Origin of the sequence: Pseudomonas sp. YH-1 (assembly GCF_051990045.1) — a bacterium.
GTDB classification, from domain to species: domain Bacteria; phylum Pseudomonadota; class Gammaproteobacteria; order Pseudomonadales; family Pseudomonadaceae; genus Pseudomonas; species Pseudomonas nicosulfuronedens.
The window spans coordinates 510,075-567,480 of sequence record NZ_CP178184.1; the positions used below are offsets into that span (position 1 = coordinate 510,075).

Here is a 57,406-nt window from a genome sequence, read left to right on the forward strand (position 1 = left end):
ATGCGCACGAGCCCAGCGCCGAGCGACTGCGCACGAAGATAGACCACTACCGCCGTTACTTCTGAAGTCGACGGCACATGCCGGCAGCCACGCGATGACGCGGCGCCGAAGGAACGACCATGAGTCAGAAAGAACGCCGTTTCAGCTTCGAGTTCTTCCCCGCCAAGACCGAAGCCGGCCATGAAAAACTGCTGGCCACTGCGAGCCAGCTGGCCGCGAAAAAGCCCGACTTCTTCTCCTGCACCTACGGTGCCGGCGGCTCCACTCGCGACCGCACCCTGACCACCGTGCTGCAACTGGATGGCGAAGTGAAGGTGCCGACCGCACCGCACCTGTCCTGCGTCGGCGACACCAAGCCCGAACTGCGCGCCCTGCTGGCCCACTACAAGGACGCCGGCATCCGTCGCATCGTCGCCCTGCGCGGCGACCTGCCCTCTGGCATGGGCATGGCCAGCGGCGAGCTGCGCTACGCCAACGAACTGGTGGAATTCATCCGCGCCGAAACCGGCGACCACTTCCACATCGAAGTTGCCGCCTATCCGGAAGTTCACCCGCAAGCGCGCAATTTCGAGGATGATTTGGCGAATTTCGTGCGCAAGGTCAAAGCCGGCGCCGACTCTGCCATCACACAATACTTCTTCAACGCCGACAGCTACTTCCATTTTGTCGAGCGTGCGGAGAAACTTGGTGTCAGCATTCCGGTCGTACCGGGTATCATGCCGATCACCAACTACACCAAACTGGCCCGCTTCTCCGACGCCTGTGGCGCGGAAATCCCCCGCTGGATTCGCAAGCAGCTGGAAGCCTACGGCGACGACATCGCCAGCATCCAGGCCTTTGGTGAGCAGGTCATCACCGACATGTGCGAACGTCTCCTCGAAGGCGGCGCACCCGGTCTGCATTTCTACACCCTGAACCAGGCTGAACCCAGCCTGGCGCTCTGGAACAACCTCAAGCTCCCCCGCTGAGGATCATTGCTCCGGGCTTACCGTCCGCGATCCCGGCCAGCGCAACGCCGGCGTATCGTGGACGGGGTGCTTCCAGCCATCGGCTGAGCGCTCGCCCCGAGCTTGAAATCACGCGCCCTCGAGCCGGCAGGTCGCCGGCCTACAGGAACCCCGCATGTCCTTTACTTCCCTCGGTCTCTCCGAGGCCCTGGCTGGCGCCGTTGAAGCTGCCGGCTACGCGCGCCCCACTCCCGTCCAGGAACGCGCCATCCCCGCAGTACTGCAAGGCCGCGACCTCATGGTTGCCGCCCAGACCGGCACCGGCAAGACCGGCGGCTTCGCCCTCCCGGTGCTCGAACGCCTGTTCCCCGAAGGCCACCCGGACCGCGAACACCGCCACGGCCCGCGCCAGGCCCGCGTCCTGGTACTGACGCCGACCCGTGAGCTGGCTGCCCAGGTGCACGACAGCTTCAAGGTCTACGCCCGTGACCTGCCCCTCAAGAGCGCCTGCATCTTCGGCGGCGTCGGCATGAATCCGCAGGTCCAGGCCATGTCCAAGGGCGTCGACGTCCTGGTCGCCTGTCCCGGCCGCCTGCTCGACCTGATCGGTCAGGGCAGCGTCGATCTGTCCCGTGTGGAAATCCTCGTCCTCGACGAAGCCGACCGCATGCTCGACATGGGCTTCATCCACGATGTGAAGAAGGTCCTCGCCAAGCTGCCGGCCAAGCGCCAGAACCTGTTGTTCTCGGCGACCTTCTCCAAAGACATCATCGACCTCACCAACAAGCTCCTGCACAACCCGGAGCGCATCGAGGTCACCCCACCGAACACCACCGTCGAGCGCATCGAACAACGCGTGTTCCGCATTCCGTCCGTACAGAAACGCGCCCTGCTGGCACACCTGGTGACCATGGGCGCCTGGGAGCAGGTGCTGGTGTTCACCCGCACCAAGCACGGCGCCAACCGCCTGGCCGAGTACCTGACCAAGCACGGCCTGCCGGCTGCCGCGATCCACGGCAACAAGAGCCAGAACGCGCGCACCAAGGCCCTGGCCGACTTTAAGGCCAACGACGTGCGCATCCTGGTCGCCACCGACATCGCCGCCCGCGGCCTGGACATCGACCAGTTGCCCCACGTGGTCAACTACGAGCTGCCCAACGTCGAGGAAGACTACGTCCACCGCATCGGCCGTACCGGCCGTGCCGGTCGTACCGGTGAAGCCATCTCGCTGGTTGCGCCGGACGAGGACAAGCTGCTCAAGGCCATCGAGCGCCTGACCAAGCAGCGCATCCCCGATGGCGACATGCAGGGCTTCGACCCCGACGCCGTGCTGCCGGAAGTCCAGCTGCCCGAACCGAAGGAGGCCCCCCAGCGCCAACCGCGCAAGGACAAGGCCAAGCGTGGCGAGCGCAAGGACCGCAACAAGGACAAGCCGCAGCAGGCCCAGGGCGAAGAACAACTGAACACTGCGCCCGCCGCAGAAGGCGAAACAGCCGAGGGCGACAAGCCCGCTGGCAAGCGCCGCCGCCGTGGCGGTCGCGGCAAGAAGAAGGGCGACGGCCAGGGCGGCGACGCTCAACCCAATGCCAATGCCAACGCCCAGCCGCGTGAGCCCCGCCAACCGCGCCAGCCCCGCCAGCAAGAACAGCAGGGCCAGGGCCGTCAGCAGCAGGGCAAACCGGCTCGCGCACCGAAGGCCGACGGCAACCGCGATCCGGAAGAATTCCTCGACGACGACTTCGACAACTTCGGCAACCGCGCCGACTACGTCAGCCCATTCCCGGACAAGGACCAGCAGCGCGGCCAGCGCCGCCGTGGCGGTCAGGGCCAAGGTCAAGGCCAGAACCAGGGCCAGGGCCAACCGCGCGCTCGCGGCCAGGGTGGTCAGGGCGGCGGCCAAGGTCAGGGGCAAGGTCAGAATCGCGGCCAGGGTCAAGGTCAGGGCCGAGCCGCCAAGAAGCCTAACGGCGGCGGTCGCCCCCAAGGCCAAGGCCAGGGTGGCAACGGCCAGGGCAAGCAAGGCCAGCGCAAACGCGGTGGCAAGGCGCCGGCTTCGCGGATGAACGACGCCCCGCTGCGCGAGCCGAGCGAGTACGGCGCTGCCAAGCCGACCCGTCAGCCGGTGGTGATCAACAAGCGCGATCTGGTCCGCACCGACCGCTTCCCGACGCCGGAGCAGCTGGAAGAGCTGGAGCCGCGCCGCAAGACCGAGCGTCCCGCGCTGCTGACCCGCAACCGCGAGTGATGCTGTAGAAGAAACCGCCCTCCGGGGCGGTTTCTTTTTGCCCGGGAATTGTGGGGCTCCCTGGATACTGGAAGGCTTTTCGCAGGAGCGAGCTTGTTCGCGAACTGAGTCCGCTGCGGAGCTTTTTCGCGAGCAAGCTCGCTCCTACAAGCGCCGCCCCTCGCTCACCGAACAAGCACAAAAAAGCCGCCCGAAGGCGGCTGCTTCACAACTGCATGAATCTCACAGCACCTGCCGCAGGAAGCTCTGCGCACGCGCGTCCTTGGGCTGAGCGAAGAATTCCGCCGGGGCGGCGTCTTCCAGCAGCTTGCCGTGATCGAAGAACAGCACGCGATCGGCCACTTCACGGGCGAAGCCCATTTCGTGGGTTACGCAGACCATGGTCATACCTTCCACGGCCAGGGTCTTCATCACGTCCAGCACCTCGCCGACCATTTCCGGGTCGAGCGCCGAGGTGGGCTCGTCGAACAGCATCACCTTCGGCTCCATGCACAACGCACGGGCGATCGCGACGCGCTGCTGCTGGCCGCCAGAGAGGCGCGACGGGTACTCGTTGGCCTTCTGGCCGATGCCGACCTTCTCCAGCAGCGCACGGGCCTTGGCTTCACGCTCGGCCTTGCCGCGCTTGCGCACGACTTTCTGCGCCAGGCACAGGTTCTCCAGCACGGTCATGTGCGGGAACAGGTTGAAGTGCTGGAACACCATGCCGACTTCGCGGCGGTAGGCGTTGATGTCAGTCTTCGGGTTGGCGAGGTCGACCCCGTCGATGCTCACCGAACCGGAGTCGAACTCCTCCAGCCCGTTCAGGCAGCGCAGGAAGGTGGACTTGCCCGAGCCGGACGGGCCGATCACCACCACCACTTCACCCTTGGCCACGCCAGTGGTGACGTCATCCACTGCGCGCACGACCTGCCCGCGGGTATCGAAGACCTTGGTCAGGTTACGGACTTCAATCACTTTGGCCGAGCCTCCGCTCCAGGCGCCCCGCCAGATGCGACAGCGGCAGGTTGATCACGAGATAGAGAGCGGCGACGCAGAACCAGATCTCGAAAGTGGAGAACGAGGTAGTGATTGCCTCTCGGCCGCTCTTGGTCAGTTCGGTGATGGCGATCACCGAGACCAGGGAAGTGTCCTTGACCAGGCTGATGAACTGCCCGGCCAGCGGCGGCAGCACACGCTTGAAGGCCTGCGGCAGGATCACATGGCGCATCGACTGCGCGGCATTCAGGCCCAGGGAGCGCGCGGCTTCGTCCTGTCCACGGGCGATGGACTGCACGCCGGCACGAACGATCTCGGCCACGTAGGCGCCGGTGAACAGCGCCAGCGCCGCTACACCCGCGAACTCGCGGGAGAGGTTCAGCACGGTACCGATGAAGAAGTAGAAGATGAAGATCTGCACCAGCAGCGGTGTGCCGCGCACCAGTTCGACGTAGAGGGTCGAAAGGTCGTGCAGGGTCGGGTTCTTCGACAGGCGGCAGAGACCGGTGAACAGGCCGATGAACAGGCCCAGCGCACCGGAGACGAAGGAGATCCACACCGTGGTCCACAGCCCCCAGGCCAGCGGCCCGGCGGCCCAGTGGCGGGTCGCGCCGACGACATCGCCCTCGGCGACATCGTCGTTCTCGGAGAACTGCAGGCTGTCGGCGGCCACGGTCAGCACTTGCTGCTTGCCGTCCTCATCCACCAGCGTGACGCGAGCGTTGTCGCCCTGATCCTCTATCTTCTCTACCCGCGAAATACTGTCCGCGCGCAGGGGTTCTTCAGCCTGGTAGGCGAAGTACTGCGGGACGCGGTTCCAGCGCCACTCGTAGGAAATCAGCGAGGTGGAGTACCAGAGGGCCAGGCCGATCAACAGCAGGATCAGTCCGGTCAGCCCGTGCCAGGGCCAGGTTGCGCGTTTCGTTCTAGCCACGAATCTCTACCGTGAAAATGCGAACGCGCAGGCCTGTGGCCTGCGCGTCGGGTCAACCAGCGTCAGACGTGGATTATTCCATGTCCTTCAGCCAATCGGTGCTCTTGAACCACTTGTCATGCAGACGATCGTAGGTGCCGTCTTCACGAATCTGCTTGAGGAAGTTGTTGATGAAGTTGATCGAGTCGTAGTCGCCCTTCTTCAGGCCGAAGGCCAGCGGCTCGTAGGTAAACGGCTGGTCCAGGTGCACCAGCTTGCCAGCGCCGAACTTGCTCACACCAACGACGTTGTAGGGCGAGTCGTAGATGAAGGCGTCGGCCTTGCCGTTGACCACGTCCATGACCGCTTCGGGCTCGTTGTCGAAGCCGTGGTACTGGGCCTTGGACAGCTGCTTCTTGGCGACGAATTCGCCGGTGGTGCCGATCTTGGAGGTGATGCGGTACTTGGCATCGTTCAGGTCCTTGTAGGACTTGATCTCGCCTTGCAGTTCCTTGCGGATCAGCAGGGTCTGGCCCACCACGATGAAGGGATCGGAGAAGTTCAGGCGCAGGTTGCGTTCCTGGGTCAGGGTCATGCCCGAGCCGATCATGTCGAACTTGTCGGTGAGCAGCGCCGGGATGATGCCGTCGTAGGCGGTGGAAACCAGCTCCAGCTTGACGTTCATGGACTTGGCCATGGCCTTGAGCAGGTCCACTTCGAAACCGACGATCTGACCGCGCTTGTTGGTCATCTCGAACGGCATGTAGGTCGGGTCCATGCCCACGCGCAGGGTGCCGCGCTTGGCCGCTTCATCGATGGCGCCGGCCTGAGCCGCGCTCACGCTGACCAGGGCGCAGACGCCCATCACCAGCGATGCCAGGTACTTTTTCATCCCCAAACTCCCAAGCAAATGAAAGAACTTGTTGTTTTTTCCAGCGATCGAGCCGCGCGCGCCTAGGCATGCCGGGCGCAGAAGGGTGCGAAGCGTACCCCATGCGGCGGATATCTCAATCTTTTCTGGATAGCTGGCGCAGGGTACCAGCAGCGGAGCGAGGGGAAAACAGGGGAAACCGGCGAGTCGCCCTCACCCCGCTCTTCACAGGAGCAGGATGAGAGCGACGCGGCATCAGGACTGCGCGGCGGGCAAGGCCATCGCGCTCTGCTCCGCGACCGGCGTCAGAGGGACGGCTGGGGCATGGGCGTCAGCCTGCAGCGAGTGGCGCCACGGCCCAATCCATTGCTCCTTCTCGCCCTGCCAGAGCGCCAGGTGCAGGCGCGACAGCGCCACCGGATCGCTCAGCAGCGCCAGGCGACGGTTGCCATCGAGCTGCTCGGGGCCGGCTTCCAGCGCCTTCTCGACCAGCGCGGTGCGAGTCGCCTCGATGGCCGCGGACTGGCCGTGACGGGCGGTGCCCATGGCGCAAGCCAAAGCGTTCAGCACCGGGTCGACAGCAGAACGAACGAAGCCATCCTTCAACGCTTGCCAGCGGTTCTGGTAGGTGTACTCGTCGGTGGCACGCAGCTCGCGCGGAGTGTCGTATTCCTCGGGAATGAGGAACAGCTTCTCGTCGCGCGAGGCCAGGCCCAGCTTGACCCGGCTGCTGATCACCGAAACCGGGATCGAAAGCATCAGCGCGCCGACGATGGGCGACAGCCACCACAGGAAACGCGGGTTCAGCCATGCCACCAGCAGTGCCCAGCACAGGCCCAGCAGGGTCTGCAGACCGTGGCGACGAATCGCTTCGCTCCACGGGGTGTCGTCGTCGTCACGCTGCGGCGACTTCCACTGCGCTTCCCAGCCGAGGAACGCGGCCAGTACGAAGCGGGTGTGGAAGAGCATGCGCACCGGGGCAAGCAGCACGGAGAAGAACATCTCCAGCAGCATGCTCATCGTCACCTTGATCACGCCGCCGTAACCCTTCGCGCCCTTGGCCCAGATCAGCATGACGCTGAGCAGCTTGGGCAGGAACAGCAGGGTCAGGGTGGTGGAGAACAGCGCGATGGCCTTTTCCGGGTGCCACTGCGGCCAGATCGGGAACAGCTGGCGCGGCTCGAGGAAGTACTGCGGCTCCATCAACTGGTGTACCGCCAGCAGCGCGGTGGACAGCACCAAGAAGAAGAACCACAACGGCGCCGACAGGTACGACATCACGCCGGTCAGGAACACCGCGCGGTGCACCGGGTGCATGCCCTTGACCAGGAACAGGCGGAAGTTCATCAGGTTGCCGTGGCACCAGCGGCGGTCGCGCTTGAGCTCGTCCAGCAGGTTGGGCGGCAATTCCTCGTAGCTGCCTTCCAGGTCATAGGCGATCCACACACCCCAGCCGGCACGACGCATCAGCGCGGCTTCGACGAAGTCGTGGGAGAGGATCGCGCCAGCGAAGGAGCCCTTGCCCGGCAGCGGTGCCAGGGCGCAGTGCTCGATGAAGGGTTTCACCCGGATGATCGCGTTGTGGCCCCAGTAATGGGATTCGCCCAGCTGCCAGAAGTGCAGGCCGGCGGTGAACAGCGGGCCGTAGACGCGGGTGGCGAACTGCTGCATGCGCGCATAGAGGGTGTCCATGCCCGACGCCTTGGGCGCGGTCTGGATGATACCGGCCTCGGGATTGGCCTCCATCAGGCGCACCAGCTTGGTCAGGCAGTCGCCGCTCATCACGCTGTCGGCGTCCATGACGACCATGTACTTGTACTGACCACCCCAGCGACGACAGAAGTCGTCGATGTTGCCGCTCTTGCGCTTCACCCGGCGCCGGCGGCGACGATAGAAGATGCGACCGAAGCCCAGGGCTTCCTTGCACAGCTCGATCCAGGCCTTTTCTTCGGCCATGGCGATGTCGGGCTGGTTGGTGTCGCTGAGCACGAAGAAGTCGAAGCGATCCAGCTCACCGCTGGCCGCCACCGACTCGTAGGTCGCCCGCAGGCCGGCAAAGACGCGCGGAACGTCCTCGTTGCAGATCGGCATGACGATGGCGGTACGCGCATCGGCGGCAATCGGCTCGCTGCCCGCGCTGCTGCCGGAGATACGGTAGCGGTCGCGGCCGGTGAGCAGTTCCCAGAAGCCCATCAGGGCAGTCCAGAAACCGGCCGACACCCAGCAGAAGAGAATGGCGAAGAGCGCCAGCACGCCGAACTGAATGGCATAGGGCAGCACCTGCTCCAGAGTCTGCAGCCAGGTCTGGCGATTGATCTCTTCAAGGTCGACGAAAGCCCAGCCCTGGTAGGGCAGGATGCCTTTCATGTAGTAGGTGGCGACGCTGGTCTGGCCGAGCATGAGCAGGACCAGAATGAACCGGCGTAGCGAGCCGACCCGCTGCCAGCGTGCCTTGGGCAGGTCACGGGCAGGTTTGGCCGGGTTGCTGCGACCGGTCAGCCGGCGCCAGCCGCGCATGATCGGATTGGTACGCCAGGGCTCGGGAATCACCTTGGTACGCTGGATCGGCGGCGCAGCCTTGAGGTAGGTGCGGCCGTTATCGTCCATGCCCAGCATCTGGGCATCGTCCAGGTCCTGCCCATAGCCGTGGCGCAGACGCGCACCGACCGAAGCCAGCGCAGCGTCTTCTCCCTGGACATCGCCAGCGAGCTGCTCATGCAGCTCGCTGAAGGAACCGGCCTGGGCCAGCCGCTCCCGCTCCTGCGCCGAAAGGGGCAGGTGCGCGAGGTAGTCGGCCACCGGCGCGGTGGTAGCGGTGGAATTATTCATCGGCAGGCAGCTGGTAGCTCCAGGTTTCGGAAATGGTCTGGCCACCGTTCACCAGGGCGGCGCGCATTTCCGTCGGCTTCTTCGGATCCTTGACCTTGATCCGCAGGGTCAGACGCCAGCCCTTGGTCACTGCGTTATAGCGCAGGGCGTTTTCCTTCACCTCGGCGTTGTCGTCGGTGCTCACCTGGGTGCTCACCGGCGCATCGGCCGCCAACGCCTTCAGGGTCGGACCGACGAAGTCGACGACCAGAGCAACGCTGCCATCAGGCTGGCGGATCAGGTTCTTCTGCTTCACGTCACCGACCGAACGCAGGGTCTGCATGACCCAGGCATTCTTCGCGTCGTGCAGGGCTTCCTCGTCCTTGGTCCAGCGCATGCGGTAAGCGAAGTCCAGCGGCTCGCCGGCTTCCGGGCGTTTCTCCGGGTTCCAGAAGGCCACGATGTTGTCGTTGGTTTCGTCCGGGGTCGGGATTTCCACCAGCTCGACGGTACCCTTGCCCCAATCGCCCTGCGGCTCGACCCAGGCGGACGGACGCAGGTCATAGCGGTCGTCCAGGTCTTCGTAGCGGGAGAACTCGCGACCGCGCTGCAGCAGGCCGAAACCTTTCGGGTTCTCGACGCTGTAGGCGCTGACGGACAGGTGTTTCGGATTGTTCAGCGGACGCCAGATCCACTCGTCGTTGCCAGCGTGGATCTGCAGGCCGGTGGAGTCGTGCAGTTCCGGACGGAAGTTGTGCTCCGGCGACGGCTGGTTGGAGCCGAACAGGAACATGCTGGTCAGCGGTGCCAGGCCCAGCTTGCTCACCTTGTCGCGCAGGAACACGCGAGCCTTCACGTCGACCACGGTGTCGTTGCCCGGACGGATGGTGAAGCGGTACGCGCCGGTCGCACGGGGCGAATCCAGCAGCGCAAAGATCACCAGGTGCTTGTCCTTGGCCTTGGGCTTCTCGATCCAGAACTCGCGGAAGCGCGGGAATTCCTCACCCGACGGCAGCGCGGTGTCCAGCGCCAGGCCGCGTGCGGACAGGCCCCACCACTGGTCCTTGCCGATGATGCGGAAGTAGCTCGCCCCCAGGAAGGTGGCGATCTCGTCCTGCTTGTCGGGGGAGTTGATCGGGTACAGCAGGCGGAAGCCGGCGTAGCCCAGATCCTTGGTGGCATTGGCGTCGAACTTCAGGGAACCGAAGTCGAAACGGGAGGGATCGTACTTGATCTCCTTGACGTCGGTCGCCGTGACTTCGTTGATCTTCACCGGGGTGTCGAAGTGCATGCCCTGGTGATAGAAGCTGATCTTGAAGGGGGTCTTCTCGTCGGCCCAGTAGGCCTTCTCGTTACGGAAGCGAATCTGCTGGTAATCGGCGAACTTCATTTCGCTGAATTCCGATGGCAGGTTGCTCGTCGATGCGCTGTACTTCTCAGCAGCCAGCGCCTTGGCCTTTTCGCCAACGTCGTCGAGATTGAAGGCCCAGGCATGGGTAGCGCTCAACGCCAACAGGGCGGAGCCGACCAGTCCGCGAAGGATTTGGCGCGAAAGCGGTTGTTGAACGGAACGGAAAATCACGAGTCCCCCTCGTCCGTGAACACAAAACGATTAAAGCCAGCAAAGGCGATGCCAATTTGCCGGCGATTGAATTCCGACCCCGGTGAGCCTGAATGATTCCCCGATTCTTTCCACGGGTACTTCGGGCTCCCGGAGGCGCATTGTTCTAAGTGCATAAGCCCTAACCATCATCCCACGGCGATATGACAAGCTGCCGCGCGTTCAAGCCTCCAGTAGAAAGGTCACCGGGCCGTCGTTGACCAGGTGGACCTGCATGTTGGCGCCAAAACGGCCAGTGGCGACCAGCGGATGACGCTCTCGCGCCTGTTCCACGAGTAGATCGAACAACGCGGCGCCCTTTTCAGGTGGCGCCGCGCTGGAAAAGCTCGGTCGCAGCCCTTTTCGGGTATCCGCGGCCAGGGTGAACTGCGAGACCAGCAGCAGACCGCCGCCGACATCGCCCAATGAAAGGTTCATTTTACCTTCATCGTCGCCAAACACTCGATAGTTAAGCAGCTTGTGCAACAAACGGTTCACGGAAGTCTCATCATCCTGCGGCTCGACGCCGACCAGGGCCAACAGTCCGTGATCGATGGCACCGACGATTTCCCCATCGACCTCGACACGGGCGCCGCGCACCCGCTGGATCAGACCCTTCATTCAGCCTCCGGCGGGAGGTTCAGCAGGCGCCGGCCGATCTCGTTGGTGGCGCGCACGAGAGCATCGGTGATGCCCGGCTCACCGGCGACGTGACCGGCGTCGCGGACGATCTGCAACTCGCTGTTGGGCCAGGCCTTGTGCAGTGCCCAGGCATTGTCCAGCGGGCAGACCACGTCGTAGCGGCCGTGAACGATCACTCCCGGCAGGTGGGCGATCTTGTGCATGTCGCGCAGCAACTGGTCGGGCTCGAGGAAGCCGTCGTTGACGAAATAGTGATTCTCGATGCGCGCGATGGACAGCGAGCGGTGCGGGTCGGCGAAGCGCTCGACCACCGCCGGATTCGGACGCAACGTAGCGGTGCGGCCTTCCCAGGTGGACCAGGCGCGGGCGGCGTGCATCTGGGCGATCTGGTCCGGGCCGGTCAGGCGGCGATGGAAGGCCTGCAGCAGGTCGTCGTGCTCGTCGGCAGGAATCGGCGCCAGGTAGTCCTCCCAGTAGTCGGGGAACAGGCGGCTCGCACCCTCCTGGTAGAACCAGCGAATTTCCTGCGGGCGGCAGAGGAATATGCCGCGTACGATCAGCGCCAGCACACGCTCGGGATGGGCCTGGGCGTAGGCCAGCGACAGCGTTGAGCCCCAGGAGCCACCGAACAGCACCCACTTGTCGATGCCCAGGTGCTCGCGAATGTGCTCGATATCCTGCACCAGGTGCCAGGTGGTGTTGTTCTCCAGACTTGCGTAGGGCGTGGAGCGGCCACACCCTCGCTGGTCGAAGGTGACGATGCGGTAGATATTGGGATCGAAGAAGCGCCGCGACATGGCATCACAACCGGAGCCCGGGCCGCCATGGATGAACAGAACCGGCAGTCCGTCGGGCGTCCCGCTCTCGTCCACATAGAGGACGTGCGGCGCTTCGACGGCCAGTTCATGGCGCGCATAAGGCTTGATTTCCGGATACAAAGTTTGCATGGCTCGCTCCTGGATCAGTGCGTACGGTCGCTCCCGGACCAGTAACCATCCTAGGGCCTGTCGCCACCTTATAGAAAGTCGCGTTGCCGCAGCGCGACTTCCATCGAAAGTCTTCGGCCCCCACGGTGTCGGGCATGATACTCGGGCTAGCGAAAAACCCATAAGGGAGTTAGTGAGCCATGCCACGGAAGTTGTTTCTTTCTCTGTTCCTGATGCTGTTCGCTCTGAGCGGCTGCGGCCGCGACGACCCACGCGCGCAACTGGACGCCGCCGTCAAGCAATTGCAGGACAACCTCGAAGCCAAGAATAGCGGGGCCGTGATCGATCAGCTGGCCGGCGATTTCCGCGCCAACGGCGAATTCGATCGCGACTGGGCCAAGCGCACCATGACGCTGATGTTCCTGCGCCACCAGCAGGTCAAGGTGATCCTGCTCAGCAGCGAGAGCCGGATCGATCCGACCTACACCAACCGCGGCCAGACCGACGCGCAGGTCGCCCTCACCGGCGCCGAGAACCTCATCCCCGACAGCGCCGGGCATTACTCCGTTAGGCTGGAGTGGTGGCGCGACGGCTCCGAGTGGAAACTGGCGAGGCTCGACTGGCAATGAAGACGCCCCTGCAACACCGCATCCGCGCCGCCGGCCTGCTACTGCGCAACGACGAAATCCTGCTGGTGCGTCACGAGGTCGCCGGCGATGTGTACTGGATTCCGCCGGGTGGCGGCTTCGAGTCGGACAAGGACGATTCCACCCGCGACACAGTGCGCCGCGAGTGCAGGGAGGAAACCGGGCTGGCAGTGGAAGTCGGCCCGCTGGTCTACGTGCGCGAGTTCGCCGAGCCGGTGGCCGGGCGCTTCCACATGGAGCTGTTCTACCGTGTCGACACCTGGGATGGCCGCGTCAGCCTGGACAACCTGCGCGGCCTGGGCGGCGACGAATTCGATATCCGCGAGGTCGCCTGGATTCCCCGCCAGGAACTGCCGCGCCTGCCTTCCTACTACCCCGCCGAATTGCTCGACGACGTCTGGGAACGCCTGGCCGAGGCACAGCCACTGATCCGCCACCTCGGCCTGCAACGCTAGCGGCGTTACTGTACCGGCTCGCTGGTGGGTTTGGCGATGATCGCCTGCAACTCGGCGGTCATGGGGAACTCCAGGTTGAGATTCTTCGGCGGAATAGGCTGCTCGAACCAGCGCTGGTAGATACCCTTGATCTCGCCCGAGGCGTAGAGATCGGCCAGGGTCTGGTTCACCAGGGCGAGGAACTGCGGATCGTCCTTGCGCACCATGCAGGCATAGATTTCCCGCGACTGCGGCTCGCCCACCACCACCCACTGGTGCGGGTCGCGGGCCTTGGCCTTCTCGCCGTAGAGCAGTGCGTCGTCCATGTAGAAGGCCACCGCTCGACCGGATTGCAGCATAAGGAAGGCTTCACCGTGGTCCTTGGCGCTGACCACGTTCATCCCCAGCTTGTGCTCGGCGTTGTAGGCCTTGAGGTAGCGTTCGTTGGTAGTGCCGGCGGTGGTCACCACGTTCTTGCCCTTGAGGTCGGGGAAACCCTGGATACCACTGTCCTTGGCGGTCAGCAGTTGACCCTTCACGTAGATGAAGCCGTAGGAAAAGGCGACCTGCTTCAGTCGCTCGGCGGTGACACCGGTGGAGCCGCATTCCAGATCGACCGTGCCGTTCTGCACCAGCGGGATACGCGTCTGCGAAGTCACCAGGTTGTACTTCACCTTCAGGTCCGGCTTGTCGAGCTTCTGCCTGATGCGCTCGACCACCTTGCCGGCCAGGTCCACCGAGTAGCCCATCGGCTGGCCACTGTTGTCGCCCAGGTAGGAGAAAGGCACGGAAGCGTCGCGATAACCCAGGGTTATCGTGCTTCGATCGGCGACCTTCTTCAGCGTGCCATCCAGTGCCTCATTCGCCTGCGCCAGCGCGCAGACCAGGCTGGACGCCGCCAGCATTCCCAGTACGAGTCGTTTCATGGGTTCGATCCCTCTTGTTGTTTTGGGTCGGTTGAAATTCAGGGCCGCGCGGCGATGACGGTGATTTCCACCCGCACGGACGGCCGCGCCAGCAACGCCTGCACCGTGGTGCGGGTCGGTGCGCAGCCTTCGGGCAGCCAGGCGGACCAGATGCCGTTCATGGCCTCGAAATCGGTGGCGATGTCCTTCAGGTAGATCGTCGCGCTGAGCAGGTTCGCCTTGTCGGTGCCGGCCTCGTCCAGCAAGGCATCGATCTTCGCCAGCACCTCGCGGGTCTGGCCCTGGATGTCGGTGGCCTGGCCGGGCACCTGCCCGGAGAGGAACACCAGCGAGCCGAAGACCATAGCGCCGGAGAGGCGGTCGTTGGTAGCAATGCGGGGGAGTTGCATGGTGAGTCTCCTGATCCGTTGAAGTCAGCCGGCCAGCCGCTCGGGCGTGAGGCCGCTGGTGTCGATATCCGGGCGGCGACCGGCGATCTGCGCGGCGATCAGCTGCGCACTGCCGCAGGCCAGGGTGAAGCCAAGCGCGCCGTGCCCGAGATTCAGCCACAGCCCGCGCGGACCGCAGGCGCCCACCAGCGGCACGCCCGTGGGCGTCGCCGGGCGCATGCCGGCCCATTCGATGGCGGCGCCGTAGTCGCAGGCGTCGGGCAGCGTATCCATCGCTTGCTGGCGGATCAGCGCCAAACGCTTGGGCTCCAGGCGGGGGTCGAAGCCGACGATGTCGACCATGGCAGCGATGCGCAGGCGGTCGCCGATGCGGGCGTAAACCACCTTGCGGTCGTAGTCGGTGAGGCTAACGTCCGGTGCGTGGTCGCCGGGGCGGATCGGCGCGGTCAGGCTGTAGCCCTTGAGCGGATAGAGCGGCAGGCGCGGCCCGCCCGGCAACAACGCGGCGCTGCGGTAGCCGGCGGCTAGGACGACGTGATCGGCCTCGAAGGTCTGACCGCTCGCCTCTACGCCGGCTACGGTGCCATTGCGCAGGACCAACCTCGATGCTGGATGTCCGTAGACGAGGCGGCAACGGCCGGACGCCTGGAGCCGCTCGGCCAGTCGCTTGCAGAACAGGAAGCAATCGGCGACCTCTTCGTCCGGCGTATGGATGCCACCGACAAAGGGCGCGCGCTCCAGCGCCGGGTCCAGCTCGCGGCACTGCTGCGCCGAGAGCACGAATTGCGCGGAAGGATCGGACAGGTTCTGCCGTGCGCCACGGAAACTGCTCTCATCGCGGAAGGCCACCAGCTTGCCGTTACGCCGCCAGTCGAAGCCGTCCAGCCCATCCTCGCGCCACTGCGCCAGCGTGCCCTGGCTGAACAGGGCGAGACGCAGCAGGTGTTTCGCATTGGCCTGGTTCACCGAGCGCCGGCAGGCCGCCGTGAACTGCAGCAACCAGCGCCACTGCGCCGGGTCAAGGCGCGGGCGCAGGCGCAGCGGCGAATCCCCGCGCAGCAGCCAGCCCAACGCCTGCTGCGGTACGCCGGCATCGGCCAGCGGCGCGACATAGCGGTAGGACAGTTGGCCGCCGTTGGCGAAGCTGGTTTCCAGCCCGGCTTGATCCCGCGCCTCCAGCACGGTGACGTCGAAGCCTTCGAGGACCAGCGCATGGGCCATGGTCAGTCCGACCACCCCCGCGCCGATAATGCAAACCCGCTGTGCCATTGCCGTCTCACTGCCCATCGATTCCAGGCCTCGACCTTAGGACCGGATGACAGGCAGCGAACAATGAATAAACATGGGCAACCCATAACCTTGCGTTATACACCCACGCTATCCAACCACGGGGAAGCTCCATGCGCCTGCGCCATATCGAAGTGTTCCAGGCCATTCGCGAGACCGGCTCGGTCAGCGGCGCCGCGCAATTGCTGCATGTCTCCCAGCCGGCGGTGACCAAGGTGCTGCAGCACGCCGAGCAGCAACTGGGCTTCCCGCTGTTCCTGCGCGTGCGCGGCAAATTGCAGGCAACGCCCGAGGCGCAGGAACTGGAGCGCGAAGTGACGAAGGTCACGGAAAGTCTGCAAGGCGTCCGGCGCCTCGCGCAGAGCCTGCGCGGCCAGCCGGAGAACCGCCTGCGCGTGGGCGCCACGCCAGCCATGGCGCTGTCACTGCTGCCACCGGTGATTCGCGAATGGACCGACCGCTACCCGCAGAGCAGTTGCGAACTGGCGACCCAGCACTCGCGCGAATTGATCCAGAACCTGCTGATGCGCGAGCTGGATCTGGCGCTGACCCTGCAGCAGACCGACCATCCCGGCCTGCGCTCGCAGCCCATTGCCAGCGGCCCGCTGGTGGCCCTGGCGCCGCGCGGCCACTGGCCGGAAGGCCGTTTGGGCAAGGCGCTGACACTGGACGAGCTGGCGGGCGAACCCATGATTGGCCTTTCGACTTCCGACCCGCTCTCGGCACGCCTGGAAGGTCATCTGGCCAACGTCGAACCACCGCCACGCGTGCGCATCGCGGTGCAGACCTACGCCCTGGCGCGCACGCTGGTGGAAGCCGGAACGGGATTGGCGCTGGTCGATCCTTTCACCGCGCTGGGCGCCGACGAGCGCCTGACCGTGCAGCGCACCCTGTCCCCCACCGTGAAGGTAACGCTCTACGCCCTCACCCGCGCCGACGAAACGCCGCCGCATACCCAGGCGCTGCTGCTGGAGATGTTGGTGCGGCACGCTGAGAAACAACTGGCGCAGCATCGCTTCGAATAAAAGACAGCCCCCTGCCGAACCAGGGCAGCGCCGCCGGGATGCGTGGTCCGGCGGAGCCGCGCCGACAGTCCCGGCGCGGCAGGAGACTGCGTAAAACTCAGCGGCCGTAGCGCTCGCGGCCCCAGGCGATGAAGGTTTCCAGCATTCCGCGGAGCACCTGGGCGGTCGGTGCGGCGAGGTCTTCGCGGTAGCCGAAGGGCGCCTGTTCATCCATGTAGTTGCACTGCGCGAGCTCCAGCTGCACCGCGTGCACGTTGTCCTGGGGCTGGCCGTAGTGGCGGGTGATGTGCCCACCCTTGAAGCGGCCGTTGAGGATGTGCCGGTAGGTCGGAGCATCGGCGCAGACCGTCACCAGTCGCTCGGCCAGTTCCGCATCGCAGCTCGCGCCGCTGTTGGTGCCGATGTTGAAGTCCGGCAGCTTGCCGTCGAACAGGTGCGGGATCACCGAGGCGATCGAGTGGGCATCCCACAGCAGCGCGTAGCCGAACTCGGCCTTGAGGCGCGCCAGTTCGTCGGTGAGGGTCTGGTGGTAAGGCGTCCAGACCTCGGCGAGGTAACGCGCGCGCTCTTCGGCAGAAGGCGTCTGGCCGTCCTTGAACAGCGGACGACCGTCGAACAGGGTGTCCGGGTAGAGGCCGGTGGTGGCGGTGCTGTACAGCGGCTTGTCGTCGGCCGGGCGGTTGAGGTCGATGACGTAGCGCGAGTAGCCGGCGGCCAGGGTGCTGGCGCCCAGTTCCTCGGCGAAGGCGTAGAGCCGGGGGATGTGCCAGTCGGTGTCGGCCAGTTCGCGGGCCTCGTCCACCAAGCCATTTTCCACGGCCGGGGTCAGGCGAGTGCCGGGGTGCGGCATGCTGATCAGCAGCGGCACGCGGCCGCGCTTGAATTCGAGGACGTTATCCATGGGGTGCTATCTCCAATACGGGCGAGAACGAACCTGTAGGAGCGAGCTTGCTCGCGAACCCAACTCCGCAGCGGGGCTGTTCGCGAGCAAGCTCGCTCCTACGAAAAGCAGCTCATAGTTCTTCGCCATGACGAATGATGCGCTTGGGCAGGTCGCCGCCGAGCCAGTAGGCGAGTTCAGCGGGGCGCTGGATGTCCCAGGCTATGAAGTCGGCGACCTTGCCCGCTTCCAGGCTGCCGTGACTGTCGGCCATGCCCAGCGCCCGCGCGGCGTTGAGAGTGACGCCGGCCAGCGCTTCTTCCGGGGTCAGGCGGAATGCCGTGCAGGCCATGTTCAGCATCAGCCGCAGCGACAACGCGGGCGAGGTGCCGGGGTTGAGGTCGCTGGCAATGGCGATGTTCACGCCGTGCTTGCGCAGGGCATCCATCGGCGGCAGCTGGGTTTCGCGCAGGACGAAGAAGGCGCCCGGCAGCAACACGGCAACGGTACCGGCTTCCGCCATGGCGATGGCGTCGCTCTCGTCCATGAACTCCAGGTGGTCGGCGGACAGCGCGCCATACCGCGCGGCGAGGCTGGAGCCATGCAGCGAAGACAATTGCTCGGCGTGCAGTTTGACCGGCAGCCCCAGGCGCTGGGCGGCCTGGAATACCCGCTCGACCTGCGCCGGGGAAAACGCCAGGTGCTCGCAGAAGGCATCCACCGCGTCCACCAGGCCTTCCTCGGCCAGGGCCGGGAGGATGTGGTGGCAGACCTGCTCGATGTACTCGTCGGCGCGGCCGGCATACTCCGGCGGCAAGGCGTGGGCAGACAAACAGGTCGTGCGTACCGTCACCGGCAGCTCCTGCTCCAGGCGGCGAGCGACGCGCAGCATGCGCCGTTCGCTGTCCAGGTCCAGGCCATAGCCGGACTTCACCTCCAGCACGGTCACTCCGTCGGCCAGCAGTGGGCGGGCACGCTTGATGGCGCTGGCCAGCAGCTCCTCCTCGCTGGCTTCGCGGGTGGCGCGCACGGTGCTGGCGATACCGCCCCCGGCCGCGGCGATCTCGGCATAGCTGACGCCGTTCAGGCGCTGCTCGAACTCACCGCTGCGGTCGCCGCCGAACACCAGATGGGTGTGGCAGTCGATGAAGCCGGGCGTGACCCAGGCGCCGCCCAGGTCGGTACTCTGCAGCGGGCGCTCGGGCAATTCGGAGCGCGGGCCGATCCAGACGATGCGTTCGCCCTCGGTGATGATCGCGGCATCCTCGATGATCGAGTAGCGCCCCGCCTTCATCGTGGCGGCATGGCAGTGCTGCCAGAGGTGTTTCATTGCAGCCTCCCGATACTCGCGCCGACGCTTTGCAGCGCAGCGCGGTCATCCAGCAGCGCGGCGGCGCGGGCGATGTCCGGCGCCAGCCAGCGGTCGCTGTCGTAGGCCGGTACGCGCTCGCGCAGCAGGCTCCAGGCACAGTCGGTGCCGGCACCGAAACGCTGCGGCTTGAGGAATTCGAAGGCCTGGGCGGCCAGCAGGTATTCGATGGCGAGGATCTGCGTGACGTTGCCAACCACCTTGCCCAGCTTCAGCGCGGCACTGGTGCCCAGGCTCAGGTGATCTTCCTGCAGGCCGGAGGTGACGAAGTTGTCCACCACCGCCGGTTGGGCCAGCTGGCGGTTCTCGCCGGCCAGGGAGGCGGCGACGTACTGCACGATCATCATCCCGGAATTAACGCCCGGCTGGCTGACCAGGAAGGCCGGCAGGCCACTGACCAGCGGATTGATCAGACGATCCAGGCGGCGCTCGGCAACGCCACCCAGCTCGGCCACGGCAATCGCCAGCAGGTCGGCGGCCATGGCCACGGACTCGCCGTGGGGGTTGGCCTGGGAGACCACGCGGTAGTCGTCCGGCGTACCCAGCACCAGCGGGTTGTCGGTGGCGGAATTGAGTTCGGTCTCGATCTGTTTCGCCGCGTGCTCCAGCTGGTCACGGCAGGCGCCGTGGATTTGCGGCATGGAGCGGATGCTCAGCGCGTCCTGGGTGCGGATGCCCTTGCTGGCGGCGATGACTTCACTGCCCTCGAGCAGCGCACGCAGGTTGGCACCGACTTTCTGCATGCCCGGATGCGGCTTGAGCGCGATGATCTCGGCGTCGAAGGCGTCGATCTGCCCACGCAGGGCTTCGAAGCTCATGGCACCGATGACGTCGGCCCACTGCGAGAGGCGCGTTGCGTCGTCGAGGGCGAGGCAGCTCAGGCCAGTCATGCATGGCGTGCCGTTGACCAGGCAGAGCCCGTCCTTGGCACCCAGCTGCACCGGCTCCAGGCCTTCGGCGGCCAGGGCCTGGAAGGCCGGAACGACTTCGCCGCGGTAGCTCACTTCGCCGATGCCCAGCAGCGCCACGCCGACGTGGGCCATGTGGGTCAGGTAACCGACCGAACCCTGCGACGGCACGCGCGGGGTGATGCCGTGGTTGAGCAGCGCGACCAGCGCTTCGACCACACGGCGATGCAGGCCGGACTTGCCGTGGCTGTAGTTGGTGATGGCCGCGCAAATAATTGCGCGGGTCTGCTCGCCCTTCAGCGGCTCGCCGACGCCACAGGCATGGCTGAGCAGGGTATTGCGCGACAGCTGCGCCAGTTGCTCGCCCTGCAGCACCACGTTGCACAGCGCGCCCAGACCGGTGTTGATGCCATAGGCGCGCTCGCCCCGGCTGACGATGCGCTCGACGATGCCTCGGGCGTTGTCGATGCGCGCCCAGGCGGCGGGCGCCAGTTGCAGGCGCGCGCCATGGCGAGCCACCGCGACCAGGTCCTGCCAGCGCAGCGGGCCGTTGCCGAGGGTGATGGTGGAAGAGGACGACATGCAGAACTCCTGTAGGCAGGGAAGCCCCCTTCCCCGCCGGTGAATGGCTTTAGATCGCGGCGACGCGGCGCTGGACGAAGCGGTCGACGTATTCGTCGGCGGGCTTATGCAGGATGTCGGTGGGCGCACCGACCTGGATCAGCTGGCCGTCCTTGAGGATGGCGATGCGGTTGCCGATGCGCACCGCTTCATCGAGGTCATGGGTGATGAAGACGATGGTCTTGTGCAGGGTCTTCTGCAGCTCCAGCAGCTGGTCCTGCATATCCGCGCGGATCAGCGGGTCGAGGGCGCTGAAGGCTTCGTCCATGAGGATGATGTCGGTGTCCGCGGCCAGTGCGCGGGCCAGACCAACCCTTTGCCGCATGCCGCCGGAGAGCTGGTGCGGGTAGGACTTCTCGTAGCCCTTCAGGCCCACGGTGGCGATCCAGTGCAGCGCGCGCTCCTGACACAGCGCCTTGCTCTCGCCACGAATCTTCAGGCCGTAGGCGACGTTGTCGAGCACGCTCTTGTGCGGCAGCAGACCGAAGCTCTGGAACACCATGCTGATCTTGCGCCGACGGAAGTTCTCCAGCGCGGCAGCGTCGTAGGCGAGGACGTCCTCGCCGTCCACCAGGATCTGCCCGCTGGTGGGGTCGATCAGGCGGTTGAAGTGGCGCACCAGGGTCGACTTGCCGGAACCGGAGAGGCCCATGATGACAAAGATCTCCCCCGCCTCGATGGACAGCGAGAGGTCGTTCACCCCGACCACGCAATCGGTGGCGGCCAGTACCTCGGCCTTGCTCTTGCCCTGGCGGATCATCGCCAGGGCCGCATCGGCCTTGGCACCGAAGATCTTGTAGACGTTCTTGACCTGGATCTTGCTCATTTGCTGGCCTCATGGTGGCGCGAGCGGCCGTAAGCCTGGGTGATGCGGTCGATGACCACGGCGAGGATGACGATGGCGAGACCCGCCTCCAGGCCCTTGCCGACGTTGAGCGTCTGGATGCCCACCAGCACATCCTCGCCCAGCCCACGGGCGCCGATCATCGAGGCGATCACCACCATCGACAGGGCCATCATGGTGGTCTGGTTGATGCCGGCCATGATGCTCGGCAGCGCCAGCGGCAGCTGCACACCGAACAGCTGCTGGCGGCGGTTGGCGCCGAAGGCGGTGATGGCTTCCATCACCTCGCGGTCGACCTGGCGAATGCCCAGGTCGGTGAGGCGGATCAGCGGCGGCGCGGCGTAGATCACGGTGGCGAAGATCGCCGGCACCTTGCCCAGGCCGAACAGCATCAGCACCGGAATCAGGTACACGAAGCTGGGCATGGTCTGCATGATGTCCAGCAGCGGCAGCAGCACGGCGCGGAAGCGGTCGCTGCGCGCGGCGACGATGCCCAGCGGGATGCCGATCAGCACCGAGATGATCGTGGCGACCATCATCAGCGCCAGGGTCTGCATCAGCTTGTCCCACAGCCCCACGGCGCCCACCAGGAACAGCAACCCGACGATCACCACGGTCGGCAGGATGCGCCGCGTGGCGTGCCAGGCGATGCCCGCGACGATGGCCAGCATCAGCCACCAGGGCGTGGCTCGCAGCACGCTCTCCAGGTTGACGATGGCCCACAGCAGGGTGTCGGAGATGTGGCGGAACACGTCGCCGTAATTGGTAACCAGGGCATCGACCCAACCGTTGACCCAGTCGGCGATGGAGAAGGTGAAGCGTTCGGGAAACATGGCACGTACTCGTCAGGAGTGGGCATCACCGGAAGGAGCCGAGGCTCCTTCCGGGTTTGGCGGCGTCAGAGCGCGGCCTGGACCTTCTTCGCAGCGTCCTCGCTGACCCAGGTGGTCCACACTTCCGGGTGTTCCTTGAGGAAGGCCTTGGCCAGTTGCTCGGAGGTCAGTTTCTCCTTGGCCATCTTCGCCAGGTTCTGGTTCAGCAGGTCGATGGGCAGGTTGACCTTCTCCAGCACGGCGACCAGTTCCGGGGCCTGGTCATGGAAGGCCCTGGACAGGCCGACCTGGATCTTCACGTCCTTGTTCACGCCCGGCTCCTCCAGCTTCACCAGGTCGGCCTGGCCCATCAGCGGCGTCGGCGACCAGTAGTAGAAGAGAATAGGCTCCTTGCGCTTGTAGCTCGACAGCACGGCGGCATCCAGGGCCGGGCCGGTGCCGGGGCGGAAGTTGGTGTATTTGTCCTCGAGGCCGTACTTCTTCAGCATCTCGGAGTTTTCCAGCTCGCAGGTCCAACCGGCCGGGCAGTTGTAGAAACGGCCCTTGCCCGGCTCTTCCGGATCGCGGAAGACTTCGGAGTACTGTGCAAGGTCGGTGACGGTCTTCAGGTTCGGCGCCTTGGCTTCGATGTTGCGCGCCTTGTCGCCCTCGATCACGAAGCGCGGGACGTACCAGCCCTCGGTGGCGCCGACGATGGGGGCGCCCACACCGACCACCTTGTTCGCGGCGGCGGCCTTGTTCCAGGCGTCGCTGCGGCCGATCCATTCCTCACTGAAGATCTGGATGTCGTTGTTCGCCAGCGCCTGCTCCATGGTGATGGAGTTGCCCGGCAGGCTGTCGGTTTCGCAGCCGTAGCCGTTCTTCAGGATGATCTGCATGAGGTCGGTGAGCAGCATGCCGCTCTCCCAGTTCAGCCCGGCGAATTTCACCGGCTTGCCACTCTCGCACCAGCCGGCGGCCTGGGCCGAGGTGCCGGCCAGCAGGCCGGCGGACAGGAACAGGCCCAGCAGCGTCTTCTTGGTGTTGTTCATCTGATGCTCCTAAACGTGAATGAGGTTGGGCAGTGCAAGGGCCGTGCGTGCTTGTGGCCGCGCGGCCGGGCCGGTCTGTTCAGGTGCGGGCCGGCAGGATCAGCCGGTCCGGTACTGCCCGCGTGACGCGACGGGCGACCAGGTAATAGAGAACGGCCGGAACCACGAGGCCGATGATCCAGGAGATATCCACGCCACCCAGGGCGTCCACCAGCGGGCCGGTGTAGAACTTGGTGGAGATGAAGGGCAGCTGCACCAGCACGCCGATCACATAGACGCTGATGCCGGGGACGTTCCAGCGGCCGTAGCGGCCATCGGGGTCGGCCAGCGCCGGCACGTCGTAGTGCTCGCGAGTGATGCAGTAGTAGTCCACCAGGTTGACCGCGCTCCACGGGGTGAAGAAGGCCAGCAGGAAGAGGATGAAGGACTTGAACGCGCCGAGGAACGAATGCTGGCCGAGCAGCGCGATCAGGGTCGCGGCGCCGACGATCAGCAGGACGAACACCAGGCGCTGCGCGCGGCTCACTTCCAGGTGGCCACGGAAGCCGCTGATCACGGTGGCGATGCACATGAAGCTGCCGTAGGAGTTCAGCGTCGAGATGGTGATCTTGCCGAAGGCGATGCTGAAGTACAGCAGCGCGGCGACGGCGCCACTGCCGCTCAGGCCGACGATGTAGGCCACTTCATGGCCGGCGAACTGCCCGTTGGCTCCGGCTGCTGCGAACACGCCGAAGATCATCGCCACCTGCGCGCCGATCACCGAGCCTGCGCCCACGGCGAGGAAGGTTTTCACCGAGGAAGTCTTGCTCGGCAGGTAGCGCGAGTAGTCCGCGACATACGGCCCGAAGGCGATCTGCCAGGAGGCGGCCAGGGACACCGCGAGCAGGAAGCTGCTCCAGCTGAAATGGCGAATCTGCAGCAGCGCGCTGACGTCGGTCTGGTTCATCAGGCGGCTGAACAGGTAGACGAAGGCGATCACCCCGATGACGCTGGCAATGCGGCCGATGACGTGGATCACCCGGTAGCCGAGCACGGTCACCAGCACGATGACGCTGGCAAACATCAGGATGCCGACGCTGTCGCTGACGCCAAACAGCTGGCCCAGCGCCTGACCGGAAAGCACGGTGCCAGTGGCGGTAAAGCCCAGGTACATCAGGCACACCAGCACGATCGGAATGGCCGCGCCGTAGACGCCGAACTGCACGCGGCTGGAGATCATCTGCGGCAAGCCGAGCTTCGGCCCTTGGGCGGCGTGCAGCGCCATCACGCCACCGCCGAGCAGCTGGCCGATGAGCAGGCCGATCAGCGACCAGAACACATCGCCGCCCAGCACCACGGCGAGGGCGCCGGTGACGATGGCAGTGATCTGCAGGTTGGCACCCAGCCACAGGGTGAACTGGCTGTAGAGCTTGCCGTGGCGCTCGGCCTCGGGAATGTAGTTGATCGAACGCACTTCGATCAGGGGTTTGGAGCTATCACTGGCCTGGGACATCGTTATTGTTCTCCCGAAGGGATTTCTTGTCTGTCGATGTACTGCTGCTTCACGGACCAGGCCGCCGCACCACGCCGTGCGGCGGCCCTCTCCCTGGTCCTGGTTCGCTACCCGCGATGGATTGCCCGTCGTAGGGCGCATAACGCGCCAGCGTTATCCGCCCTACGTGCGGCGCCCCCTCACTTGCCGGTGATCATCGGCAGGTTCAGGCCTTGCTCCTTGGCGCAGTCGATGGCGATCTGGTAGCCGGCGTCGGCATGGCGCATCACGCCGGTGCCTGGGTCGTTGGTCAGCACGCGGGCGATACGCGCAGCGGCTTCGTCGGTGCCGTCGCAGACGATCACCATCCCCGAGTGCTGGGAGAAGCCCATGCCCACGCCGCCGCCGTGGTGCAGCGAGACCCAGGTGGCGCCGCTGGCGGTGTTCAGCAGGGCGTTGAGCAGCGGCCAGTCGGATACGGCATCGGAGCCGTCGCGCATGGCTTCGGTCTCACGGTTGGGGCTGGACACCGAGCCGGAGTCGAGGTGGTCACGGCCGATCACGATGGGCGCCTTCAGCTCGCCGCTGCGGACCATTTCGTTGAACGCCAGGCCGAGCTTGGCGCGCTGGCCCAGACCGACCCAGCAGATGCGCGCCGGCAGGCCCTGGAAGCTGATGCGCTCCCTGGCCATGTCCAGCCAGTTGTGCAGGTGGGCATCGTCCGGGATCAGCTCCTTGACCTTGGCGTCGGTCTTGTAGATGTCCTCGGCATCACCGGACAGCGCCGCCCAGCGGAACGGGCCGATACCGCGGCAGAACAGCGGGCGGATGTAGGCCGGGACGAAGCCGGGGAAGTCGAAGGCGTTCTCAACGCCCTCTTCCTTGGCCATCTGGCGGATGTTGTTGCCGTAATCGAAGGTCGGCACACCCTGCTTCTGGAACTCCAGCATGGCTTTGACGTGCACGGCCATGGACTGCTTGGCGGCCCTCACCACGGCAGCCGGTTCGGTCTGCGCGCGGTCGCGGTACTGTTCCCAGGTCCAGCCGGCCGGCAGGTAGCCGTTGAGCGGGTCGTGGGCGGAAGTCTGGTCGGTGACCATGTCCGGGCGCACGCCACGCTTGAGCAGTTCCGGGAGGATTTCCGCGGCGTTGCCCAGCAGGGCGATGGAGATGGCCTTGCCTTCGGCGGTGTATTTCGCGATTCGCGCCAGGGCGTCGTCGAGGTCCTTGGCCTGCTCGTCGACGTAGCGGCTGGCGAGGCGGAAGTCGATGCGGCTCTGCTGGCATTCGATGTTCAGCGAGCAAGCCCCGGCCAGGGTCGCGGCCAGCGGCTGGGCGCCGCCCATGCCGCCGAGGCCGGCGGTGAGCACCCACTTGCCTTTCAGGCTGCCGTTGTAGTGCTGGCGGCCGGCTTCGACGAAGGTTTCGTAGGTGCCCTGGACGATGCCCTGGCTGCCGATGTAGATCCACGAGCCGGCGGTCATCTGGCCGTACATGGCCAGGCCCTTGGCGTCGAGTTCGTTGAAGTGCTCCCAGTTGGCCCAGTGGGGCACCAGGTTGGAGTTGGCGATCAGCACGCGCGGAGCGTTGGCGTGAGTCTTGAAGACACCGACCGGCTTGCCGGACTGCACCAGCAGGGTCTCGTCCTCATTCAGCTCCTTCAGGGTCTCGACGATCTTGTCGTAGCACTCCCAGTTGCGCGCGGCGCGACCGATGCCGCCGTAGACCACCAGTTCCTTCGGGTTCTCGGCGACTTCCGGGTCGAGGTTGTTCATCAGCATGCGCAGCGGCGCTTCGGTCAGCCAGCTCTTGGCATTCAGTTGGGTGCCGCGCGGGGCACGGATTTCGACGTCGCGGAATTTGGTCACGGAAGGCTCCTTCGCTTGCTCGGATCGTTAAGCCGGTTAGGGCTCTGGCGGTTCGGTGGACGGCTGCGAGGGGCTCGAAACCGTCATGTCTATGCTTGTATGTACAAGTATAAGCAAAGCAAAGGCCAACCTTGGCTGACGCGGTTTTCCACCGGTCGCATGAAATAATTAACTTATTGATTTTTAATGATAAAAATCAGAGAAGCGGGATCTTATAGCGACTGACAGAAACGGCTGTCTGACAGACAAATGCACTGGAAAAGGGCTTCCACGCACCGTTTCGTTGCGTTCGGTAACACCGCTCGCTACCAAGGGACACAGGTTGTATAGACAAGCTTGGTTCGCGCAGGAATGGGAAGTCCCCGACGGCGATGTTCGCGAGCAAGCTCGCTCCTACAGGTATGCATCGGCGCGCTCTTCGTAGGAGCGAGCTTGCTCGCGAACCGCATACTGCCGTGCTACTTCAAAGCCGCATCGATCCTCCCCGCCGCTTCCGCCGTCACCCACTTCGACCAAAGCTCCCGGTGCTCATGGAAGAACTTCGCCCGCACATCCGCCACGTCCCGGTGGTGTTCGGCCATATCCGCCAGCAGCGCGTTGAACATCGGCAATGGCAGCTCGACCCTCTCGAATACCTGCACCAGTGCCGGTGCCTTGTCGTGGAAGTCGCGGGACACGCCGATGCTGATCTTCGCCGGCAACGAGCGCGAACCCTTCGGACTGGGATTGCTCGGATCGGTCAGCGTCTTCCAGGCCTCCTCATTGAAGGGAGGCTCTTCCAGCTGCACCAGCTTGAAGCGCCCCAGCAGCGGCGTCGGCGCCCAGTAATAGAAGAGCACCGGCCGGCCCTGGGCGATGGCCGAGCTGATCGCCGCGTCCAGCGCAGGGCCGGCGCCGGTGCGGAAGTTCACGTAGCTGTCCGTCAGGCCGTAGGCCTTGAGCTTCTGCGTGTTGACGATCTCGCAGGTCCAGCCGGTGGGGCAGTTGTAGAACCGGCCCTTGTCCGGCTCCTCGTCATCCTTGAACAGTGCCCTGTATTCAGGCAGGTCGCTGACGGACTTCAGCCCCGGCGCGGAGGCCTTGATGCCGCGCTTGGCGTCGCCGTGCACCACGTAGTCAGGCACCCACCAGCCTTCGCTGGCGCCCTTGACCGTCTCGCCCACGGAGAACACCTGGCCGGCCTTCTCCGCCTGCTGCCAGACGGTGCTGCGCCCGGCCCACTGTTCGCCGGTGACCTGGATGTCGTTCTGCTTCAGCGCGTTTTCCATGGTCACGGTGTTACCCGGCACCGCATCGGTCTGACAGCCGTAGCCTTTCTCCAGGATGAAGCGCAGCACCTCGGTGGTGAACATGCCGCTCTCCCAGTTCAGCCCGGCGAACACCACGGTTTTCGGGTAAGGGCAGCCAGCGGCGAGGGTCTGGGCGCACAGCCCGAAGGCCAGCAACAGGGCGAACAGGCAACGGATGGCAGGCATTGGGCGGCTCCGGGCGCGTCGGTGTCCCTTAGGGTTTAGCCGTCGATCCGCGATTTGCCCACGACCATCGGACTGGAAATGCCACCGGCGGTGACATTCACTCTCCCCTGAATCACTTCACAGCCATGCTGACGACGCACATACGGGCCCTGGCGCGCCATGGCACAGCGATTGCTATACCTGTATATACAGGAACGATCCACGGTAACACTTCACCGAATCCAGGATGCCGCCATGCCCGAAACCCTGCTCCTGACGCCCGGCCAGTTCGACCTCGACCAGCTGCGCGCCATCTACCAGCACCAACCCGACCTGCAGCTCGCCGACGAATGCCGCGAAGCCATTCTGCGCAGCGCGCAGACGGTCAGCCAGATCATCGCCGACCAGCGCACCGTCTACGGCATCAACACCGGCTTCGGCCTGCTGGCGCGCACCTCCATCGCCGAGGACCAGCTCGCTACCCTGCAGCGCAACCTGATCCTCTCCCACTGCACCGGCACCGGCCCGCTGCTGGACGATTCCAGCGTCGCGCTGATCATGGCGTTGAAGATCGGTTCCCTGGCGCGCGGCTTCTCCGGCGTCGGATTGCCGGTGATCGAGACGCTGCTCAAGCTGTACCGGGCGCGGGTCTACCCGTGCATCCCGTCCCAGGGTTCGGTGGGCGCTTCGGGCGACCTGGCGCCGCTGGCGCATATGTCCTCGATCCTGCTGGGCGTTGGCCAGGTTCGCCATGAAGGACGCATCCTCGAAGCCACCGAGGGCCTCACTCTCGCCGGCGCCGAGCCGCTGGTGCTCGGCCCCAAGGAAGGCCTGGCGCTGATCAATGGCACCCAGGTATCCACCGCGCTGGCCCTGCGCGGGCTGTTCGCGGCGGAGAAGCTGTTCGTCTCTGCCGTGGTGGCGGGCAGCCTGACGGTAGAAGCGCTCAAAGGCTCGTTCGTCCCCTTCGATGCACGTATCCAGGAAGTGCGCGGCCAGCCGGGGCAGATCGCCGTCGCCGCGCTGTACCGCGAGCTACTGCACGACAGTCCGATCAACCAGTCGCACATCGACTGCAAGCGCGTGCAGGACCCTTACTCGCTGCGCTGCCAACCACAGGTGATGGGCGCGTGCCTGGATCATCTGCGCTTCGCCGCCGGGGTTTTCCTGCGCGAGGCCAATGCCGTTTCCGACAACCCGCTGGTGTTCAGCGCTGACGGCGACGTTCTGTCAGGCGGTAACTTCCACGCCGAGCCGGTGGCGATGGCCTCCGATGTGCTGGCACTGGCGATCTCCGAGATCGGCGCGCTGTCCGAGCGGCGCATCGCCCAACTGGTGGACCCGGCGATGTCCGGGCTGCCGGCGTTCCTGGTCAAGGAAGGCGGGCTGAACTCCGGCTTCATGATCGCCCAGGTCACTTCGGCGGCGCTGGCCTCGGAGAACAAGACCTGGGCACACCCGGCCTCGGTGGACAGCCTGCCCACCTCGGCCAACCAGGAAGACCACGTGTCCATGGCCACCTTCGCCGCCCGCCGCCTGCAGGACATGGCCGGCAACAGTGCCGGCGTGGTCGCCATCGAACTGCTGGCCGCCGCACAGGGCGTGGACTTCCATGCGCCGCTGCAAAGCTCGCCGCAGCTGCAGGAAGTCCGCACGCTGATCCGCAGCCAGGTGCCGCATTATGAGCAGGACCGCTACTTCGCGCCGGACATCGCCGCTGCGCGGGCGTGGGTGGAGGATGGGGTGATGAGCCGCTGGATCGGTTACGCGCGGCTTTACGACTGACGCGGCAACCAGGGCTGTCCGGCTTACCCATCCTACAAAAGACAAGGGCGCCCTGAAGGCGCCCTTTCTGTTCAGCGTGCTTCGAATTCGATCACGCAAAGATCCGCACTGCCTGCCACCTTCAGCCGCCACTCGCGCAGCGCAACGTCGCCCTCGGCAATCAGCGTGTCATGCAGCCCCAACACCCCGGCGGACTCACCCTCAAGGCTGACATGGACACCCTCCCCCGCACTGAACAGCAGCACCGTCGAAGCGCTGCTGAAGAAGTGCGCTTCGCCATCGAGCGCCAGCCACTGCAGACGCGCCCGGTAGCGAGCCGGCGAATAGATCAGGTTGAAATCGCGGATCGCCCCGCCCAGCAACGTGCAGTCCACCGCGCTGGCGCCATCGAAGGCGAAGGCGTCGAGCGCGCGCAGGTCGCGGGAGTCGGTACCATCCACCTTCAGTTGCATGCCTTCGCCTTCCAGCACGCTGATGATGCGCTGGTAGCCGGTAAACGCGGAGAACGGCCCCGGTGCACCAACGTCAGCGATGGACACGCGCCAGCCGAAACCTTCCAGGCCATCGCCGGCATCGCGGACGATCTCGCGGGTAGTGCCCGCGCCATTCTTCCAAGGCATCGCCGGGTAGTCGGCGGCGCGCAGAATTCGCACTTCACTCATGAACTGAATCGTCCTTCCAGGCGATAGCGCGACCCCGGATAGAGCAGGCGCGCGCTGGTCACGGTATTGCGTCCCGACCAGGTGCGCCGACGGATCAGCAGGCACGGCTCATGGCGGTCGACAGACAGCAGCTTGCATTCCTCGGGACTGGGCAGCACCGCCTCGACCACGTGCTCGCCCTCGCTCAGTGGCGCGACCTGGGTGAGGTAGGCGAACGGCGTCTGCCCGGTGAAATCCTGCTTGAGATAGTCCGGCGCCACGGCCGCGTTCACGTAGCGGTCCTCGATCTGCACCGGGATATCGTTCTCGTAGTGCACGATCACCGAGTGGAAGATCCGCTGCCCTTCGCGCACGTCCAGCGCCAGCGCACGCTCGGCGCTGGCCAGCTCTTCGACCAGGCTGACCACCACCAGGTGGTGCTTGTGGCCGCGGGCGGTGATCTCCTCGGCGATGTTCTGCACCTGGAACAACGCGGACTGGCCCTTGGGCTCGGCGACGAAGGTGCCCACGCCCTGCATGCGCACCAGCAGGCCGTCGGCGGTCAGCTCGCGCAGCGCACGGTTGATGGTCATGCGGCTGACGCCCAGCTCGTCGACCAACTCCGCTTCGGAGGGCACGCGATGGTGTGGCGGCCAGGTACCGGACTGGATCTGCTGGATGATCAGTTGCTTGACGCGGGCATACAACGGCGCGGGAATTTCCCCCATCTGCGCGGCGAGCGACGAACCCTCGGCGGGCGAGGTAGGCGTGGGCGATGCGGGCACGGGAAACTCCTTGTCTGGGCGACGGTGGGCGAAGGCCTGGGTCTGACTCCGGCATGTACCGGATTCGACCGGTGCATACAAGTCCTGTAGCGACCGTCGGGTGCCTGGCAGTTTACGGTCTCGGCAAACGTCTGTATATGTATATACAAATTCCCCGCTTATTTAACAAGAACCCTGCGAGGGCCCCCGCATGTCCGTCCTGTTCGCCGAATCCGCCCTGCTGCCCTCCGGCTGGGCGCGCAATGTCCGCTTCGAGATCGATGCCGACGGCCTGTTCACCGCGATCACCCCGGACGCCAGTGCAGAAGGTGCGGTGCGCGTTGCCGGCCCGCTGCTGGCGGGCATGCCGAACCTGCATTCGCACGCCTTCCAGCGCGCCATGGCGGGCCTGGCGGAAGTCGCCGGCAACCCCAACGACAGCTTCTGGACCTGGCGCGACCTGATGTATCGCCTGGTCGGCCGCCTGTCGCCCGAGCAGGTCGGGGTGATTGCCCGCCAGCTGTACATCGAGATGCTCAAGGCCGGTTACACCGGTGTCGCCGAATTCCACTACGTGCACCACGACGTCGACGGCCAGCCTTACGCCAACCCGGCAGAACTGGCCCTGCGCGTCAGCCAGGCGGCGACGGACGCCGGCATCGGCCTGACCCTGCTGCCGGTGCTCTACTCCCACGCCGGCTTCGGCGGCCAGGCACCCAGCGAGGGCCAGCGTCGCTTCATCAACAGCACCGAAGACTATCTGAAGCTGATCGACGGCCTGCGTGCACACCTGGCGACGCAGCCGCAGCAGAGCCTCGGCCTGTGCTTCCACTCCCTGCGCGCGGTGACACCGCAGCAGATCGCCGAGGTGCTGGGCGCCGACACCAGCGGCTGCCCGGTGCACATCCACATCGCCGAGCAGCAGAAGGAAGTCGATGACTGCCTGGCCTGGAGCGGCCGGCGCCCGCTGCAGTGGTTGTACGAGAACGTCGCCGTGGACGAGCGCTGGTGCCTGGTCCACGCCACCCATGCCGAAGCCGACGAAGTCACCGCCATGGCCCGCAGCGGTGCGGTGGCCGGCCTGTGCCTGACCACCGAGGCGAACCTGGGCGACGGCATCTTCCCGGCGGTGGACTACCTGGCCCAGCACGGCCGCTTCGGCATCGGTTCTGACAGCCATGTGTCGCTCAGCGTGGTGGAAGAACTGCGCTGGCTGGAATACGGCCAGCGCCTTCGCGACCAGCGTCGCAACCGTCTCTATGGACAGGACCAGCCCATGGTCGGCCGCACCCTGTTCGACGCGGCGCTGTCCGGCGGTGCCCAGGCCCTTGGCCAGCCCACCGGCGAACTGGCGGTAGGCAAGCGCGCCGACCTGCTGGTGCTCGACGGCGGCGACCCTTACCTGCAGACCGCCCGTGGTGACGCCATCCTCAACCGCTGGCTGTTCGCCGGTGGCGATCGCCAGGTGCGCGATGTGATGGTTGCCGGACAGTGGCGGGTGCGCGGCGGCCGGCATGCGCTCGAAGAACAGAGCGCCCGCGAGTTCGCCAGCGTGCTGCGCGAATTGCTGGACTGATTGCCTTTGTAGGATGGCGTGGAGCGCAGCGATACCCATCGATCCGGGCGCAGATACAGCATGGGTATCGCTGCGCTCCACCCATCCTACGAACCAGGGATCACACCTGTAGGAGCGAGCTTGCTCGCGAACGATCTCCGCAGCGGGGCTGGTTCGCGAGCAAGCTCGCTCCTACGAAAACCCGCGCCGGTCATACCGCGCGAGATGGCCGCAATGAAAAAACGCCCCGAGGGGCGTTTTTTCATGGGGTGGTCGAACGGGAATCGGTCGTTCGCCAGATCAGGTCATCCGTCTGGTAACCCCGCGCATGGGCCAGCTCCAGCAGCTTCTGCCGCGTCGTATCCGGCACCACCGGCTGGCGCGACAGCAGCCAGAGGTATTCGCGGTCAGGGTTGCCGACCAGCGCGGTCTGGTAGTCGTCGTCGACGTAGAGCACCCAGTAGTCACCCTTGGCGATGCCGGGGAAGAGTTTCGTGAAGGTGTTGTCGAAGCGCACCCAGAGCTTGTCGGTGCGGCCCGGCACCTGAGCCTCGGCGCGGCCAGTGGCCTGGTCCCAGTCGCCATCGCTGGTCAGGCAGCGGTTGGTCACCGCGATGCTGGCATCGTCCTGCAGGCGGTAGTGGGCTTCGGATTGCGTGCACTGGCGCTGGAAGAACATCGGCTTGCGCGCCAGCTCGTACCAGGTGCCCATGTAGCGCTTGAGGTCGACCTGCACGGTCTGCGGCGGCGGCTGGGTGGAACCCGCACAACCGCTCAGTGCAACGAGGCAGGCCAGCCAGATCATGGATCGATGCATTCGCTCCTCCTTGGCTGCCTGCCCTGCCCGGGCGGGTTACTTCAGGCCCTGGGCGGAGAACAGCAGCACTTTGTCGCCGGCGTACTGGATGCTGATGAAGGCCTTGTCGTCACCCCAGGTGCAGCTGGAAACGCCCAGAGCTCCGGAGCATTCGGCAGGCTTGCCGAGCAGGTCCTCGACTTCGGCCTTGGTCATGCCGGTTTTGATCTTGGAATAGTTCTCCTGGTTCACTTTGCTGCAAGCGGCCAGGACGACACAGAACGCGACGAGCGCGAGGCGGCGGAAGGACATCGACAACTCCATTGTTTTGGGGGCAGGCCAACAAGCTTGGCACAGGGCGACCGATTCGGCCGCCGGGTTGGAGTCAGAAACGTGAGCCAGGTTCCGTGAGGAACTGCGCTTCTTCAGCCGTGGACTGGCGGCCGAGGATGGCGTTGCGGTGAGGGAAGCGGCCGAAGCGGTCGATCACCACCTGGTGCTTGCGTGCGTAGGCGAGGTAACCGGCGAAAAGCACCTTCTCGCTCTCGCTGGATTCGGCCTGCAACGCTTCGTACAGGCGTACCGCCTCATCCTGGCTGGCCAGGTCTTCGGCGTGCTCCAGCACGATGTAGACGAACACTCGCTCAATGCGCGGCAACTGGCGGTCGAAACCCGCTTCCAGGCCCTGGCGCACCAGTTGCTGGGCGCGGGCGTCGCCGGCATAGGCGCGCGGGCTGTCGCGAAAGACCATGCGCGGCAACTGGTCCAGCAGCAGGATCAGCGCCAGCCAGCTCTGCGGCTCGCGCTCCCACTCCTGCAGACCGCCGTCCAGGGCCTGGCGCACCAGGCCGCCGAAACGGTTTTCCGAGTCCACGTCCTGGCAGCCGCTCTTGCCGAACCACAGCGCGTTGCGCTGGGCGGCGACTTCATTGGCATCCAGCGCAGTGCCGAACCACCAGTCAAGCAGGGTCTGCCAGGGCGCGGTGCTCATCAGCCTTCCTGGTGGTAGGCGGTGGCGCGCTCGACTTCTTCCTTCGAGCCCAGGAACACCGCGACGCGCTGGTGCAGGCTGTCGGGCTGGATGTCGAGGATGCGCTGGCGGCCGTTGGTGGCGGCGCCGCCGGCCTGCTCGATGATGAAGGACATCGGGTTGGCTTCGTACATCAGGCGCAGCTTGCCGGGCTTCTCCGGCTCGCGGGAATCACGCGGGTACATGAACACGCCGCCGCGGGTCAGGATGCGGTGCACGTCGGCCACCATGGAGGCGATCCAGCGCATGTTGTAGTTCTTGCCCAGCGGGCCTTCCTTGCCGGCCAGCAGCTCGTCGACGTAGCGCTTCACCGGGGCTTCCCAGTGGCGCTGGTTGGACATGTTGATGGCGAATTCGGCGGTGCTGGTCGGCACGGTGATGTTGTCGTGGGTCATCACGAAGCTGCCCAGCTCGCGGTCCAGGGTGAAGCCTTTCACGCCGTTGCCCAGGGTCAGGATCAGCATGGTCTGCGGGCCGTAGATGGCGTAGCCGGCGGCGACCTGGGTAGTGCCCTTCTGCAGGAAGGCCTCTTCACGCAGGCTGTCGTTCTGGCTCAGGTATTCCTGCGGGCAGCGCAGCACGGAGAAGATGGTGCCGACCGAGACGTTGACGTCGATGTTGGAGGAGCCATCCAGCGGGTCGAAGACCAGCAGGTAGGCGCCCTTGGGGTACTTGCCCGGAATCTGGTAGGGGTGGTCCATTTCCTCGGAGGCCATGCCGGCCAGGTTACCGGCCCACTCGTTGGCTTCCAGGAGGATTTCGTTGGACAGGACGTCGAGCTTCTTCTGCACCTCGCCCTGCACGTTCTCGGTTTCCATGCTGCCGAGCACGCCACCCAGCGCACCCTTGGACACGGCGTGGCTGATTTCCTTGCACGCGCGGGCCACCACTTCCACGAGGTGACGCAGGTCGGCCGGGGTGTTGTGACTGCGGGTCTGCTCGATCAGGTAGCGGCTCAGGGTAACGCGGGACATGGAAGACTCCAGGGGAGAAGATAAAAATCAGGGCGCATTCTAGCGTGGAAACGACCGCGATGCCTCCTTGCGCAGAGGCACGCAGAATGCTTGGAGCCCGCCGCGCACGGGCAGTTCCCCAGAGGCGATCGGCACCGCGACCTTCGGCCGCGTGGCGAGCGGTACGCTGAAAAGAAAGCGGGGTGACGGCCGCAACCGCCCGTCACCCCGCCGCGCTCACCTCAGGCGGTCAGAAGTCCAGGCTCAACGCCAGGTTCACCCCTTGCGCCAGGTCGTCGCTGCTGCGGTGCGCGCTGTAGCCGCCGCGCAGCGACAGCTCCGGGGTCAGCTTCTGGGCGAAGCCGATGGTGGCGCGCTGCAGGTGGCTCTGCGGGGTGTAGCCCTGCAGGCTGAAACCGATGTCCGGCAGGCTGGTGAAGTTCATCCCGACATTCTGGGTGTCGTCGGCGTATTCGCGCTCCACGGCAACCTCGCCGAACAGCTGGGTTTCCTGGGAGAGGTCCAGCTTGCCCTGCAGGCCGACACCGAGGCGACGGGAGTAGCGGTCCTGCTCGTCATAGGCCAGCGCGGTGGAACGGCCGCTGCCCTCTTCGTAGCTGTCCACTTTCACCCGCGCCCAGTCGGCACTGACGAATGGCGACAGGTGCCAGTTTTCGCCGCCCTGGGCGATGTCGTACCCCAAGCGACCGCTGAAGGCCAGCAGGCTGCCGTCGGTATCGGCCTTCTCCTCCACTTCGTGGTTGATGATGGTGAACTTGCGGTTCGCCTCATCGAAGTCGAGCTTGCCGCCGGTCACGGAGGCGTCAGCCCACCAGCGATTCTGCTGGAACTGGACGAACAGGCTGCCCAGGTAGCTGTTGAGCTTGTAGTCGGAGTCGTCGGAGCCAAGCTCCAGCTTCTGCCGGTAGAAGCCCAGCGAGCCGCCGACGCGCCAGGCGTCATCCAGGCGATAGCTGGTGCCCAGGGTCAGGTTGGCGCCGTAGCCGTCGCCATCGGCCGCGCTGTCCTGGTCGTCGTAGTCCAGGTGCTGCGCCCCACCGGTGACGAAACCGCGCCACTGGTTGACGCCCTGCCAGTTCTCCCAGTCCGCCAACCACTGGCTGCGCAGCTGGTCCTGGTAGGCGTTGTAGGTGCCCAGGGCCATCTCCGGCAGCATGGTCGCTTCCCACGGGGCGGAGAGCACCGAGTAGGCGTAGTCGGCGATCAACGTCTGGCCGGCGATAGTCGGGTGCACGCCGTCGTTGAAGATCAGCTTGGTCGGGTCGGGGTTGGTGCCGTGGCGGCCATACACCGCGTTCTCGGTGCAGCTGTTGCCGCTGAAGCAGGTGCCGACGAGGTTCTGGTCGGTCGCCAGGCCATAGGCGCCCGGGTTGGCCAGTACTTCCTTGAACATCGCCGGGATGTTGAGCGGGATGACGTTGGCGTCGGAGGCGGCCAGCTGACTGACCAGTTCCTCGTTGAAGATGCCCGACAGCTGGGTGCCGAAGGATTCCAGCGCGGTGCCGTTGGTGGCCGGGGTCTGGCCGAGGTCGGGCAGCAGCCAGACCATGATGTAGCGCGCACCGGCGTCGTGCAGCGCATCCACGCTATCCACCAGGCGGCCTGCTGCAGCTCGGGCGGTCGGGTCGTTGGTGATGCGCAGCTGGAGGAAGTCGTTGCCACCACCGGTGAGGTAGTACAGCGCATTCGGATCAGCGCGGTTGTTCACCAGATAGCCGTCACGGGTGCGGCTGGTGGAGCCGGAAGTGACCACCGAGCCACCGGCAGCGGTGATCGAGTCGTAGATCTGGTCGGTACGGTAGCCACCGACCGCCCAGTTGTTGCCGTCCACGGTGCCGGGGACCAGCGAGGTCGAGGGGTTCAGGTCGGCGCCATTGATGCCCAGCTTGCCGCCGAGAATCATCGGTGCGGTGGGGCCGAAGATCTCGCCGCTGCCGTCCAGATAGGTCGGACCGACACGGTTGGTGAAGCGGGTACTGGCACCAGCGGGGCCGCCGGCATCGGCGAACTGGCCGGAATCGCTCAGGCTGTCGCCGAAGACGACCAGGGTGGAATACGGCGAAGGGGCTGCGGAGGCCTGCGCGGCAATGGCCAACGCGCACGCAGCCGCCAGCGGGGTGAGCGCCTTTCTGATCATTCTGCTACTCCATGCTTTGTTGTTATTCGGTAATCAGAACAACCCAGACAGTATCAGAATTTCTACAGGCGACACCCCTATCTTGCGGCGATCCGCGCCGATCAGCTCGCCTGGCGGTTGCTCCGCAGCAGGCTCAGCGCCATCAGCGCGAGCAGGCCGACGCCCGCCAGCAGCAGCGCCCACAGGCCATAGCGCTTCCAGTGGGTATCGGCTTTCGCGACATCGGCAGGCAGTGGTGTCGCCGGCGCCTGCAGAGTGCCCTTGAGCCGCGCCTCGCCCATGTTCGCCAGGCGCTTGGGCTCGTAGCCGGGCACCAGGGTGGTCAGCGGCAGGCTGCCATCGGTGATCGATCCACTGCCCACCGCCAGTTCGTAGGGCTCACCGCCGCGTGCAAGGAACACCAGTTCGCTGGCGCGAACGCCCACGCTCAGGTGCGCCGTCGAACCCCCGAGGCCGCCGCCGCGCGCATCCACCTGCAGACGCAGCTGGCCCAGGGTGGTGCCGGGCAATGCCAGCTCCTCCTGGGTGATTTCACCACCCTGCCCCGGCAGGCGATACAGCACGCCGCGCGCCAACGGCGACCACTGCACATTGCCGTCGTGGCGGCCGGAGATCACCACCGGAGCCAACGTGTTGTCCTGTTGCAACGGAATCCGCACGCGCTCCACCGGTAGCGCCAGCGGCAGGCTCCAGCTGAAGTCGCCATTATTGTCGACCTTGGCCGCCAGGGGTTCGGACCAGAGCATCGGTACCGGGCCGCTACTGCTGCGGCTGCCGCTGAGCGTGGCGCCGACCAGTTGCGCGGCCTGCTCCGGCGACTCCCACCACAGGCGCAGGTAGCGCGCCGTCTCGCCGGGCAGCGCTATGTCGTTCTGCTCGATGCGCTGGCCGTTGAAATCCAGCCGGGCCAATTGCCCTTCGCCCAGGGAGCGCCAGTGCTCCAGGTCATCGCTGGCTTCGATGCGCAGGCGCTGGAAGCCGTCGCTGTCCGCCGTCCAGTCCAGCTGCAGGCGGTCCAGCGGCAAGTCGCCGGAGCCGGTTTCCAGCAGCCACCCGCGCAGCACCTGGGTCTTGTCCTGCGCGGGCGCGTTCGGGGTGATTTCCAGGATGGTGCCGGTGGTGCTGCGGACGATCTTCAGGTTGTCGCCGGCCGCGCTGCCAGAGGCACCCCGCAGCGGGAAGATGCGCGCCTGCACTTCGCTGCGCACCTCTTTCTCGCTGGCTGCGCTGGTGCGCAAGCTGTAGGGCAGCGCCTCGCCTTCGGCGTTGAAGATGCGTACGTCGCGCAGGTCGCCATGGCGGGCGGCGAACAGGACCTCGATGGGCAATTGCACGCGGTACCACGGCCCCTGGCCGGAAAGCTCCAGCGGCACGCGATGGGCGAAGTCCGCCGGAGTGGGTGCGGCACTGGCGTGATTGCCCAGCAGGCAGGCACCGGCGAGCAGGAAGAGGGTATTGAGCTTCATGCGGAGGGGAGCTCCTGTTGCGGTTGCTCATCAGGCTGTGGCCGGCGCGGCGGCAGCGGTGCGAAGTAGCCGACGATCAGCATCAGCACGCCGACGCCGATGAAGGAAATGATGCGTTCCAGGCTGCCACCACTGGCGCGGTCGACGAGGAACAGCTTGATCACCACGACCACCAGCAGCACTGCCCCGACCAGCCAGAAGTCGCGGCGACCGCGCAGGTGCCCGGCGATCATCAGGCCCAGCGCGATCAGCGCCCAGACGATGGACAACCCGGCCTGTACCAGCATGGACTGGCTCAGGGAATCGAACTCGAACGGCACGCCGCCCCAATGGTGCGCGGTGCGGCACACCGCCATGGTCAGCAGGGCGAACAGCGAAGCGCCCAGCACCGCCTGCACCGGCAGGCGCAGGGTCGACTCGGCAACGCCCAGTTGCGGCAGGCCCAGGCGCGTCCACTGGAAGATCGCCGCAAGCACGATGAGCATGCCCAGCTCCAGCGGGTTCACCAACGGCAGGTACGGCAGCGGGTCGGCCGCGCCGTTGCTGAACAGATTGACCAGCCAGAACCAGCCCAGCAGCGCCAGGGCCACCGGGGCGGCAGCGATCGCGCGGTACTCGCGCTCGAAGGCCGCCACCGGCCACGGCAGACGCGCCATGCCCCCCATGAGGATCAGGAACAGGCTCGGCACCAGCGCCCAGCCCAGCCAGCGCCAGGCGTTGTAATGCTCGGCCAGGGCGAAGAACAGGTAGCGCAGCTCCAACGCCAGCACGCCGAGGATCAGCCAGCAACCCAGTACATGGGCCACCTGGGCAGCGCGGTGCGGCAGCAAGGCGTCAAGTCGGCGCAGGGTGAAGAAGTGCACCGCGAACACCGCCAGCCAGCCGAGCCAGCCCAGTTCTGCCAGCGGGTGATAGCCCAGGCTCCAGGCACTGGCCAGCGCCACCAGCGACACCGGCACCAATGCCAGGCACAGCAGTGCCAACGCGCGCCACTGCTCGCGGCGCGCCAGCAGCGACCAGAGGCCGACGCTGACCGCCGCCACCAGCAGCGCCACATGTTCACGCATCTCGCTGGGTACGAAGCGGGCGATTTCCCAGACAGCGGTCAGCGCCCACCAGCCCGCGCCCCACACCAGCAGCAATTGCGACAGTTGCTCCAGCCCAAGGCCGCCCAGCGCCAGGTTGCGCTCGCGCTCGCTGGCGCGGTGCAGGCGCCAGGCGCCGACCAGCGCAGCCAGCGCCAGCACTGCCGGGGTCCAGAAGCCCATGTGCGCCAGCGGTTTCAGGCCCTCGCTGGGCAGGTCGCCGAACAGTGCCGCGCCACCGAAGAGGAAGGCGCCCGCGCCGATAACCTGCAGCACCAGACCGAAGACGAAGGCCGCGCGTTGCTGCAACTGCAGGCTCAGCCAGAGGATCAGCAACCCACTGCCAGCCCAGACAGCGGCGGCGGTCTGCCAGGGCAGCACGAAGAGCACGGCGAGGTTGATGAAGGCCAGGCCCAGTAGCAGGACCACGCTCAGGCCGAGCATCAGCCGGCGGTCGTCGCGCACCAGCGAATCCCGCGCGGCGATCAGCATGGCGGCGATCAGCGCCAGCCCGATCAACGAGGCCGTCACCAGCCCGCGCCAACCCGAGCCGAGCACACCACCACCCTCCTGCGCGCCGTGCAGATGCAGGAGGAACACCGCACCGCCCAGCAGTTGCACCGCAAAGGCGCAGGCCAGGAAGGTACGCGAACGCAGGCGCAGCGCGGCAAACAGGGTCGCCAACCCAGCGACGGCCCAGGACATGGCGGTACCGTCCGCGCCCATCAGCAGAGGGGCGATCAGGTAGAGAAACGCCAGACCGAAGGCCGCCAGCACCGGGCGAGCGTTCGGCTCCCAGCTGCGCAGGGTCTGCGGAGCGGCAATGCGCAGGCTCCAGAAGCTGAACAGCAGCGCCACGCCGAGCATCAGTGCGCCCAGTGGCGCGCCGTCGAGCAGCGTCAGCGACAGCGGGTTCACTTCCAGGCCGGCAAGGAAGGCCAGCGCCGCGCCCACTTGCAGCAACAAGGCAAAGATCCGAGCCAGCGGCCGCTGCTGACGCAAGCCGAGCCAGAAGATGCCGGCACCTTCCACTGCCCAGGCGGCTGAGGTCCAGCGCGCATCGAGGCCCAGAGGGATCGCCAGCGTGCCGAATACCACGCCCAGCGCCAGGCAAGTTTCCACCAGCAGCAGCGCGCGACCGGCGGTGCGCCCGGCCAGCAGGCGGGCGAGCACCATGTAGAACAGACCCAGCGCCAGGGCGCTGAACGCCGCGCCGAACTCCAGGGGCTGGATGATCCCGTATTGCAGGCCGAAACCCACCAGCGGCGTGCCGAACAGCACGGTGCCGTCGACGTAGTCGGTCTGCCGCGCCGACCAGCGCAGCAGCGCCCCGCGGGAATTATCGTCCGGCGCCCCAGCCGCCTCGCGCAGGCGGCGGCGGGCGAACAGCAGGCCGATGGCGACGTAGGTGAGGAAGAACAGGATCAGGAACGGCTCGGTCGTCCCGAACAGTTCCGGTTTGTAGGACCGCAGCCCCCAGGCCAGGCCGATGCCGAAGGTGCCGAAGAAGCCGATCAGGTTGAGCATCCGCCAGGCCTTGAACCAGGCGATGGCGAAAATACCGGCATTGAGCAGGGCGAAGTAGCTGAACAGCGCGACATGGCTGCCACCGCCGGTGGACGCCAGGATCGGCGCGGCGAAACCGCCCAGCGCAGCGGCAGCAGCAAGACCCACTGCGTCCTGCAGGATGGCGAGAATCGCCGAGAACAGGGTGACCGCCACCAGCAGCACGAAACCGGCCTTCGGGTCGATCAGCACCTCGCCATGGTTCATCGCCGGATACAGCTTGATGCTGGCGAACACCGTCAGGTAGAGCACGGCGACGCCGGTGCCCTGGAGGATCAGCGCATAGGCCGGGCGCCGCCGACGCAGCCACCAGCCGAGCCCGAGCAGTGCCAGCGCGGCAGCGGCGGTGCCGAGGTACGGCCCTTGCGGCGGCATGGTCATGCCTTCGGTGGCATAGCGCAGCAGGAAGGCCAGGCCGAGGAACAGCAGCACCACACCGACGCGAAGCACCGTGTTGCCGCCCAGCAACCAGTCGCGGGCGGCGCCGAAGGCACGGTCGAACAAGGATGGAACGGGCGGAGCCGGCGGCAGCGGAGGTGCAGCAGGAGCCGGCTGTGGCCGAGCCTCTGGCTCCTCGACGCGGGCCTGGGCAGCCGGCCTTTCCATCGGCTCGAGCACCAGGTCGGACCACTCGATGGGTGCTTCCACCCGCGCAGCGGCCGCCGGGGCCGGCGCCAGTTCGTCGGTGGGCAGCTCGATGTTCCACTCCAGCTCCGTGGCAGCGGTTGCGCTGACGGGCGCTTCGACCTCGGGCTCGACCCCGGTCGGCGCAACCGGTATTTCCGGCGCGACAGTCTCGACGCTGACCGGTGGAGGCGTCTGCCCGACCGGGCCACGCTCCACCTGCAGCAACCGCTCATACAGGGCCTTGGTGCCCTGGTCGAAGCGTTCGCCGAAGGTCTTCAGCTCACTGCGAAGGCTGGCGTTCTCCCGTTGCAGGCTGTGCAGCGCGAGGGTCTGCCCCAGCGCGAGGCCGACCACTGCGCCCAATACCGCCCCGGTGATCGACTCGCCTGCAGCGGCGCCGATGACCAGGCCGACCAGCATGAAAATCCATTGCATGCTTTCGAATCCTTGAGGTTCTGTGCGAATCCATCCCGACCCGGGCGGCAACGCCCGGGAAGCTGAGTATATCGGCCTGGCTCCCTGGCCTGCGTCCACTAACGCTCAGCTTCGAGTACTCTGACGTCGCGAAGTTGCCTCGTAGCCACGCCTCACTGAAATTTCAAAGACGAGGGTGCCTTTCGTAAGAGCGAGCTTGCTCGCGAACCGCCCCGCTTCAATGCCACCGGAGAATCCGTTCGCGAGCAAGCTCGCTCCTACTGATCCAGTGAAGCTACCCGGAAGACGGGCAAAAAAAAGCCGGGCAGATGCCCGGCTTTTCCTTGTTACCCGTCGAATCAGACCTTGGCGCGTTCGTAGCGCTTGCGGTCGTTCTCGTTGAGCATTTTCTTGCGCAGACGGATCGACTTCGGCGTCACTTCCACCAGCTCGTCATCGGCGATGAATTCCAGCGCCTGCTCCAGAGTGAAGCGGATCGGCGGAACCAGGGCGATGACTTCGTCCTTGCCCGAAGCGCGCATGTTGTCGAGCTTCTTGCCTTTGGTGGGGTTGATCACCAGGTCGTTGTCGCGGCTGTTGATGCCGGCCAGCTGGCCTTCGTAGATCTCGTCGCCTGGGCCGAGGAACAGCTTGCCGCGGCTTTGCAGGGTTTCCAGCGAGTAGGTCAGCGCGGTGCCGGTGGCCATGGAGACCAGTACGCCGTTCTGACGGTTGGTCACTTCGCCGGCCTTGATCGGGCCGTAGTGGCTGAAGGTCGAGGTCAGGATGCCGGTGCCCGAGGTCAGGGTCAGGAAGTTGTTACGGAAGCCGATCAGGCCACGCGCCGGGATGGTGTACTCCAGGCGCACGCGGCCCTTGCCGTCGGGGATCATGTTGGTCAGATCGCCCTTGCGCAGGCCCATCTGCTCCATCACCGAGCCCTGGTGCTGCTCTTCGATGTCGATGGTGACGTTCTCGTACGGCTCCTGCTTCTCGCCTTCGGCGGTCTCGATGATGACCACTTCCGGACGGCCTACGGCCAGCTCGAAGCCTTCACGGCGCATGGTTTCGATCAGTACCGAGAGGTGCAGTTCGCCACGGCCGGAAACCTTGAATTTCTCCGGGGAGTCACCTTGCTCGACGCGCAGGGCCACGTTGTGCAGCAGTTCCTTGTCCAGACGGTCCTTGATGTTGCGGCTGGTGACGAACTTGCCTTCTTTACCGGCGAACGGCGAGTCGTTGACCTGGAAGGTCATGCTCACGGTCGGCTGGTCGACGGTCAGCGGCGGGCGCGCTTCGACGTTCTGCGGGTCGCACAGGGTGTCGGAGATGTACAGCTCGTCCATGCCCGAGACGCAGACGATGTCGCCGGCTTCGGCTTCAGCGACTTCGACGCGCTGCAGGCCCGAGTGACCCATGATCTTCAGGATGCGGCCGTTGCGCTTGGTGCCGTCGTCGCTGATGGCCACGACCGGGGTGTTGGTCTTGACCTTGCCGCGGGCGATACGGCCGATGCCGATCACGCCGAGGAAGCTGTTGTAGTCCAGCTGGGAAATCTGCATCTGGAACGGGCCGTCGACGTCGACTTTCGGCGCCGGGACGTGGTCGATGATCGCCTGGAACAGCGCGTCCATGTTGTCGTCCATCTTCTCGTGGTCCATGCCGGCGATGCCGTTCAGGGCACTGGCGTAGACGATCGGGAAGTCCAGCTGCTCGTCGGTGGCGCCGAGGTTGTCGAACAGGTCGAAGATCTGGTCGATGACCCAGTCAGGACGCGCGCCCGGACGGTCGATCTTGTTCACTACGACGATCGGGCGCAGGCCGGCCTTGAAGGCCTTCTGGGTGACGAAACGGGTCTGCGGCATGGGGCCGTCCTGGGCGTCGACCACCAGCAGTACGGAGTCGACCATGGACATCACGCGCTCAACCTCGCCACCGAAGTCGGCGTGGCCGGGGGTGTCGACGATGTTGATGCTGTAGTCATTCCATTTCAGGGCGGTGTTCTTCGCCAGAATGGTAATGCCACGCTCTTTTTCCTGGTCGTTGGAGTCCATCACGCGCTCGTTTTCCGCTTCTTTGCGGTCGAGGGTGCCGGACAGGCGCAGGAGCTTGTCTACGAGGGTGGTCTTGCCATGGTCGACGTGGGCGATGATGGCGATGTTGCGCAGTTTTTCGATCACAGTGTCAGTCTCGATAGTGAATCTTCGGCTGCCGTTTTCGGCAGCGGGGGCCGGGCCGTGGCGCGGCGGTGCAAAAGGTCAGGGCGTGAGCCTACGCACCGAATGTGTCGGGAGGTCGGTGGCGGATACTGCCGCCGAACAGTCCGGGCTGGCGGCGTTGGTCCGCGCCTTTATTGCGGACGGTAAACACGCACATTGGTGTGCCCTTCGTTGACCAGGTGGTGGGCGTGCAGGCGACTCATCACGCCCTTGTCGCAATACAGGAGGTACTGGCGGTTGGGGTCCAGTTCCTTGAACTTGCTGTTGATCGCGTAGAACGGCATGGCCAGGACTTCGATGCCCTCGATGGCCAGCGGTTCATCTTCCTGGGCATCCGGGTGACGGATGTCCACCACGATCTGGCCGGCCAGTACTTCGCCGACCATTTCCACCGACAGGTCCTTGCCCAGCTCATCGATCACGCGATCGACAGTCATCTGGGTGGAACGCTCCAGGGCGCGGTCGAGCACCGCCATGTCGAACTTGGTTTCTTCGTGGTCGACGCGGTACGGCTTGGCCTGGGTGGTCGGGTTCACCGAAATCACACCGCAATATTCTGGCATGTGCTTGGCGAACTCGGCGGTGCCGATCTTCGTCGCCGTGTCGATGATGTCCTGCTTGTGGCTGACGATCAGCGGGCGCAGCACCAGGGTGTCGGTCACCCGGTCGATCACCGAGAGGTTCGGCAGGGTCTGGCTGGACACCTGGGAAATCGCCTCGCCGGTCACCAGCGCGTCGATCTCCAGGCGCTCGGCCACTCGACTGGCGGCGCGCAGCATCATGCGCTTCAAGGTCACGCCCATGTAGCTGTCGTCGACCTTGGTGAGAATCTCGCCGACCACTTCCTCGAAGGGCACGCTGACGAACAGCACGCGCTGGGAGCTGCCGTACTTCTTCCACAGGTAGTGCGCGACTTCCATCACGCCCAGTTCGTGGGCACGGCCGCCGAGGTTGAAGAACACGAAGTGACTGATCATGCCGCGGCGCATCATCTGGTAGGCCGCCACGGTGGAGTCGAAGCCACCGGACATCAGCACCAGCACCTGCTCCAGCGCACCCAGCGGGTAGCCGCCCAGGCCATCGTGCTGGGCGTGGATCACGTAGAGGCGGTCGTGGCGGATTTCCACGCGCACTTCCACTTCTGGGTTCTTCAGCGAGACGCCCGCCGCGCCGCAGTGCTGGCGCAGGCCGCCGCCGACGTAACGCTCAACATCTATAGAGGTGAAGGGGTGCTTGCCGGCGCGCTTGCAACGCATGGAGAAGACCTTGCCCGGCAGCTTGTCGCCGAAATGGGCCTTGCACTTCTCGAGGATGTCGTCGAAATCGCCCAGCGGGTATTCGTGCACTTCCAGGAAGTGGCCGATGCCCGGCGTGCAGGTCAGGCGCTCGATCATCTCGCGCAGGACTTTCGGGTCGGCGACCCTGGTCTCGACCTCGAGGTTGTCCCACTCGCCCTCGACCAGCAGCTCGGGGTCGAGATCGCGGAGCACCGTGCGAATGTTCTTCGCCAGCTGGCGGATGAAGCGCTTGCGCACCGGCCGGCTCTTGATGGTGATTTCCTGGAAGACCTTGACGATGAGTTTCATGCGGATCGGGCGATTGCCATGGGACTGAAAAAAAGGGGCGGAATTATATCCGAAATTGCTCAAGACTTGAGCAGAAATCGGAGACTTTCTTTTTGGTGCACCAAAATGGACTTATGCACCATGGCGGAGCACCAAAGCAGTGCACTATTTCCGTGCAATTATCCCTAGCACACGCCAGAGCCCGTGATTTCAGGGGCCCTGCCCATTTACGGGCACTGGCACGCAACTTGCTCTCTTGTGAGGCAGGTTGCCCTGGCGGAGTATTCCGGCCGGCATCACCCGATACTGGGGCACAGAAAGCTCCCAGCTCTAATCCCTCCTGGAGGACAGCATGTCGTACAAGTCGCAACAACTGATCAAAGATCATGACGTGAAGTGGGTTGACCTGCGCTTCACCGATACCAAAGGCAAGCAGCAGCACGTCACCATGCCCGCCCGCGATGCGCTGGACGACGAGTTCTTCGAAGCCGGCAAGATGTTCGATGGTTCCTCCATCGAAGGCTGGAAGGGCATTGAAGCCTCCGACATGATCCTGCTGCCGGACGACAGCACCGCCGTGCTCGACCCGTTCACCGAAGAGCCGACCCTGATCATCGTTTGCGACATCATCGAGCCGAGCACCATGCAAGGCTACGAGCGCGACCCGCGCAACATCGCCAAGCGCGCCGAGGAATACCTGAAGTCCACCGGTATCGGTGACACCGTATTCGTCGGCCCGGAGCCGGAGTTCTTCATCTTCGACGAAGTGAAGTTCAAGTCCGACATCTCCGGCTCGATGTTCAAGATCTTCTCCGAGCAGGCTTCCTGGAACACCGACGCTGACATCGAGACCGGCAACAAAGGCCACCGTCCGGGCGTCAAGGGCGGCTACTTCCCGGTACCGCCGGTCGACCACGACCACGAAATCCGTACCGCCATGTGCAACGCCATGGAAGAAATGGGCCTGGTCATCGAAGTTCACCACCACGAAGTGGCGACTGCCGGCCAGAACGAAATCGGCGTGAAGTTCAACACCCTGGTTGCCAAGGCTGACGAAGTTCAGACCCTGAAGTACTGCATCCACAACGTTGCCGACGCCTATGGCAAGACCGTGACCTTCATGCCGAAGCCGCTGTACGGCGACAACGGCTCGGGCATGCACGTTCACATGTCCATCTCCAAGGATGGCAAGAACACCTTCGCTGGCGAAGGCTATGCCGGCCTGTCCGACACCGCCCTGTACTTTATCGGCGGCATCATCAAGCACGGCAAGGCCCTGAACGGCTTCACCAACCCGGCCACCAACTCCTACAAGCGTCTGGTTCCGGGCTTCGAAGCCCCGGTCATGCTGGCCTACTCGGCCCGCAACCGTTCCGCCTCGATCCGTATCCCGTACGTCTCCAGCCCGAAAGCCCGCCGCATCGAAGCGCGCTTCCCGGACCCGGCTGCCAACCCCTACCTGTGCTTCGCCGCACTGCTGATGGCGGGCCTGGACGGCATCCAGAACAAGATTCACCCCGGCGATGCCGCCGACAAGAACCTGTACGACCTGCCGCCGGAAGAGGCGAAGGAAATCCCGCAGGTTTGCGGCAGCCTGAAAGAAGCGCTGGAAGAACTCGACAAGGGCCGTGCGTTCCTGACCAAGGGCGGCGTGTTCACCGACGAGTTCATCGATGCCTACATCGAGCTGAAGTCGGAAGAAGAAATCAAGGTGCGCACCTTCGTGCACCCGCTGGAATACGACCTGTACTACAGCGTCTGATCCACGAATACCTATAAATAGCGACACCATTAAGGCCTCCTTCGGGAGGCCTTTTTTATGGTCTGGAGAAAACCGCCGGCACCTGTATCTGTGCCTATGCCTGCGCCTGTAGGAGCGAGCTTGCTCGCGAACCGCACAGCACTGGAGTCACCGGATAACGCATTCGCGAGCAAGCTCGCTCCTACAACGGAAGGCCGGATTCAGATCCCGCCGTCGACCGGCGCGCCATGCTCCTCGTCATCCTCGCGGCGCGATTTGCGCAGGCGCGAGAGCTGCACATTCAGGCGTGGCATGGAGAGCTCCAGCCCGGCCTTATCCAGCTTCTGCCGCAGGCGCAGGTTGAAGGCGCGCTGCACTTCCCACTGGCGGATCGGCGCCGTCTTGAAGCGGAAGCGCAGGATCGCCTGGCCGGCATCGAAGCTCTCGATACCCTGGATTTCCAGCGGCGACCAGATGGCGCGGTTGATGGTGCGGTCGCCGCGCAACTCGCCGGAGACCTCCTTGACCAGCGCCAGCGCGTCGTCGATGGGCATGCTCGCCGGCACCGGCCAGCGGAACATCGCGTAGCCGAACTGCCGCGAGTAGTTCTTGATGCTCTTGATCTCGCTGAACGGGATGGTGTGTACCACACCATCCAGGTCGCGCAGGCGCACGGTGCGGATGGTCAGGCCCTCGACCGTCCCCAGGTGGCCGCCGACATCCACGTAGTCGTCGATGGACAGCGAGTCCTCGATGATGATGAACAGGCCGGTGATCAGGTCCGCCACCAGTGATTGCGCACCAAAGCCGATAGCCAGACCGATGACACCGGCACCAGCAAGCAGCGGCGTGACGTTCATGCCCATGTTGGCCAGGGCGACGATCAGCGCAATCACCGCGATGGTCACGAACAGCACGTTGCGGATCAGCGGCAGCATGGTCAGTGCGCGGGCGTTGGCGCTCTTCTTGCCGCCCAGGCCGAGGCTGTGCTGTACCGCGGTATCGGTGAGAATCCAGACCAGCCAGGCGACCAGCAGGGTGGTGCCGAAGCTGAACAGCTTGAGGCTGATCTGCGAGCCGTCGCCTTCGGCGAAACGCACCAGCGACATGCCCCAGACGCGCAGGCCGATCTCCAGGAAGAACAGCAGGCTGGCGATGTGCAGCAGCGTGTAGCCGAAGCTCTGCAACTGCTCGATGTACGGTGCATGGCGACGTGCACCGCGTCGGGCCGAGCGTTGATGGGCACGGCGGATCAGGCCATTGACGGTCATCGCGACCACCGCCACGACAGCACAGACCAGCGCGCGACGCAGGGCGTAGCTGCTGTCGCCAGCCGTGACGATGGTGGCGAACAGCGAGATGCCCACCAGCACCAGAACCGGCAGGAACCAGATCGAACCGACCAGTTCCACCAGGTCGCTCAGGCCCCTGCGCTTGAGGCGCCGCTCCAGCGGCTGGTTGCGGATCAGGTGGGCGATGGGCCGGCGGAACTGCAGGACGAACAGCGCGGTAAGCAGCGCTGCACAGATGTTCGCCACGGAGCCGACGAACAGCGAGATGTTCATCCCCAGGCTCTCGATGACGCGAGGGTCGTGCATCACTTCGCCCAGTGCCGCGAGGCTGCCGATCAGCCAGAGCGGGCGGAAGGCACGACGGCGCAGGATGTCCAGCGCTCGCATGCGGTGCGGGCCACTGAGCAGCGATAGGGAGATCACACAGAGCGCGGAGAACAGCGTGCCGCATACCAGGGTGTAGGCGATCACCATCGCCACCAGCTTGCCGAGCGAACTGGGCAGCACCACGGACAGGTAGACGGTGATCAGGAAGGCCACCAGCCAGGGGCCAAGCTTGCGCAGGGCGAACAACAGCAGGTCGCGGGTCTTGGGGTGCTGGGGCAGTTCATCCTCCAGGCCGAAGCGCTTGCGCATGCGCCCGGCGATCCAGCGCAGGCCGAGGGCAACGCAGGCCCAGATGAGGATGACCAGGGCGAAATCGAGGATCATGCCCGGCCATTCCGCCAGCGAAGGGGTCCGTGCTTCAAGCTCGAAGCCGGCGCCCTGGAACAGCTCGGTCCAACGCACCACCGGGCTGTTGGCGCCCTCGAACTGTTTCTCCAGACTCCCCAGGGTGTCGCCAATCAGCCCCAGAACACCGCCCTGTTCTTCAGCGCCCTTCTGTGTGGCGTCGCGCAACTGCTTGAGCTTCTTCAGCAGGTCGGCGCGCTGCTGGTCGTTCTCCAGGGTCTTGATCACCTGGTTCAGCGACTGCTCCAACTGGGCATCGCTGACCTTCGCCTCGCCACTGCCCGTCACCCCGGCGAGAGCCCCGGGAAGCGCTGCCATGGCGGGTACGGCGAAGGACAGGCCCAGGCCGAGGCAGCACAGCAGCAACCACTGACGAAGCAGGTAACGAATCAGAATCACAGGCATACCCCGGAACAATGGAAAATCACGCTTGCCCGCATCATACAGACGCCGGCGCCAGGCTCGGACCCGTCCCGCGCAGGAAAGGTCCTCCCCACGAGGAGCAGCGCACAACGCGCGGCGCCCTGCTGAAAGACAATAGGCAACTTGCCAGCCGCCGTCGGCGGTGCAAGGCTTGGCATGACCATCCGGAGATTCTTCATGCGCCTGATCCTCACCGCCCTGCTGCTCGCCGCCGCATTGCCAGCCAGCGCGCAGATCTACAAGTACACCGATGCCAACGGCAAGACAGTGTTCACCAACCAGCCGCCGACCAACGTCGACGCCAAGCCCGTTGAGCTGCCACCGACCAACACCGTCGGACCGCAGGGGCCGGTCGCAGTGCCCGCCGACAGCGGCACCGCGAACCAGGCCAGCAACGCCTACGCGATTCTCGCCCTGAGCAACCTGCCGGACGACGAATCGCTGCGACAGAACAACGGCAGCTTCATCGTCAATGTCGTGGTGCAGCCCGCCCTGGCTGGCGGCCATCTGCTGCAACTGGTGCTCGACGGCCAGCCCTATGGCGCGCCGACCAGCAGCACCAGCATCGCCTTGCAGGAAATCGACCGCGGCGACCACACGCTGGCCGTCCAGGTCCTGCAGGGCAGCCGCGTGATCCAGGCCAGCGCGCCGGTGAGCTTCACCCTGCAGCGCATCAGCACCAACAGCCCGCAACGGCCCAAGGTCCAACCCCGGACGGGCGGCTGACGATGCGCTATCTGGTGATGCTCCTGTTGTCGGCGCTGTTCTGCCTGTCGGCCAGCGCCGAGGTCTACACCTACATCGACAAGGAAGGTAATCGCGTCTTCACCGACCAGCCGCCGCGCGGCAACGCGCAGAAGCTGCAACTGGCGCCGATCAACTCCCAGCCCGGCTCGCCAAACGGCATGCGCATGCCGCCACCGCTCTACGCGCCAGCCACGCCCGCGCTGCCGCCCGGACCTCCGGCCTACCAGCTGCTGCGTATCATCGTGCCAGAGCCCGACGCCACCGTTCGAGCCAATGACGGCGCGCTGATCGTCTCGGCCACCAGCGACCCGGCCCTGCTCCCCGGCCATCTCTACCGCCTGCTGCTGGACGGCAAGCCCGTGGGTGAGCCCGGCCGCAGCCCGGTGTTTCCGCTGAACAACATCGACCGGGGCACCCACCAGCTCTCGGTGGAGATCATCGACACCCTGGGCCGCACCATCGAGCAGACGCCCAGTCAGCCTTTCCACATGTTCCGCGTTTCAGTGGCCGAATCGGCCGATCTCGATACTTCCCAGCCGCTCGCCGCCGCCGACCACTGACGCGGCGTGCGGCCTGCCACAAACGCACCATATCGGTGCGTACGCCTGCACCACTTTCTATACTCTCCCCATTTCGGGTCATTTCTGCTGACCGGATCGGCCGCCTGCGCACCGCAAATCAGCGCGATGCCGCGAATTACGCGTCTTTTCAGGGCCTGGTTTGCTTTTTGCATTTTCCCGCACAGTCTTGGGACATCTCTTACGCCATGCCTACAGAAACCCAGCTCCGCCTGTTGCTCGACAACCTCACCACGGCGGTGATCCTGCTCAATGCCGAGCTGCGCCTGGAGTACATGAACCCGGCGGCAGAAATGCTGCTGGCGGTCAGTGGCCAGCGCAGCCACGGGCAGTTCATCAGCGAGCTGTTCACCGAATCGCCCGAGGCGCTGCAGTCCCTGCGCCAGGCAGTGGAAGAGGCGCACCCCTTCACCAAGCGCGAGGCGAGCCTGACCTCGCTGACCGGCCAGACCATCACCGTGGACTACGCGGTGACGCCGATCCTCGACCGCCGCGATACCCTGCTGCTGCTGGAAGTCCACCCGCGCGACCGACTGCTGCGGATCACCAAGGAAGAGGCACAGCTGTCCAAGCAGGAAACCACCAAGTTGCTGGTGCGCGGCCTGGCCCACGAGATCAAGAATCCGCTGGGCGGCATTCGGGGCGCAGCGCAGTTGCTTTCCCGTGAGCTGCCAGAGGAATCGCTCAAGGACTACACCAACGTCATCATCGAAGAAGCCGACCGCCTGAGGAATCTGGTGGACCGCATGCTCGGCTCCAACAAGTTGCCACAGCTCTCGGTGACCAACGTCCATGAGGTGCTGGAACGCGTCTGCAGCCTGGTGGAAGCCGAGACCCAGGGCACCATCCCGCTGGTGCGCGACTACGACCCGAGCATCCCTGACCTGCTGATCGACCGCGAGCAGATGATCCAGGCCGTGCTCAACATCGTGCGCAACGCCATGCAGGCGATTGCCGCGCAGAACGAACTCAAGCTGGGGCGCATCACCCTGCGCACCCGCACCCTGCGCCAGTTCACCATCGGCCACACGCGTCATCGCCTGGTGTGCAAGGTGGAGATCATCGACAACGGCCCGGGCATCCCGGCCGAACTGCAGGACACCATCTTCTATCCCATGGTCAGCGGCCGTGCCGACGGCACCGGCCTGGGCCTCGCCATCACCCAGAACATCATCAGCCAGCACCAGGGCTTGATCGAATGCGAGAGCCATCCAGGCCACACCGTATTCAGTCTGTTCCTGCCCCTGGAACAAGGAGTGCATTGACCATGAGCCGATCAGAGACCGTCTGGATCGTCGACGACGACCGCTCCATCCGCTGGGTACTGGAAAAAGCCCTGCAGCAGGAAGGCATGACTACCGTCAGCTTCGACAGCGCCGACAGCGTGATGAGCCGCCTGGGCCGGCAGCAACCGGACGTGATCATCTCCGATATCCGCATGCCCGGCTCCAGCGGCCTGGACCTGTTGGCGCAGATCCGCGAGGTACACCCGCGCCTGCCGGTGATCATCATGACCGCGCACTCGGACCTGGACAGCGCCGTGGCCTCTTATCAGGGCGGCGCCTTCGAATACCTGCCCAAGCCCTTCGACGTCGACGAAGCCGTCTCCCTGGTCAAGCGCGCCAACCAGCACGCCCAGGAGCAGCAGGGCCTGGAAGCACCGGCCAACCAGACGCGCACCCCGGAAATCATCGGTGAAGCGCCGGCGATGCAGGAGGTGTTCCGCGCCATCGGCCGCCTCTCGCACTCCAACATTACCGTGCTGATCAACGGCGAGTCGGGCACTGGCAAGGAACTGGTTGCCCATGCCCTGCACCGCCACAGCCCCCGCGCAACGTCGCCTTTCATCGCACTGAACATGGCAGCGATCCCCAAGGACCTGATGGAGTCCGAGCTGTTCGGCCACGAGAAAGGCGCCTTCACCGGCGCGGCCAACCAGCGCCGCGGCCGCTTCGAGCAGGCCGACGGCGGCTCGCTGTTCCTCGACGAGATCGGCGACATGCCGGCCGACACCCAGACCCGCCTGCTGCGGGTGCTGGCGGATGGCGAGTTCTACCGTGTGGGCGGCCACACCCCGGTGAAGGTGGACGTGCGGATCATCGCCGCGACCCACCAGAACCTGGAAAACCTGGTGCGCGAAGGCAAGTTCCGCGAGGACCTGTTCCACCGCCTGAACGTCATCCGCGTACACATCCCGCGCCTGGCCGACCGCCGCGAGGACATCCCCGCGCTGGCCCGGCACTTCCTCTCCCGCGCCGCGCAGGAGCTGGCGGTCGAGCCCAAGCTGCTCAAGCCGGAAACCGAGGAATACCTGAAGAACCTCGGCTGGCCGGGCAACGTGCGCCAGCTGGAGAACACCTGCCGCTGGATCACCGTCATGGCCTCCGGCCGCGAGGTGCACGTCGATGACCTGCCGCCGGAGCTGATGACCCAACCGCAGGACAGCGTACCGGCTGCGAACTGGGAACAGGCCCTGCGCCACTGGGCCGATCAGGCACTGGGGCGCGGACAGTCCAGCCTGCTGGACACTGCCGTACCGGCGTTCGAAAGGATCATGATCGAGACCGCGCTCAAGCACACGGCCGGTCGCCGACGTGATGCCGCCGTGCTACTGGGCTGGGGCCGCAACACCCTGACCCGCAAGATCAAGGAACTGGGCATGAAGATCGACGGCCCGGACGACGACGGCGAGGACTGAAGTCCTTCCACGACAAAGGGGCCGAATGGCCCCTTTTTCTTGCGCTGCGCTTGCCAAAAACGCCTCTGGCCCGAGCGCTGCCCGGGCTGAACGCAGTCATATCCCGGCAATATCTACCCCCAGAACCTGTGGATAACACTGTGCACGGAACGGGGAAGGAACGTGCTACAGCCCAGAGCACGCGGGGCCTAGGGGTTTGCGTGGTTTCTGTGCAGGAATTTTCGGCTTGCCCACATCCACTGTGCGCCTGCCTGTGGATAAGCTTGGGGCAAGCCGCTGCGCTCCCCGACCGGCGCGGGTTTGCGCGATTTGATCAGAAAACGCTCAATCCATCGCGAAGCCGTGCTGGCGCCAGGCTTCGTAGACGGTCACAGCCACGGTGTTGGACAGGTTCAGGCTGCGGCAGCCAGGGCGCATCGGCAGGCGCACGCGCTGTTCCGGCGGCAGGGCGTCGCGCACCTCTTCCGGCAGGCCACGGCTTTCCGGGCCGAACAGGAAGGCATCGCCGCGCTCATAGGCCACTTCGTGGAACGGCTGCGAACCCTTGGTGGTGAAGGCAAACAGACGCGGCTGGTCGAGCTGCTCCAGGCATTCTTCGAGGCTCGCATAGCGGCGCACGCTGGCGTACTCGTGGTAATCCAGCCCGGCACGACGCAGACGCTTATCGTCCAGTTCGAAGCCCAGCGGCTCGATGAGATGCAGGCTGCAACCCGCGTTGGCGCACAGCCTGATAATGTTGCCGGTGTTTGGGGGGATTTCCGGTTGAAAGAGGATTACGTGGAACATGCAGCGCTCCGAGCCTGAGAACGGCGGGCATTCTACCCCCGCCAAGGAGCAAATGCGGCCCAGGCCGTGGCTGAAGGTGCTGGTTTCGCTATGCGTGCTTGGCCTGCTGCTGGGCCTGATGCTGGGCCGCCTGGTCAATCCACCGCACGAAGGGCCACCGCAGATCCTTGCCGTAGAGCCGTCTGCCGGTGGCTTGGTGCTCACCCTGGACGCGCAGCCTGCCATTCGTGCCGGCCACCTGGATGGCGCCCTCGCCCTGCAGATCGATGCCAGCGGCGACGCGCAACAGGGCCAGTTGCGCATCGGCGATGCGCCGGTGCGCTGGAAGCTGGAGCCAAGGAAGCGCGGTGTTCTGCTGACGTTGCTGTCGACCCGACGCCTGCAGGGTACCTGGGACAGCACTGAGGTCGACGGCCAGTGGCGCCTGACCATCAGCGCGCGGCCCGAATAAAAGCGGGGTTTTCCCGGCCTGCCTGGTCCGGGGCCCCGAAGCGGGAAGCGAGTCCTCCAGACGGAGAATCGCGACATAAAAGAGGGGTTTACCCGGCCTGCCTGTACCAGGACCCCTAACGGGTGCGAGGCTCGCCGTGGCGCGCCTGCGGGCATAAAAAGGGGGCTTTCCCGGCCTGCCTGTACCAGGACCCCCGAACCGGCTGCGACGGCCACCGCTTCGGGCGACGCGTTCGCAAGTTGTAAAAGAGGGGTTCCCCAGCCTGCCTGTACCGAGGCCCCTGAAATCGCTGTTATCAGGGGTATTGCAGAGGGCGTGCCAAGATTGGCACCACCTTCGGCCGGCATCTTGCGAGAGCAGCTACAGGCCAGTAACGGCGGGGCTTTTGGCGATTCCCTATGCGTCTGCATCGCAGCACCCGGGAGCAAATGCTGAAGCGATAGCCTGTCGCCAGCCTGCGCCCCTCTAGTGCGCACGCACCAAACTTGAACGCCCGACACGCCGATCTGTTCTGTAGGAGCGAGCTTGCTCGCGAACCTTTCAACCCAGCAGGGGAGTTTGTTCGCGAGCAAGCTCGCTCCTACGAAGAGCAACAGCGCTTACCCACAGCATTGCTGAGCAACTAGCGGAACAGTCTGTGGATAACCGTCTGTAAACCGGACGGTGCGGCGCTCGCGCAAAGCTGATCAAATTTCACTCAGCACGAATCGCAGACAAAGAAAAAGGCGCCCGAAGGCGCCTTTCTCGTTCGGCGTCAGTGATTACTGGGCCGGGATCTCGCCGGATGCCTGCATGCGGGCGATTTCCTGCGCGTACAGCGCATCGAAGTTCACCGGGGACAGCATCAGCGCCGGGAAGGAACCACGGACAACCAGGCTGTCCAGGGTTTCGCGGGCGTAGGGGAAGAGGATGTTCGGGCAGAAGGCACCCAGGGTGTGGCTCATGCTGGAAGCGTCCAGGCCCTTGATCAGGAAGATACCGGCCTGCTGCACTTCAACGATGAAAGCGGTTTCTTCGTTGTTCTTCACGGTCACCGAAACGGTCAGGACCACTTCGTAGAAGTCGCCATCGAGCTGCTTCTGACGGGTATTGAGGTCCATGGCGATACTCGGCTGCCACTCCTGACGGAAGATTTCCGGAGCCTTGGGGGCCTCGAAGGAGAGGTCGCGCACGTAGATGCGCTGCAGCGAGAACTGCGGGTTGTTGTCTTGTTCGGCTGCGCCGTTGCTGGCTTGTTCAGTCATTTCGGGACCTTCTTGTGCATCGTTTCAGAATGAGGAATTACGCCGAGAGCAGCGTATCCAGCTTGCCCGCGCGTTCCAGCGCGTAAAGATCGTCGCAGCCGCCGATGTGGGTTCCGTCGATCCAGATCTGCGGCACCGAAGTGCGACCTGCCTTGCTGGCCATCTCGGCGCGA

48 protein-coding genes (2 of these 48 only partly in view) are annotated in these 57,406 nt (G+C 65.2%); 14 read left to right on the forward strand and 34 right to left on the reverse strand.

Annotation, left to right across the window (positions count from 1 at the left end):
• The 3 genes from ACKI1H_RS02330 to ACKI1H_RS02340 form a co-directional block, all read left to right on the forward strand.
• A protein-coding gene (locus ACKI1H_RS02330) for an HD domain-containing protein (protein WP_138523593.1) crosses the window boundary here: on the forward strand, positions 1 to 65 show its 3' portion. Its footprint begins 466 nt before the window's first position; only the last 65 of its 531 coding nucleotides appear in the window; the start codon falls outside the window, past its left edge; its stop codon occupies positions 63 to 65.
• A gap of 54 nt (positions 66 to 119) precedes the next feature.
• A complete protein-coding gene (metF, locus tag ACKI1H_RS02335; RefSeq protein WP_081515389.1) occupies positions 120 to 968 on the forward strand; it encodes a methylenetetrahydrofolate reductase [NAD(P)H] in 849 nt (282 codons plus the stop codon).
• Positions 969 to 1,122: 154 nt separating this feature from the next.
• A complete protein-coding gene (locus ACKI1H_RS02340; protein WP_138523595.1) occupies positions 1,123 to 3,192 on the forward strand; it encodes a DEAD/DEAH box helicase in 2,070 nt (689 codons plus the stop codon).
• 222 nt (positions 3,193 to 3,414) lie between these two features.
• On the opposite strand, the gene ACKI1H_RS02345 is transcribed toward ACKI1H_RS02340, so the two are convergent.
• From ACKI1H_RS02345 to pip, 7 genes are all read right to left on the reverse strand, one after another.
• Entirely contained in the window at positions 3,415 to 4,149 is a 735-nt protein-coding gene (locus ACKI1H_RS02345; RefSeq protein ID WP_440467561.1) for an amino acid ABC transporter ATP-binding protein, read from the reverse strand.
• A complete protein-coding gene (locus tag ACKI1H_RS02350) occupies positions 4,142 to 5,104 on the reverse strand; it encodes an amino acid ABC transporter permease (RefSeq protein WP_138523599.1) in 963 nt (320 codons plus the stop codon). Before ACKI1H_RS02350 ends, ACKI1H_RS02345 begins: the two co-directional genes overlap by 8 nt.
• Before the next feature lie 73 nt (positions 5,105 to 5,177).
• Positions 5,178 to 5,975, reverse strand: a complete 798-nt coding sequence (locus ACKI1H_RS02355) for a transporter substrate-binding domain-containing protein (protein WP_138213898.1) — start codon at positions 5,973 to 5,975, stop codon at positions 5,178 to 5,180.
• Positions 5,976 to 6,209: 234 nt separating this feature from the next.
• A complete protein-coding gene (gene mdoH / locus ACKI1H_RS02360; RefSeq protein WP_440467562.1) occupies positions 6,210 to 8,783 on the reverse strand; it encodes a glucans biosynthesis glucosyltransferase MdoH in 2,574 nt (857 codons plus the stop codon).
• Complete coding sequence (locus ACKI1H_RS02365) at positions 8,776 to 10,344, reverse strand: glucan biosynthesis protein G (protein WP_440467563.1); 1,569 nt, start codon at positions 10,342 to 10,344, stop codon at positions 8,776 to 8,778. Before ACKI1H_RS02365 ends, mdoH begins: the two co-directional genes overlap by 8 nt.
• Before the next feature lie 201 nt (positions 10,345 to 10,545).
• Complete coding sequence (dtd, locus tag ACKI1H_RS02370) at positions 10,546 to 10,983, reverse strand: D-aminoacyl-tRNA deacylase (RefSeq protein WP_440467564.1); 438 nt, start codon at positions 10,981 to 10,983, stop codon at positions 10,546 to 10,548.
• Positions 10,980 to 11,951, reverse strand: a complete 972-nt coding sequence (gene pip, locus ACKI1H_RS02375; protein WP_440467565.1) for a prolyl aminopeptidase — start codon at positions 11,949 to 11,951, stop codon at positions 10,980 to 10,982. The genes dtd and pip overlap by 4 nt, the downstream gene beginning before the upstream one ends.
• 179 nt (positions 11,952 to 12,130) lie before the next feature.
• Here pip and ACKI1H_RS02380 point away from each other — a divergent pair, with 179 nt between their 5' ends.
• Positions 12,131 to 12,559, forward strand: a complete 429-nt coding sequence (locus ACKI1H_RS02380) for a hypothetical protein (protein ID WP_138523609.1) — start codon at positions 12,131 to 12,133, stop codon at positions 12,557 to 12,559.
• Positions 12,556 to 13,032 carry an NUDIX domain-containing protein gene (locus ACKI1H_RS02385; RefSeq protein ID WP_440467566.1) on the forward strand — a complete coding sequence of 159 codons (477 nt, stop codon included), beginning with the start codon at positions 12,556 to 12,558 and terminating at the stop codon, positions 13,030 to 13,032. The genes ACKI1H_RS02380 and ACKI1H_RS02385 overlap by 4 nt, the downstream gene beginning before the upstream one ends.
• A gap of 5 nt (positions 13,033 to 13,037) precedes the next feature.
• On the opposite strand, the gene ACKI1H_RS02390 is transcribed toward ACKI1H_RS02385, so the two are convergent.
• The 3 genes from ACKI1H_RS02390 to ACKI1H_RS02400 are packed head-to-tail and all read right to left on the reverse strand — an operon-like array spanning position 13,038 to position 15,595.
• Complete coding sequence (locus tag ACKI1H_RS02390; RefSeq protein ID WP_440467567.1) at positions 13,038 to 13,937, reverse strand: transporter substrate-binding domain-containing protein; 900 nt, start codon at positions 13,935 to 13,937, stop codon at positions 13,038 to 13,040.
• 38 nt (positions 13,938 to 13,975) lie between these two features.
• Positions 13,976 to 14,326 (reverse strand): RidA family protein, encoded by a 351-nt coding sequence (locus ACKI1H_RS02395; protein WP_440467568.1) that lies wholly within the window; start codon positions 14,324 to 14,326, stop codon positions 13,976 to 13,978.
• A 24-nt stretch (positions 14,327 to 14,350) separates the two neighbouring features.
• Positions 14,351 to 15,595 (reverse strand): D-amino acid dehydrogenase, encoded by a 1,245-nt coding sequence (locus tag ACKI1H_RS02400; protein WP_440467569.1) that lies wholly within the window; start codon positions 15,593 to 15,595, stop codon positions 14,351 to 14,353.
• A 131-nt stretch (positions 15,596 to 15,726) separates the two neighbouring features.
• On the opposite strand from ACKI1H_RS02400, the gene ACKI1H_RS02405 reads away from it, so the two are divergent.
• Complete coding sequence (locus ACKI1H_RS02405) at positions 15,727 to 16,638, forward strand: LysR family transcriptional regulator (RefSeq protein ID WP_440467570.1); 912 nt, start codon at positions 15,727 to 15,729, stop codon at positions 16,636 to 16,638.
• Positions 16,639 to 16,735: 97 nt separating this feature from the next.
• Here the strand turns inward: ACKI1H_RS02405 and hutG are convergent, their stop codons facing one another.
• The 9 genes from hutG to ACKI1H_RS02450 form a co-directional block, all read right to left on the reverse strand.
• Complete coding sequence (gene hutG, locus ACKI1H_RS02410) at positions 16,736 to 17,539, reverse strand: N-formylglutamate deformylase (protein WP_440467571.1); 804 nt, start codon at positions 17,537 to 17,539, stop codon at positions 16,736 to 16,738.
• Between the two features lie 112 nt (positions 17,540 to 17,651).
• Entirely contained in the window at positions 17,652 to 18,848 is a 1,197-nt protein-coding gene (gene hutI, locus ACKI1H_RS02415; protein ID WP_440467572.1) for an imidazolonepropionase, read from the reverse strand.
• A complete protein-coding gene (gene hutH, locus ACKI1H_RS02420) occupies positions 18,845 to 20,377 on the reverse strand; it encodes a histidine ammonia-lyase (RefSeq protein WP_440467573.1) in 1,533 nt (510 codons plus the stop codon). The genes hutI and hutH (ACKI1H_RS02420) overlap by 4 nt, the downstream gene beginning before the upstream one ends.
• Positions 20,378 to 20,426: 49 nt before the next feature.
• A complete protein-coding gene (locus tag ACKI1H_RS02425; RefSeq protein WP_138523627.1) occupies positions 20,427 to 21,242 on the reverse strand; it encodes a quaternary amine ABC transporter ATP-binding protein in 816 nt (271 codons plus the stop codon).
• Positions 21,239 to 22,093, reverse strand: coding sequence for an ABC transporter permease (locus tag ACKI1H_RS02430; RefSeq protein ID WP_138523629.1), 855 nt, complete (start codon positions 22,091 to 22,093; stop codon positions 21,239 to 21,241). Before ACKI1H_RS02430 ends, ACKI1H_RS02425 begins: the two co-directional genes overlap by 4 nt.
• Positions 22,094 to 22,158: 65 nt before the next feature.
• The gene (locus ACKI1H_RS02435) at positions 22,159 to 23,124 is read right to left on the reverse strand and encodes an ABC transporter substrate-binding protein (RefSeq protein WP_440467574.1); all 966 of its coding nucleotides are present in this window, start codon (positions 23,122 to 23,124) and stop codon (positions 22,159 to 22,161) included.
• A gap of 79 nt (positions 23,125 to 23,203) precedes the next feature.
• On the reverse strand, positions 23,204 to 24,616 hold the full coding sequence (locus ACKI1H_RS02440) for a purine-cytosine permease family protein (RefSeq protein ID WP_440467575.1): 1,413 nt from the start codon (positions 24,614 to 24,616) through the stop codon (positions 23,204 to 23,206).
• A gap of 179 nt (positions 24,617 to 24,795) precedes the next feature.
• Positions 24,796 to 26,463 (reverse strand): urocanate hydratase, encoded by a 1,668-nt coding sequence (gene hutU, locus ACKI1H_RS02445; RefSeq protein ID WP_138523635.1) that lies wholly within the window; start codon positions 26,461 to 26,463, stop codon positions 24,796 to 24,798.
• 458 nt (positions 26,464 to 26,921) lie between these two features.
• The gene (locus ACKI1H_RS02450; protein WP_440467576.1) at positions 26,922 to 27,938 is read right to left on the reverse strand and encodes an ABC transporter substrate-binding protein; all 1,017 of its coding nucleotides are present in this window, start codon (positions 27,936 to 27,938) and stop codon (positions 26,922 to 26,924) included.
• 234 nt (positions 27,939 to 28,172) lie between these two features.
• Between ACKI1H_RS02450 and hutH (ACKI1H_RS02455) the strand changes: the two genes are divergently transcribed.
• Complete coding sequence (hutH, locus tag ACKI1H_RS02455) at positions 28,173 to 29,702, forward strand: histidine ammonia-lyase (protein ID WP_138523639.1); 1,530 nt, start codon at positions 28,173 to 28,175, stop codon at positions 29,700 to 29,702.
• A gap of 71 nt (positions 29,703 to 29,773) precedes the next feature.
• Here hutH (ACKI1H_RS02455) and ACKI1H_RS02460 read toward each other — a convergent pair whose 3' ends face one another.
• Both ACKI1H_RS02460 and hutC read right to left on the reverse strand, forming a co-directional pair.
• Complete coding sequence (locus ACKI1H_RS02460) at positions 29,774 to 30,364, reverse strand: HutD/Ves family protein (protein ID WP_440467577.1); 591 nt, start codon at positions 30,362 to 30,364, stop codon at positions 29,774 to 29,776.
• Positions 30,361 to 31,071 carry a histidine utilization repressor gene (gene hutC, locus ACKI1H_RS02465; protein ID WP_088416422.1) on the reverse strand — a complete coding sequence of 237 codons (711 nt, stop codon included), beginning with the start codon at positions 31,069 to 31,071 and terminating at the stop codon, positions 30,361 to 30,363. Before hutC ends, ACKI1H_RS02460 begins: the two co-directional genes overlap by 4 nt.
• A 247-nt stretch (positions 31,072 to 31,318) precedes the next feature.
• On the opposite strand from hutC, the gene ACKI1H_RS02470 reads away from it, so the two are divergent.
• On the forward strand, positions 31,319 to 32,683 hold the full coding sequence (locus ACKI1H_RS02470; protein WP_440467578.1) for a formimidoylglutamate deiminase: 1,365 nt from the start codon (positions 31,319 to 31,321) through the stop codon (positions 32,681 to 32,683).
• A gap of 241 nt (positions 32,684 to 32,924) precedes the next feature.
• Here the strand turns inward: ACKI1H_RS02470 and ACKI1H_RS02475 are convergent, their stop codons facing one another.
• The 9 genes from ACKI1H_RS02475 to thiI form a co-directional block, all read right to left on the reverse strand.
• Positions 32,925 to 33,479 carry a lipocalin family protein gene (locus ACKI1H_RS02475; RefSeq protein WP_440467579.1) on the reverse strand — a complete coding sequence of 185 codons (555 nt, stop codon included), beginning with the start codon at positions 33,477 to 33,479 and terminating at the stop codon, positions 32,925 to 32,927.
• Positions 33,480 to 33,515: 36 nt separating this feature from the next.
• On the reverse strand, positions 33,516 to 33,770 hold the full coding sequence (bamE, locus tag ACKI1H_RS02480; RefSeq protein WP_138523647.1) for an outer membrane protein assembly factor BamE domain-containing protein: 255 nt from the start codon (positions 33,768 to 33,770) through the stop codon (positions 33,516 to 33,518).
• A 73-nt stretch (positions 33,771 to 33,843) separates the two neighbouring features.
• A complete protein-coding gene (locus tag ACKI1H_RS02485; RefSeq protein WP_440467580.1) occupies positions 33,844 to 34,449 on the reverse strand; it encodes a DUF924 family protein in 606 nt (201 codons plus the stop codon).
• A complete protein-coding gene (locus tag ACKI1H_RS02490) occupies positions 34,449 to 35,462 on the reverse strand; it encodes a class 1 fructose-bisphosphatase (protein WP_138523651.1) in 1,014 nt (337 codons plus the stop codon). Before ACKI1H_RS02490 ends, ACKI1H_RS02485 begins: the two co-directional genes overlap by 1 nt.
• A gap of 229 nt (positions 35,463 to 35,691) precedes the next feature.
• Complete coding sequence (estP, locus tag ACKI1H_RS02495; protein WP_440467581.1) at positions 35,692 to 37,599, reverse strand: esterase EstP; 1,908 nt, start codon at positions 37,597 to 37,599, stop codon at positions 35,692 to 35,694.
• A 101-nt stretch (positions 37,600 to 37,700) separates the two neighbouring features.
• Positions 37,701 to 39,065: a DUF3999 domain-containing protein gene (locus ACKI1H_RS02500; protein ID WP_440467582.1), complete on the reverse strand. Its 1,365-nt coding sequence runs from the start codon at positions 39,063 to 39,065 to the stop codon at positions 37,701 to 37,703.
• The gene (locus tag ACKI1H_RS02505) at positions 39,062 to 42,778 is read right to left on the reverse strand and encodes a DUF2339 domain-containing protein (protein ID WP_440467583.1); all 3,717 of its coding nucleotides are present in this window, start codon (positions 42,776 to 42,778) and stop codon (positions 39,062 to 39,064) included. The genes ACKI1H_RS02500 and ACKI1H_RS02505 overlap by 4 nt, the downstream gene beginning before the upstream one ends.
• 338 nt (positions 42,779 to 43,116) lie before the next feature.
• Positions 43,117 to 44,937, reverse strand: a complete 1,821-nt coding sequence (typA, locus tag ACKI1H_RS02510) for a translational GTPase TypA (protein ID WP_138523659.1) — start codon at positions 44,935 to 44,937, stop codon at positions 43,117 to 43,119.
• A 170-nt stretch (positions 44,938 to 45,107) separates the two neighbouring features.
• A complete protein-coding gene (gene thiI / locus ACKI1H_RS02515) occupies positions 45,108 to 46,562 on the reverse strand; it encodes a tRNA uracil 4-sulfurtransferase ThiI (protein WP_440467584.1) in 1,455 nt (484 codons plus the stop codon).
• A gap of 331 nt (positions 46,563 to 46,893) precedes the next feature.
• Here thiI and glnA point away from each other — a divergent pair, with 331 nt between their 5' ends.
• On the forward strand, positions 46,894 to 48,303 hold the full coding sequence (gene glnA / locus ACKI1H_RS02520) for a glutamate--ammonia ligase (protein ID WP_045215805.1): 1,410 nt from the start codon (positions 46,894 to 46,896) through the stop codon (positions 48,301 to 48,303).
• A gap of 200 nt (positions 48,304 to 48,503) precedes the next feature.
• Here glnA and ACKI1H_RS02525 read toward each other — a convergent pair whose 3' ends face one another.
• Positions 48,504 to 50,711: a mechanosensitive ion channel family protein gene (locus tag ACKI1H_RS02525; protein WP_138523663.1), complete on the reverse strand. Its 2,208-nt coding sequence runs from the start codon at positions 50,709 to 50,711 to the stop codon at positions 48,504 to 48,506.
• A gap of 195 nt (positions 50,712 to 50,906) precedes the next feature.
• Between ACKI1H_RS02525 and ACKI1H_RS02530 the strand changes: the two genes are divergently transcribed.
• From ACKI1H_RS02530 to ntrC, 4 genes are all read left to right on the forward strand, one after another.
• The gene (locus tag ACKI1H_RS02530; RefSeq protein ID WP_440467585.1) at positions 50,907 to 51,455 is read left to right on the forward strand and encodes a DUF4124 domain-containing protein; all 549 of its coding nucleotides are present in this window, start codon (positions 50,907 to 50,909) and stop codon (positions 51,453 to 51,455) included.
• An 11-nt stretch (positions 51,456 to 51,466) separates the two neighbouring features.
• Positions 51,467 to 52,036 (forward strand): DUF4124 domain-containing protein, encoded by a 570-nt coding sequence (locus ACKI1H_RS02535; protein ID WP_440468814.1) that lies wholly within the window; start codon positions 51,467 to 51,469, stop codon positions 52,034 to 52,036.
• A 206-nt stretch (positions 52,037 to 52,242) separates the two neighbouring features.
• The gene (gene glnL / locus ACKI1H_RS02540; RefSeq protein WP_138523669.1) at positions 52,243 to 53,319 is read left to right on the forward strand and encodes a nitrogen regulation protein NR(II); all 1,077 of its coding nucleotides are present in this window, start codon (positions 52,243 to 52,245) and stop codon (positions 53,317 to 53,319) included.
• 2 nt (positions 53,320 to 53,321) lie between these two features.
• A complete protein-coding gene (ntrC, locus tag ACKI1H_RS02545) occupies positions 53,322 to 54,752 on the forward strand; it encodes a two-component system response regulator NtrC (protein WP_138523671.1) in 1,431 nt (476 codons plus the stop codon).
• Positions 54,753 to 55,076: 324 nt separating this feature from the next.
• Here the strand turns inward: ntrC and trmL are convergent, their stop codons facing one another.
• On the reverse strand, positions 55,077 to 55,538 hold the full coding sequence (gene trmL / locus ACKI1H_RS02550) for a tRNA (uridine(34)/cytosine(34)/5-carboxymethylaminomethyluridine(34)-2'-O)-methyltransferase TrmL (RefSeq protein WP_440467586.1): 462 nt from the start codon (positions 55,536 to 55,538) through the stop codon (positions 55,077 to 55,079).
• Here trmL and ACKI1H_RS02555 point away from each other — a divergent pair.
• Positions 55,537 to 55,989 (forward strand): hypothetical protein, encoded by a 453-nt coding sequence (locus tag ACKI1H_RS02555; RefSeq protein WP_440467587.1) that lies wholly within the window; start codon positions 55,537 to 55,539, stop codon positions 55,987 to 55,989. The two genes, trmL and ACKI1H_RS02555, sit on opposite strands and share 2 nt — an antisense overlap.
• A 761-nt stretch (positions 55,990 to 56,750) precedes the next feature.
• On the opposite strand, the gene secB is transcribed toward ACKI1H_RS02555, so the two are convergent.
• Positions 56,751 to 57,233 (reverse strand): protein-export chaperone SecB, encoded by a 483-nt coding sequence (gene secB / locus ACKI1H_RS02560; RefSeq protein WP_017517171.1) that lies wholly within the window; start codon positions 57,231 to 57,233, stop codon positions 56,751 to 56,753.
• A 37-nt stretch (positions 57,234 to 57,270) separates the two neighbouring features.
• Positions 57,271 to 57,406 carry the 3' portion of a glutaredoxin 3 gene (grxC, locus tag ACKI1H_RS02565; protein WP_138523678.1) on the reverse strand. Its footprint extends 119 nt past the window's final position, so only the last 136 of its 255 coding nucleotides appear in the window; its start codon lies off the right edge, out of view; it ends in the stop codon at positions 57,271 to 57,273.

Bases quoted from the DNA above. Each gene is read 5' to 3' on its own strand.
- dtd (WP_440467564.1), bottom strand. From the start codon at position 10,983: ATGAAGGGTCTGATCCAGCGGGTGCGCGGCGCCCGTGTCGAGGTCGAT.
- ACKI1H_RS02435 (WP_440467574.1), bottom strand. From the start codon at position 23,124: ATGAACAACACCAAGAAGACGCTGCTGGGCCTGTTCCTGTCCGCCGGC.
- ntrC (WP_138523671.1), top strand. From the start codon at position 53,322: ATGAGCCGATCAGAGACCGTCTGGATCGTCGACGACGACCGCTCCATC.
- ACKI1H_RS02505 (WP_440467583.1), bottom strand. From the start codon at position 42,778: ATGCAATGGATTTTCATGCTGGTCGGCCTGGTCATCGGCGCCGCTGCA.
- ACKI1H_RS02430 (WP_138523629.1), bottom strand. From the start codon at position 22,093: ATGTTTCCCGAACGCTTCACCTTCTCCATCGCCGACTGGGTCAACGGT.
- hutG (WP_440467571.1), bottom strand. From the start codon at position 17,539: ATGGATAACGTCCTCGAATTCAAGCGCGGCCGCGTGCCGCTGCTGATC.
- ACKI1H_RS02400 (WP_440467569.1), bottom strand. From the start codon at position 15,595: ATGGCACAGCGGGTTTGCATTATCGGCGCGGGGGTGGTCGGACTGACC.
- hutI (WP_440467572.1), bottom strand. From the start codon at position 18,848: ATGAAACACCTCTGGCAGCACTGCCATGCCGCCACGATGAAGGCGGGG.
- glnL (WP_138523669.1), top strand. From the start codon at position 52,243: ATGCCTACAGAAACCCAGCTCCGCCTGTTGCTCGACAACCTCACCACG.
- ACKI1H_RS02485 (WP_440467580.1), bottom strand. From the start codon at position 34,449: ATGAGCACCGCGCCCTGGCAGACCCTGCTTGACTGGTGGTTCGGCACT.
- estP (WP_440467581.1), bottom strand. From the start codon at position 37,599: ATGATCAGAAAGGCGCTCACCCCGCTGGCGGCTGCGTGCGCGTTGGCC.
- ACKI1H_RS02380 (WP_138523609.1), top strand. From the start codon at position 12,131: ATGCCACGGAAGTTGTTTCTTTCTCTGTTCCTGATGCTGTTCGCTCTG.
- ACKI1H_RS02530 (WP_440467585.1), top strand. From the start codon at position 50,907: ATGCGCCTGATCCTCACCGCCCTGCTGCTCGCCGCCGCATTGCCAGCC.
- ACKI1H_RS02470 (WP_440467578.1), top strand. From the start codon at position 31,319: ATGTCCGTCCTGTTCGCCGAATCCGCCCTGCTGCCCTCCGGCTGGGCG.
- ACKI1H_RS02340 (WP_138523595.1), top strand. From the start codon at position 1,123: ATGTCCTTTACTTCCCTCGGTCTCTCCGAGGCCCTGGCTGGCGCCGTT.
- ACKI1H_RS02405 (WP_440467570.1), top strand. From the start codon at position 15,727: ATGCGCCTGCGCCATATCGAAGTGTTCCAGGCCATTCGCGAGACCGGC.
- bamE (WP_138523647.1), bottom strand. From the start codon at position 33,770: ATGTCCTTCCGCCGCCTCGCGCTCGTCGCGTTCTGTGTCGTCCTGGCC.
- ACKI1H_RS02450 (WP_440467576.1), bottom strand. From the start codon at position 27,938: ATGCCTGCCATCCGTTGCCTGTTCGCCCTGTTGCTGGCCTTCGGGCTG.
- thiI (WP_440467584.1), bottom strand. From the start codon at position 46,562: ATGAAACTCATCGTCAAGGTCTTCCAGGAAATCACCATCAAGAGCCGG.
- trmL (WP_440467586.1), bottom strand. From the start codon at position 55,538: ATGTTCCACGTAATCCTCTTTCAACCGGAAATCCCCCCAAACACCGGC.
- ACKI1H_RS02425 (WP_138523627.1), bottom strand. From the start codon at position 21,242: ATGAGCAAGATCCAGGTCAAGAACGTCTACAAGATCTTCGGTGCCAAG.
- ACKI1H_RS02460 (WP_440467577.1), bottom strand. From the start codon at position 30,364: ATGAGTGAAGTGCGAATTCTGCGCGCCGCCGACTACCCGGCGATGCCT.
- hutC (WP_088416422.1), bottom strand. From the start codon at position 31,071: ATGGGGGAAATTCCCGCGCCGTTGTATGCCCGCGTCAAGCAACTGATC.
- hutH (WP_440467573.1), bottom strand. From the start codon at position 20,377: ATGTCGTCCTCTTCCACCATCACCCTCGGCAACGGCCCGCTGCGCTGG.
- ACKI1H_RS02390 (WP_440467567.1), bottom strand. From the start codon at position 13,937: ATGAAACGACTCGTACTGGGAATGCTGGCGGCGTCCAGCCTGGTCTGC.
- ACKI1H_RS02555 (WP_440467587.1), top strand. From the start codon at position 55,537: ATGCAGCGCTCCGAGCCTGAGAACGGCGGGCATTCTACCCCCGCCAAG.
- ACKI1H_RS02475 (WP_440467579.1), bottom strand. From the start codon at position 33,479: ATGCATCGATCCATGATCTGGCTGGCCTGCCTCGTTGCACTGAGCGGT.
- ACKI1H_RS02490 (WP_138523651.1), bottom strand. From the start codon at position 35,462: ATGTCCCGCGTTACCCTGAGCCGCTACCTGATCGAGCAGACCCGCAGT.
- metF (WP_081515389.1), top strand. From the start codon at position 120: ATGAGTCAGAAAGAACGCCGTTTCAGCTTCGAGTTCTTCCCCGCCAAG.
- ACKI1H_RS02440 (WP_440467575.1), bottom strand. From the start codon at position 24,616: ATGTCCCAGGCCAGTGATAGCTCCAAACCCCTGATCGAAGTGCGTTCG.
- glnA (WP_045215805.1), top strand. From the start codon at position 46,894: ATGTCGTACAAGTCGCAACAACTGATCAAAGATCATGACGTGAAGTGG.
- ACKI1H_RS02395 (WP_440467568.1), bottom strand. From the start codon at position 14,326: ATGCAACTCCCCCGCATTGCTACCAACGACCGCCTCTCCGGCGCTATG.
- pip (WP_440467565.1), bottom strand. From the start codon at position 11,951: ATGCAAACTTTGTATCCGGAAATCAAGCCTTATGCGCGCCATGAACTG.
- ACKI1H_RS02355 (WP_138213898.1), bottom strand. From the start codon at position 5,975: ATGAAAAAGTACCTGGCATCGCTGGTGATGGGCGTCTGCGCCCTGGTC.
- ACKI1H_RS02525 (WP_138523663.1), bottom strand. From the start codon at position 50,711: ATGCCTGTGATTCTGATTCGTTACCTGCTTCGTCAGTGGTTGCTGCTG.
- ACKI1H_RS02500 (WP_440467582.1), bottom strand. From the start codon at position 39,065: ATGAAGCTCAATACCCTCTTCCTGCTCGCCGGTGCCTGCCTGCTGGGC.
- hutH (WP_138523639.1), top strand. From the start codon at position 28,173: ATGCCCGAAACCCTGCTCCTGACGCCCGGCCAGTTCGACCTCGACCAG.
- mdoH (WP_440467562.1), bottom strand. From the start codon at position 8,783: ATGAATAATTCCACCGCTACCACCGCGCCGGTGGCCGACTACCTCGCG.
- ACKI1H_RS02385 (WP_440467566.1), top strand. From the start codon at position 12,556: ATGAAGACGCCCCTGCAACACCGCATCCGCGCCGCCGGCCTGCTACTG.
- secB (WP_017517171.1), bottom strand. From the start codon at position 57,233: ATGACTGAACAAGCCAGCAACGGCGCAGCCGAACAAGACAACAACCCG.